This window comes from Enterobacter mori (assembly GCF_025244905.1).
Classification (GTDB): Bacteria; Pseudomonadota; Gammaproteobacteria; order Enterobacterales; family Enterobacteriaceae; genus Enterobacter; species Enterobacter mori_A.
The window spans coordinates 746,976-804,646 of sequence record NZ_CP104285.1; the positions used below are offsets into that span (position 1 = coordinate 746,976).

General features: G+C 53.6%; 51 protein-coding genes (2 of these 51 cut by a window edge). 21 read left to right on the plus strand and 30 right to left on the minus strand.

What is annotated here, in order from left to right; translation table 11 throughout:
* From ftsZ to mutT, 5 genes are all read left to right on the plus strand, one after another.
* A protein-coding gene (ftsZ, locus tag N2K86_RS03545; RefSeq protein WP_008501978.1) for a cell division protein FtsZ crosses the window boundary here: on the plus strand, window positions 1–913 show its 3' portion. The gene continues 239 nt to the left of window position 1, outside the view; only the last 913 of its 1,152 coding nucleotides appear in the window; the start codon falls outside the window, past its left edge; its stop codon occupies window positions 911–913.
* 101 nt (window positions 914–1,014) lie between these two features.
* A complete protein-coding gene (gene lpxC / locus N2K86_RS03550; protein ID WP_260660488.1) occupies window positions 1,015–1,932 on the plus strand; it encodes a UDP-3-O-acyl-N-acetylglucosamine deacetylase in 918 nt (305 codons plus the stop codon).
* Window positions 1,933–2,209: 277 nt separating this feature from the next.
* Window positions 2,210–2,713 carry a secA translation cis-regulator SecM gene (secM, locus tag N2K86_RS03555; protein WP_260660489.1) on the plus strand — a complete coding sequence of 168 codons (504 nt, stop codon included), beginning with the start codon at window positions 2,210–2,212 and terminating at the stop codon, window positions 2,711–2,713.
* Window positions 2,714–2,772: 59 nt separating this feature from the next.
* Window positions 2,773–5,478 (plus strand): preprotein translocase subunit SecA, encoded by a 2,706-nt coding sequence (gene secA, locus N2K86_RS03560; RefSeq protein WP_260660490.1) that lies wholly within the window; start codon window positions 2,773–2,775, stop codon window positions 5,476–5,478.
* A 57-nt stretch (window positions 5,479–5,535) separates the two neighbouring features.
* Window positions 5,536–5,928, plus strand: coding sequence for an 8-oxo-dGTP diphosphatase MutT (mutT, locus tag N2K86_RS03565; RefSeq protein WP_010426962.1), 393 nt, complete (start codon window positions 5,536–5,538; stop codon window positions 5,926–5,928).
* Between the two features lie 34 nt (window positions 5,929–5,962).
* On the opposite strand, the gene yacG is transcribed toward mutT, so the two are convergent.
* Genes yacG through coaE form a run of 3 tightly spaced genes read right to left on the minus strand, consistent with a single transcriptional unit; the run spans window position 5,963 to window position 7,530 of the window.
* The gene (gene yacG / locus N2K86_RS03570; protein ID WP_010426960.1) at window positions 5,963–6,157 is read right to left on the minus strand and encodes a DNA gyrase inhibitor YacG; all 195 of its coding nucleotides are present in this window, start codon (window positions 6,155–6,157) and stop codon (window positions 5,963–5,965) included.
* 9 nt (window positions 6,158–6,166) lie between these two features.
* Window positions 6,167–6,910 carry a cell division protein ZapD gene (gene zapD, locus N2K86_RS03575; RefSeq protein ID WP_010426958.1) on the minus strand — a complete coding sequence of 248 codons (744 nt, stop codon included), beginning with the start codon at window positions 6,908–6,910 and terminating at the stop codon, window positions 6,167–6,169.
* Complete coding sequence (gene coaE / locus N2K86_RS03580) at window positions 6,910–7,530, minus strand: dephospho-CoA kinase (RefSeq protein ID WP_260660491.1); 621 nt, start codon at window positions 7,528–7,530, stop codon at window positions 6,910–6,912. The genes zapD and coaE overlap by 1 nt, the downstream gene beginning before the upstream one ends.
* A gap of 228 nt (window positions 7,531–7,758) precedes the next feature.
* Between coaE and N2K86_RS03585 the strand changes: the two genes are divergently transcribed.
* Entirely contained in the window at window positions 7,759–8,802 is a 1,044-nt protein-coding gene (locus N2K86_RS03585; RefSeq protein ID WP_042718208.1) for a GMP reductase, read from the plus strand.
* Window positions 8,803–8,845: 43 nt separating this feature from the next.
* On the opposite strand, the gene hofC is transcribed toward N2K86_RS03585, so the two are convergent.
* The 4 genes from hofC to nadC form a co-directional block, all read right to left on the minus strand.
* Window positions 8,846–10,030 carry a protein transport protein HofC gene (gene hofC / locus N2K86_RS03590; protein ID WP_260660492.1) on the minus strand — a complete coding sequence of 395 codons (1,185 nt, stop codon included), beginning with the start codon at window positions 10,028–10,030 and terminating at the stop codon, window positions 8,846–8,848.
* A complete protein-coding gene (gene gspE, locus N2K86_RS03595) occupies window positions 10,020–11,402 on the minus strand; it encodes a type II secretion system protein GspE (protein ID WP_260661626.1) in 1,383 nt (460 codons plus the stop codon). The genes hofC and gspE overlap by 11 nt, the downstream gene beginning before the upstream one ends.
* Before the next feature lie 12 nt (window positions 11,403–11,414).
* Window positions 11,415–11,852 carry a prepilin peptidase-dependent pilin gene (gene ppdD, locus N2K86_RS03600; RefSeq protein ID WP_010426947.1) on the minus strand — a complete coding sequence of 146 codons (438 nt, stop codon included), beginning with the start codon at window positions 11,850–11,852 and terminating at the stop codon, window positions 11,415–11,417.
* Window positions 11,853–12,025: 173 nt separating this feature from the next.
* Window positions 12,026–12,919 (minus strand): carboxylating nicotinate-nucleotide diphosphorylase, encoded by an 894-nt coding sequence (nadC, locus tag N2K86_RS03605; RefSeq protein WP_260660493.1) that lies wholly within the window; start codon window positions 12,917–12,919, stop codon window positions 12,026–12,028.
* Window positions 12,920–13,006: 87 nt separating this feature from the next.
* On the opposite strand from nadC, the gene ampD reads away from it, so the two are divergent.
* Together ampD and ampE are read left to right on the plus strand one after the other, a co-directional pair.
* Complete coding sequence (ampD, locus tag N2K86_RS03610) at window positions 13,007–13,558, plus strand: 1,6-anhydro-N-acetylmuramyl-L-alanine amidase AmpD (protein WP_260660494.1); 552 nt, start codon at window positions 13,007–13,009, stop codon at window positions 13,556–13,558.
* A 9-nt stretch (window positions 13,559–13,567) separates the two neighbouring features.
* Window positions 13,568–14,422, plus strand: a complete 855-nt coding sequence (ampE, locus tag N2K86_RS03615; protein ID WP_260660495.1) for a beta-lactamase regulator AmpE — start codon at window positions 13,568–13,570, stop codon at window positions 14,420–14,422.
* Window positions 14,423–14,440: 18 nt separating this feature from the next.
* Here ampE and N2K86_RS03620 read toward each other — a convergent pair whose 3' ends face one another.
* The 3 genes from N2K86_RS03620 to aroP form a co-directional block, all read right to left on the minus strand.
* Entirely contained in the window at window positions 14,441–15,391 is a 951-nt protein-coding gene (locus N2K86_RS03620) for a glycoside hydrolase family 43 protein (RefSeq protein WP_260660496.1), read from the minus strand.
* 10 nt (window positions 15,392–15,401) lie between these two features.
* Window positions 15,402–16,799, minus strand: a complete 1,398-nt coding sequence (locus N2K86_RS03625; RefSeq protein WP_010426938.1) for a glycoside-pentoside-hexuronide (GPH):cation symporter — start codon at window positions 16,797–16,799, stop codon at window positions 15,402–15,404.
* Between the two features lie 165 nt (window positions 16,800–16,964).
* Window positions 16,965–18,335 (minus strand): aromatic amino acid transporter AroP, encoded by a 1,371-nt coding sequence (gene aroP, locus N2K86_RS03630; RefSeq protein ID WP_260660497.1) that lies wholly within the window; start codon window positions 18,333–18,335, stop codon window positions 16,965–16,967.
* Window positions 18,336–18,872: 537 nt separating this feature from the next.
* Between aroP and pdhR the strand changes: the two genes are divergently transcribed.
* The 5 genes from pdhR (at window position 18,873) to N2K86_RS03655 (ending at window position 27,596) form a co-directional block, all read left to right on the plus strand.
* Complete coding sequence (pdhR, locus tag N2K86_RS03635) at window positions 18,873–19,637, plus strand: pyruvate dehydrogenase complex transcriptional repressor PdhR (RefSeq protein ID WP_006173806.1); 765 nt, start codon at window positions 18,873–18,875, stop codon at window positions 19,635–19,637.
* Between the two features lie 121 nt (window positions 19,638–19,758).
* Window positions 19,759–22,422 carry a pyruvate dehydrogenase (acetyl-transferring), homodimeric type gene (gene aceE / locus N2K86_RS03640; protein WP_260660498.1) on the plus strand — a complete coding sequence of 888 codons (2,664 nt, stop codon included), beginning with the start codon at window positions 19,759–19,761 and terminating at the stop codon, window positions 22,420–22,422.
* 14 nt (window positions 22,423–22,436) lie between these two features.
* Entirely contained in the window at window positions 22,437–24,329 is a 1,893-nt protein-coding gene (aceF, locus tag N2K86_RS03645) for a pyruvate dehydrogenase complex dihydrolipoyllysine-residue acetyltransferase (protein ID WP_260660499.1), read from the plus strand.
* A 175-nt stretch (window positions 24,330–24,504) separates the two neighbouring features.
* Window positions 24,505–25,929, plus strand: a complete 1,425-nt coding sequence (gene lpdA, locus N2K86_RS03650) for a dihydrolipoyl dehydrogenase (protein ID WP_042718239.1) — start codon at window positions 24,505–24,507, stop codon at window positions 25,927–25,929.
* Between the two features lie 275 nt (window positions 25,930–26,204).
* Window positions 26,205–27,596, plus strand: a complete 1,392-nt coding sequence (locus tag N2K86_RS03655; protein ID WP_260660500.1) for an RCC1 domain-containing protein — start codon at window positions 26,205–26,207, stop codon at window positions 27,594–27,596.
* A 57-nt stretch (window positions 27,597–27,653) separates the two neighbouring features.
* Here N2K86_RS03655 and N2K86_RS03660 read toward each other — a convergent pair whose 3' ends face one another.
* Window positions 27,654–28,442, minus strand: a complete 789-nt coding sequence (locus N2K86_RS03660; RefSeq protein ID WP_260661627.1) for a DUF2950 domain-containing protein — start codon at window positions 28,440–28,442, stop codon at window positions 27,654–27,656.
* A gap of 10 nt (window positions 28,443–28,452) precedes the next feature.
* Window positions 28,453–29,982 carry a DUF3300 domain-containing protein gene (locus N2K86_RS03665; protein ID WP_260660501.1) on the minus strand — a complete coding sequence of 510 codons (1,530 nt, stop codon included), beginning with the start codon at window positions 29,980–29,982 and terminating at the stop codon, window positions 28,453–28,455.
* 894 nt (window positions 29,983–30,876) lie between these two features.
* Between N2K86_RS03665 and acnB the strand changes: the two genes are divergently transcribed.
* Window positions 30,877–33,474, plus strand: a complete 2,598-nt coding sequence (gene acnB / locus N2K86_RS03670; protein WP_260660502.1) for a bifunctional aconitate hydratase 2/2-methylisocitrate dehydratase — start codon at window positions 30,877–30,879, stop codon at window positions 33,472–33,474.
* A gap of 190 nt (window positions 33,475–33,664) precedes the next feature.
* Window positions 33,665–34,027, plus strand: a complete 363-nt coding sequence (gene yacL, locus N2K86_RS03675) for a protein YacL (protein WP_010426919.1) — start codon at window positions 33,665–33,667, stop codon at window positions 34,025–34,027.
* A 31-nt stretch (window positions 34,028–34,058) separates the two neighbouring features.
* On the opposite strand, the gene speD is transcribed toward yacL, so the two are convergent.
* From speD to N2K86_RS03690, 3 genes are all read right to left on the minus strand, one after another.
* The gene (speD, locus tag N2K86_RS03680; protein ID WP_032649781.1) at window positions 34,059–34,853 is read right to left on the minus strand and encodes an adenosylmethionine decarboxylase; all 795 of its coding nucleotides are present in this window, start codon (window positions 34,851–34,853) and stop codon (window positions 34,059–34,061) included.
* Window positions 34,854–35,723: a polyamine aminopropyltransferase gene (gene speE, locus N2K86_RS03685; protein ID WP_260660503.1), complete on the minus strand. Its 870-nt coding sequence runs from the start codon at window positions 35,721–35,723 to the stop codon at window positions 34,854–34,856.
* Window positions 35,724–35,825: 102 nt separating this feature from the next.
* Window positions 35,826–36,173: a YacC family pilotin-like protein gene (locus N2K86_RS03690; protein WP_010426912.1), complete on the minus strand. Its 348-nt coding sequence runs from the start codon at window positions 36,171–36,173 to the stop codon at window positions 35,826–35,828.
* 145 nt (window positions 36,174–36,318) lie between these two features.
* Between N2K86_RS03690 and cueO the strand changes: the two genes are divergently transcribed.
* On the plus strand, window positions 36,319–37,878 hold the full coding sequence (gene cueO / locus N2K86_RS03695) for a multicopper oxidase CueO (RefSeq protein WP_260660504.1): 1,560 nt from the start codon (window positions 36,319–36,321) through the stop codon (window positions 37,876–37,878).
* Window positions 37,879–37,964: 86 nt separating this feature from the next.
* On the opposite strand, the gene N2K86_RS03700 is transcribed toward cueO, so the two are convergent.
* The gene (locus N2K86_RS03700) at window positions 37,965–40,355 is read right to left on the minus strand and encodes a glucose/quinate/shikimate family membrane-bound PQQ-dependent dehydrogenase (protein WP_260660505.1); all 2,391 of its coding nucleotides are present in this window, start codon (window positions 40,353–40,355) and stop codon (window positions 37,965–37,967) included.
* Between the two features lie 208 nt (window positions 40,356–40,563).
* Here N2K86_RS03700 and hpt point away from each other — a divergent pair, with 208 nt between their 5' ends.
* A complete protein-coding gene (hpt, locus tag N2K86_RS03705) occupies window positions 40,564–41,100 on the plus strand; it encodes a hypoxanthine phosphoribosyltransferase (protein ID WP_010426909.1) in 537 nt (178 codons plus the stop codon).
* A gap of 95 nt (window positions 41,101–41,195) precedes the next feature.
* Here the strand turns inward: hpt and can are convergent, their stop codons facing one another.
* Window positions 41,196–41,858: a carbonate dehydratase gene (can, locus tag N2K86_RS03710; RefSeq protein WP_010426907.1), complete on the minus strand. Its 663-nt coding sequence runs from the start codon at window positions 41,856–41,858 to the stop codon at window positions 41,196–41,198.
* Window positions 41,859–41,965: 107 nt separating this feature from the next.
* On the opposite strand from can, the gene N2K86_RS03715 reads away from it, so the two are divergent.
* From N2K86_RS03715 to N2K86_RS03730, 4 genes are all read left to right on the plus strand, one after another.
* Complete coding sequence (locus tag N2K86_RS03715; RefSeq protein WP_260660506.1) at window positions 41,966–42,892, plus strand: ABC transporter ATP-binding protein; 927 nt, start codon at window positions 41,966–41,968, stop codon at window positions 42,890–42,892.
* Window positions 42,889–43,659, plus strand: coding sequence for an ABC transporter permease (locus tag N2K86_RS03720; RefSeq protein ID WP_216358001.1), 771 nt, complete (start codon window positions 42,889–42,891; stop codon window positions 43,657–43,659). The genes N2K86_RS03715 and N2K86_RS03720 overlap by 4 nt, the downstream gene beginning before the upstream one ends.
* 105 nt (window positions 43,660–43,764) lie before the next feature.
* Complete coding sequence (locus N2K86_RS03725) at window positions 43,765–44,205, plus strand: PTS sugar transporter subunit IIA (protein WP_260660507.1); 441 nt, start codon at window positions 43,765–43,767, stop codon at window positions 44,203–44,205.
* A 63-nt stretch (window positions 44,206–44,268) separates the two neighbouring features.
* The gene (locus tag N2K86_RS03730; RefSeq protein WP_260661628.1) at window positions 44,269–45,516 is read left to right on the plus strand and encodes a polysaccharide deacetylase family protein; all 1,248 of its coding nucleotides are present in this window, start codon (window positions 44,269–44,271) and stop codon (window positions 45,514–45,516) included.
* Window position 45,517: 1 nt separating this feature from the next.
* Here the strand turns inward: N2K86_RS03730 and N2K86_RS03735 are convergent, their stop codons facing one another.
* The 13 genes from N2K86_RS03735 to gluQRS form a co-directional block, all read right to left on the minus strand.
* Complete coding sequence (locus tag N2K86_RS03735; RefSeq protein ID WP_260660508.1) at window positions 45,518–46,591, minus strand: fimbrial protein StkG; 1,074 nt, start codon at window positions 46,589–46,591, stop codon at window positions 45,518–45,520.
* An 11-nt stretch (window positions 46,592–46,602) separates the two neighbouring features.
* Window positions 46,603–47,211 (minus strand): fimbrial-like protein, encoded by a 609-nt coding sequence (locus N2K86_RS03740; RefSeq protein WP_260660509.1) that lies wholly within the window; start codon window positions 47,209–47,211, stop codon window positions 46,603–46,605.
* A gap of 14 nt (window positions 47,212–47,225) precedes the next feature.
* Window positions 47,226–47,789, minus strand: coding sequence for a fimbrial protein (locus tag N2K86_RS03745; protein WP_260660511.1), 564 nt, complete (start codon window positions 47,787–47,789; stop codon window positions 47,226–47,228).
* A 26-nt stretch (window positions 47,790–47,815) separates the two neighbouring features.
* The gene (locus tag N2K86_RS03750) at window positions 47,816–48,391 is read right to left on the minus strand and encodes a fimbrial protein (protein ID WP_260660512.1); all 576 of its coding nucleotides are present in this window, start codon (window positions 48,389–48,391) and stop codon (window positions 47,816–47,818) included.
* 28 nt (window positions 48,392–48,419) lie between these two features.
* The gene (locus N2K86_RS03755; RefSeq protein WP_260660513.1) at window positions 48,420–51,011 is read right to left on the minus strand and encodes an outer membrane usher protein; all 2,592 of its coding nucleotides are present in this window, start codon (window positions 51,009–51,011) and stop codon (window positions 48,420–48,422) included.
* An 83-nt stretch (window positions 51,012–51,094) separates the two neighbouring features.
* A complete protein-coding gene (locus N2K86_RS03760) occupies window positions 51,095–51,838 on the minus strand; it encodes a fimbrial chaperone (RefSeq protein WP_260660514.1) in 744 nt (247 codons plus the stop codon).
* A gap of 83 nt (window positions 51,839–51,921) precedes the next feature.
* On the minus strand, window positions 51,922–52,527 hold the full coding sequence (locus tag N2K86_RS03765; protein WP_260660515.1) for a fimbrial protein: 606 nt from the start codon (window positions 52,525–52,527) through the stop codon (window positions 51,922–51,924).
* Between the two features lie 329 nt (window positions 52,528–52,856).
* A complete protein-coding gene (gene panD, locus N2K86_RS03770) occupies window positions 52,857–53,237 on the minus strand; it encodes an aspartate 1-decarboxylase (protein WP_003856284.1) in 381 nt (126 codons plus the stop codon).
* Between the two features lie 33 nt (window positions 53,238–53,270).
* The gene (gene panC, locus N2K86_RS03775; RefSeq protein ID WP_041911214.1) at window positions 53,271–54,122 is read right to left on the minus strand and encodes a pantoate--beta-alanine ligase; all 852 of its coding nucleotides are present in this window, start codon (window positions 54,120–54,122) and stop codon (window positions 53,271–53,273) included.
* Window positions 54,123–54,133: 11 nt separating this feature from the next.
* The gene (panB, locus tag N2K86_RS03780) at window positions 54,134–54,925 is read right to left on the minus strand and encodes a 3-methyl-2-oxobutanoate hydroxymethyltransferase (RefSeq protein ID WP_260660516.1); all 792 of its coding nucleotides are present in this window, start codon (window positions 54,923–54,925) and stop codon (window positions 54,134–54,136) included.
* A gap of 123 nt (window positions 54,926–55,048) precedes the next feature.
* Complete coding sequence (gene folK / locus N2K86_RS03785; RefSeq protein ID WP_260660517.1) at window positions 55,049–55,528, minus strand: 2-amino-4-hydroxy-6-hydroxymethyldihydropteridine diphosphokinase; 480 nt, start codon at window positions 55,526–55,528, stop codon at window positions 55,049–55,051.
* Window positions 55,525–56,922, minus strand: a complete 1,398-nt coding sequence (pcnB, locus tag N2K86_RS03790; RefSeq protein WP_260661629.1) for a polynucleotide adenylyltransferase PcnB — start codon at window positions 56,920–56,922, stop codon at window positions 55,525–55,527. Before pcnB ends, folK begins: the two co-directional genes overlap by 4 nt.
* Before the next feature lie 42 nt (window positions 56,923–56,964).
* Window positions 56,965–57,671, minus strand: the 3' portion of a protein-coding gene (gluQRS, locus tag N2K86_RS03795; protein WP_260660518.1) for a tRNA glutamyl-Q(34) synthetase GluQRS. 184 nt of this gene lie beyond the right edge of the window; 707 of the gene's 891 nt are visible here — the last part of the coding sequence; the start codon falls outside the window, past its right edge; its stop codon occupies window positions 56,965–56,967.

Below are 57,671 nucleotides of genomic sequence, written 5' to 3' on the forward strand. Positions count from 1 at the left end.
GGCTGAAGAGGATCGTGAAGCCCTGCGTGCTGCACTGGAAGGTGCGGACATGGTCTTCATCGCAGCAGGCATGGGCGGCGGTACCGGTACCGGTGCAGCACCTGTCGTGGCTGAAGTGGCAAAAGATTTAGGTATCCTGACCGTTGCTGTCGTGACTAAGCCTTTCAACTTCGAAGGCAAGAAGCGTATGGCCTTCGCGGAGCAGGGTATCACCGAGCTGTCCAAACATGTGGACTCTCTGATTACCATCCCGAACGACAAACTGCTGAAAGTTCTGGGTCGCGGTATCTCTCTGCTGGACGCCTTTGGCGCAGCAAACGACGTGCTGAAAGGCGCGGTTCAGGGTATCGCTGAACTGATTACCCGTCCTGGCCTGATGAACGTCGACTTTGCAGACGTTCGCACCGTGATGTCCGAAATGGGCTACGCGATGATGGGCTCTGGCGTGGCGAGCGGTGAAGACCGCGCAGAAGAAGCGGCAGAAATGGCGATCTCTTCTCCACTGCTGGAAGATATCGATCTGTCTGGTGCGCGCGGCGTGCTGGTCAACATTACCGCTGGCTTTGATCTGCGTCTGGATGAGTTCGAAACCGTGGGTAACACCATCCGTGCGTTCGCCTCTGACAACGCAACCGTGGTAATCGGTACCTCCCTTGACCCGGAAATGAACGACGAACTGCGCGTCACTGTTGTTGCCACCGGTATCGGTATGGATAAGCGTCCTGAGATCACGCTGGTCACCAACAAACAGACTCAGCAGCCGGTGATGGATCGTTACCAGCAGCACGGTATGTCTCCACTGACTCAGGAGCAGAAACCGGCCGCGAAAGTGGTAAACGACCCGACTCCACAAACGGCAAAAGAGCCAGATTATCTGGATATCCCGGCGTTCCTGCGTAAGCAAGCTGACTAAGAATTGGCTGGAATTTGGGGATTTTCGCTCTTTGTGCTAAACTGGCCCACCGTTAGTGATATACACTCTCGGTTGGATAGTTAATTTGGCGAGATTATACGATGATCAAACAAAGGACACTTAAACGTATCGTTCAGGCGACAGGTGTCGGTTTACATACCGGCAAGAAAGTCACCCTGACGCTGCGCCCTGCGCCGGCCAATACCGGGGTCATCTATCGTCGCACCGACTTGAATCCACCGGTAGATTTTCCGGCCGATGCCAAATCTGTGCGTGATACAATGCTCTGTACTTGCCTGGTCAACGAGCATGACGTGCGGATTTCTACCGTAGAGCACCTGAACGCCGCCCTGGCGGGTCTGGGCATCGACAACATTATTGTTGAAGTCGATGCACCCGAAATCCCGATCATGGATGGTAGTGCTGCACCGTTCGTCTATCTGTTGCTGGATGCTGGCATCGAAGAACTGAACTGCGCGAAGAAATTTGTTCGCATCAAAGAGACCGTTCGTGTCGAAGATGGCGACAAGTGGGCTGAATTCAAACCGTACAATGGTTTCTCGTTGGACTTTACCATCGACTTTAACCATCCGGCGATTGACTCCAGCACCCAGCGCTATGCGATGAACTTCTCTGCTGATGCGTTTATGCGTCAGATCAGCCGTGCTCGTACGTTCGGCTTTATGCGTGATATCGAATATCTGCAGTCCCGCGGCCTGTGCCTGGGCGGCAGCTTCGATTGTGCCATCGTTGTTGACGATTATCGCGTACTGAACGAAGACGGCCTGCGTTTTGAAGATGAATTCGTTCGTCACAAAATGTTGGATGCGATCGGCGACCTGTTTATGTGTGGTCACAACATCATTGGTGCATTTACCGCGTTTAAATCCGGTCATGCGCTGAACAACAAATTGTTGCAGGCTGTCCTGGCAAAACAGGAAGCCTGGGAATTTGTGACCTTTGAAGACGAAGCTGAACTGCCGCTGGCCTTCAAAGCACCAAACATGGTTCTGGCGTAACGGTCTATACCGTTCGTAAAAAATCGACTGGTTAACCTGGTACTCTCTCCGACCAGGAAGGCCAGTCGTTTTTATTTTTACTCTTCTTTGTTTTCCCCGGTGTATCCTCACGCCCGTCAGGCGTAGAAAATCTGTGCGTTAGCTGCATTCTTGACCGTTTTTCCCTGCTGCATTACGTCATTCCTGCTGCTGCGCATTGGCTTTAGTGGTAATATCTGGGCGCTAAAAAGAATAACTGAACTCAGCCTCTGCAAGGCTGGCTTATTGGGTGGAGCAGGTGAGCGGAATACTGACGCGCTGGCGACAATTTGGCAGACGTTACTTCTGGCCGCATCTCTTATTAGGGATGGTCGCGGCGAGCCTCGGCTTGCCTGCGCTCAGCAATAGTGCTGAAGCGGCAACACCGACAAAAACTTCCACCACTAAGCACGATCTTACCACGCGGGTTAATTTTACTAACCTCGCACTGCTTGAAGCTAATCGCCGCCCAAACTTCTCGGTTGATTACTGGCATCAACACGCCATCCGCACGGTTATCCGCCATCTGTCCTTCGCGATGGCACCGCAGACCATGCCTGTTGCTGAAGAGACGCTTCCAGTTCAGGCTCAGCATCTTGCTCTGCTGGACACGCTCAACGCGCTGCTCACGCAGGATAACCAGCCGCCGGTCATGGTTCGTCAGACGGCGCAATTCGCGTTCATTCCGCCTGCCACATTTTCTGTCTCCACATGGATAAGCCAGGTTCACGGCATCCGTGCCGGACCGCAACGCCTCAGCTAAATTAACCTTTTTTCAATACCTTAATTTATCTGCCCATCTGGGGCGTTTGAGAATTTATTATGTTAATCAAATTATTAACCAAAGTTTTTGGTAGTCGTAACGATCGTACCCTGCGCCGTATGCGTAAAGCTGTTGCCGTCATCAACGGTATGGAACCGGCGATGGAAAAGCTGTCAGATGACGAGCTGAAGGCGAAAACGGCGGAGTTCCGCGCGCGCCTGGAAAAAGGCGAAACCCTGGAAAGCCTGATCCCAGAAGCTTTCGCCGTAGTGCGTGAAGCGAGTAAACGTGTTTTCGGTATGCGTCACTTCGACGTGCAGCTGCTGGGTGGTATGGTGCTCAACGAGCGCTGCATCGCGGAAATGCGTACCGGTGAAGGTAAAACTCTGACCGCGACGCTGCCCGCTTACCTGAACGCACTGACCGGTAAAGGCGTTCACGTCGTTACCGTCAACGACTATCTGGCACAGCGTGACGCCGAAAACAACCGTCCGCTGTTTGAATTCTTAGGCTTGACCGTGGGCATCAACATGTCCGGTCTGCCTGCGCCAGCCAAGCGTGAAGCGTATAACGCAGACATCACCTACGGCACCAACAACGAGTACGGCTTCGACTACCTGCGCGACAACATGGCGTTCAGCCCTGAAGAGCGCGTACAGCGCAAGCTGCACTATGCGCTGGTGGATGAAGTGGACTCCATCCTGATCGATGAAGCACGTACCCCGCTGATCATCTCCGGCCCGGCCGAGGACAGCTCTGAAATGTACCGTAAAGTCGACAAAATCATTCCGCACCTGCTGCGTCAGGAGAAAGAGGACTCCGATACCTTCCAGGGCGAAGGTCACTTCTCTGTTGATGAAAAAGCGCGCCAGGTTAACCTGACCGAACGTGGTCTGGTTCAGATTGAAGAACTGCTGGTGGCTGAGGGCATTATGGAAGAGGGTGAGTCGCTTTACTCTCCAACTAACATCATGTTGATGCACCACGTAACGGCCGCACTGCGCGCGCACGCGCTGTTCACTCGCGACGTTGATTACATCGTTAAAGACGGTGAAGTGATCATCGTTGATGAACATACCGGCCGTACTATGCAAGGACGTCGCTGGTCTGACGGCCTGCACCAGGCGGTTGAAGCGAAAGAAGGCGTTGATATTCAAAACGAAAACCAGACGCTGGCGTCTATTACTTTCCAGAACTACTTCCGTCTGTACGAGAAGCTGGCAGGGATGACCGGTACTGCCGATACCGAAGCGTTTGAATTCAGCTCTATCTACAAGCTGGATACCGTGGTTGTTCCTACCAACCGTCCGATGATCCGTAAGGATATGCCGGATCTGGTGTACATGACCGAAGCGGAAAAAATTCAGGCGATCATCGAAGATATTCGCGATCGTACCGCGGCAGGCCAGCCAGTACTGGTGGGGACCATCTCCATTGAGAAATCCGAAGTGGTTTCCAACGAGCTGACCAAAGCGGGCATTAAGCACAACGTTCTCAACGCCAAATTCCACGCTAAAGAAGCAGATATCGTTGCGCAGGCGGGTTATCCGGCGGCCGTAACCATCGCTACCAACATGGCGGGTCGTGGTACCGATATTATGCTGGGTGGTAGCTGGCAGGCCGAAGTGGCCGAGCTGGAAAACCCAACACCAGAACAAATTGCGCAGATCAAAGCCGACTGGCAGGTGCGTCACGATGCCGTGCTGGCATCGGGTGGCCTGCACATCATTGGTACCGAGCGTCACGAATCTCGTCGTATCGATAACCAGCTGCGTGGCCGTGCGGGCCGTCAGGGTGATGCCGGTTCTTCTCGTTTCTACCTGTCTATGGAAGATGCGCTGATGCGTATTTTCGCCTCCGACCGCGTGTCCGGCATGATGCGTAAACTGGGTATGAAGCCTGGCGAAGCGATTGAGCATCCATGGGTCACCAAAGCGATTGCCAACGCGCAGCGTAAAGTGGAAAGCCGTAACTTCGATATTCGTAAGCAACTGCTGGAATATGATGATGTGGCCAACGATCAGCGTCGTGCGATCTATACCCAGCGTAACGAACTGCTGGACGTGTCCGACGTGAGCGAAACCATCAATAGTATCCGTGAAGACGTGTTCAAAGCGACTATCGACGCGCATATTCCTCCGCAGTCTCTGGAAGAAATGTGGGATATCGAAGGTCTGCAGGAACGTCTGAAAAATGATTTCGACCTTGAACTGCCAATTAAAGAGTGGCTGGACAAAGAGCCTGAGCTGCACGAAGAGACGCTGCGTGAACGCATCTTCGAAACTGCGCTGGACGTCTACAAGCGTAAGGAAGAAGTCGTTGGCGAAGAGATGATGCGTCACTTCGAAAAAGGCGTGATGCTGCAGACGCTCGACTCCCTGTGGAAAGAGCACCTGGCGGCGATGGACTACCTGCGCCAGGGTATCCACCTGCGTGGATATGCGCAGAAAGATCCGAAGCAGGAGTACAAGCGTGAATCCTTCTCCATGTTTGCCGCTATGCTGGAATCGCTGAAGTATGAAGTCATCAGCACCCTGAGCAAAGTTCAGGTGCGTATGCCGGAAGAAGTGGAAGCGATGGAGCAGCAGCGTCGCGAAGAAGCTGAGCGTCTGGCACAGATGCAACAGCTGAGCCACCAGACTGACGAAAGTGAAGCCGCAGCGGCGATCGCAGCGCAGACTGGCGATCGTAAAGTGGGCCGTAACGATCCGTGCCCATGTGGTTCTGGTAAAAAGTACAAGGCGTGCCACGGCCGTCTGAGCTAAGACGTTAACAACTCGAAAAGGCGCAGATTTCTGCGCCTTTTTTATGGAAGTCACAATATGAAAACACTGCAAATTGCCGTCGGGATTATTCGCAACCCGCAAAACCAAATTTTCATCACCCAGCGCGCTGCCGATGCCCATATGGCGAACAAGTGGGAGTTTCCTGGCGGAAAAATCGAGTCGGGTGAAACGCCGGAGCAGGCGCTGGTTCGGGAGCTTCAGGAAGAAGTGGGGATTACCCCGTTTGGCGCAACGCTGTTTGATAAGCTTGAATACCAGTTCCCGGACAGGCACATCACGCTGTGGTTCTGGCTGGTGGAAAGCTGGGAAGGCGAACCCTGGGGGAAAGAGGGGCAACCGGGTAACTGGGTTGAGCTTAAAGCAAGTGATGCCGACAAATTTCCTCCGGCAAATGCGCCCGTCATATCCCGCCTGACGGGCAACCTGTAGGCCTGCTAAGCGAAGCGCCAGCAGGCATTAAAGGCTATCGCTGCTCTTCGCTCCAGTCATCACTATCAGAGAGATCGCCTTCGCTTGGAATGCGTTTCTCTTCCGCGGCCCATTCGCCCAGGTCAATGAGCTGGCAGCGCTTGCAGCAGAATGGGCGAAATGGGCTCACTTCGCCCCAGACAACGGTTTTGCCACAGGTAGGGCAGTTTACGGTGGTTACGTCAGACATCGGCACTCCTTAACAACAGGCCAGTTCAAAATCGAGGCGTTCCGGCACGGTGCCATTTTCACTGTCCAGCGGCATAAAGCGAATCGCAAAACGACTCTTATGCCCCGAAATTTGCGGGTAAAGCTGCTCACCCAGCGATAAATTCAGGCGTAACAGATCGGCATCATCCCCATTATCCTGGTAGAAACCGTTCAGGCTGGTTTGCTTGCGGAACGGGGCTGAGTTACGGATAAGATCGAGGATAAGCGAGAGCGTTTGATTCATTGGCTCCAGACTTGCCAGCCAGCTGTTCACCTGCGCGTCACGCTGTGCCTGCGGCATATGTAGCCACATGTGCAGGGTTGGCAGGTCGAAGCTGCAGCAACCGCCAGGGATGCTGAGACGCTGGCGCACCAGCGCGATCAGACGATCTTCACGCAGAAACTGCCCGACGCGTGGCGCGGCCATCAAAATGGCGCTGCTGCTTTTCAACTGCTGGCGGAGCGCGTCGATACGGCTCTGATCGACACCCGGCACTTCTGTCCATGCCTGTAATTTACGCTGCTGGCGCTCCAGCTCTTTGAGCAATTCAGTGCGGACATCGCCGCGTTCAATCACATCCAGCAGATCGCCAACGTTGCGGAAGAAATGCAGGGCGGTGGCATGATCGTTAACAGGCAGATGATGCGAAAGCTGTTGAATGAGAAATTCGATGCGCAGCCAGGTACGCATTTTTTCGTTAAGCGGGTGCTCAAAAAGGATGTGGGTCGACATTATGGTTTTTCCTGTGCAACGGTCTGCGCGGCGAACGCCAGATACTGCGCGTGCAGACGGGCAACATCCGATGCAATGGCATCTGGTGCGCCGTTATTATCAATAACATCATCCGCAACGGCAAGGCGCTGAGCGCGCGTGGCCTGTGCGGCAAGAATTTTTTCAGCATGTTCACGTGAGACCCGATCCCGCGCCACGGTTCGCTGGATTTGCGTCTCGGGAGTGACATCGATGACCAAAACCCGATCGGCTTTATTTTGCAGCTGATTTTCTACCAACAGTGGAACGACCCAGAGCACATAAGGCGAACGTGCTGCAGCAATCTGACGCTGGGTTTCCTGATGGATAATGGGATGGAGCAGGGCATTAAGCCAGGCTTTTTCTGCAGAATCAGAAAAAATGCATTCTCGAAGCTGGCGGCGATTGAGCGTGCCATCCGCATTGAGGATGATAGGGCCAAAGTGTGACTCGATGGCCTTGAGTGCGGCTGTATTTGGCTCTACCACCTGACGGGCAATGATATCGGCATCAATAATCGTGATACCCAGACGAGAAAACGCGTCCGCAACGGTACTTTTGCCACTACCGATGCCGCCGGTTAATGCGACGATATACCCCATTAAATCGGATCCTGGGAATTATTCATTATTAAAATCAATTGGTTGAAATTCAAACTTCCTACCGCGAGTGTTTAGCTCTCGTTACCTGCTTTTTATCAGGTAAATTTATAGGATTGTAGCGTAAAAAAAGAGAATTTCGCAGTCTTGCGGAGCAGGTATTAGTGCGTATGATAACGTCACTGGAGTTGTGCTTTTAACATATTTGCCTCTAACCCCAGGAATCTGCACATGCGTATCGAAGAAGATCTGAAGTTAGGTTTTAAAGACGTTCTTATCCGCCCTAAACGCTCTACACTGAAAAGTCGCTCAGACGTTGAACTCGAACGTCAATTCACCTTTAAACATTCCGGTCAGACCTGGTCTGGCGTGCCGATTATCGCTGCCAATATGGATACGGTCGGTACCTTTGAGATGGCAACGGCGTTGGCACAGTTCGATATTCTCACCGCGGTCCACAAACACTACAGCACCGAAGAGTGGAATGCGTTTGTCGCCTCTGCATCCGCGGATGTGGTGAAGCACGTGATGGTCTCTACCGGTACCTCAGATGCGGATTTCGAAAAAACTAAACAGATCCTGAACGCTAACCCGGCGCTTAGTTTTGTTTGCATTGATGTGGCGAATGGTTATTCCGAACACTTCGTACAGTTTGTCAGCAAGGCGCGTGAAGCCTGGCCGACTAAGACCATCATTGCGGGCAACGTGGTGACCGGTGAAATGTGTGAAGAGCTGATCCTCTCCGGTGCAGATATTGTAAAAGTAGGTATTGGTCCGGGTTCCGTATGTACCACGCGCGTGAAAACCGGTGTGGGTTATCCGCAGCTGTCTGCCGTTATTGAATGTGCAGATGCCGCGCACGGCCTGGGCGGTCAGATCATCAGTGACGGTGGTTGCACCATGCCGGGTGATGTTGCGAAAGCCTTTGGCGGCGGTGCGGATTTCGTAATGCTCGGCGGTATGCTGGCAGGCCACGAAGAGAGTGGTGGTACCGTCGTTGAAGAAGATGGCGAGAAATTCATGCTGTTCTACGGTATGAGCTCTGAATCCGCCATGACCCGTCACGTCGGTGGCGTGGCAAAATACCGTGCGGCAGAAGGCAAAACCGTGAAGCTGCCTCTGCGCGGCCCGGTTGAATACACCGCCCGCGATATCCTCGGCGGCCTGCGCTCTGCCTGCACCTATGTGGGAGCATCCCGCCTGAAAGAGCTGACGAAACGCACAACGTTTATTCGCGTTCAGGAACAGGAAAACCGCGTTTTCAATAGCCTGTAATACCGCTGGCTGGCGCATGTCCGTGCGCCAGCACTATTCTGTACTATCCCACACTCATGGCATCCCCCAGGTGGAATATTGGCAGATACATTGCCACCACCAGCGTGCCGATAATCAACCCTGTCACAATCAACAACAGTGGCTCCAGAAGCGCAGCCAGATTGTCTGCTTGTTGAAATGTCTGTTCCGTATGATGACGAGCAAGGTTTGCCAGCATCACATCAAGCGCACCAGCGGTTTCACCGGTTCGAATCAGCTGTATGCATAGCGGTGTGAAGACAGACGCCTGCTGAAAGGCTGACCATACGGGCATTCCTTGCTCGACATGTTCGCGTACCTCCCGCAGTTTGGTTTGCCAGTACCCGCTTTCAACCGTCTCTTCCACACTTTCTAGCCCCTGCAAAAAAGCGATCCCGGCTTGCTGGGTTAATGACAACACGGTAAATATCTGCCCCAATTTTTGCCCGCGCGCCAGCGCGCCCATCACGGGCAGATGCAGCAGCATGTGCTGCCAGCGCGGATGTCGTCGTAGCTTACAGGCGACAACAACCAAAATAAGAAGCAGGGCAAAAAGCGTGACATTGTGCTCCTGAATAACGGCGGCTAACCCCATAACAGCCTGCGTGAGCCAGGGCAGGGGAGTATTAAATGTTTTATAGATCGCGGCGAACTCGGGAAGCACCAGGGTCACCATTGCCAGCACCACCAGCGCTGCAAGGGTCAGAATGATCGTGGGGTAGCGCAGCGCCTTTTTGACTTTTGCACCAAGCTGCTGCTGGGCTTTTTGTTGCTGTGCGAGTTGGCGACAGCACTCCTCCAGCTTTCCCGTCAGCTCGCCTGTCTTTACCATCGAGACATAAAGCGGGCTAAACACCTCCGGCCATTTATTCATTGACGCAGAGAAGGCACAGCCTTCGCTGAGATCGTCAGCAAGGCTGCGAAGCAGAGCCTGCCAATGCGTTAACGGATGCTGTTCCGCCAGCATTTGCAGACTGTGAGACAACGTCAGGCCAGCCTGCAGCAGCGTCGCGAGCTGGCGAAAGATATCGTAGCAGTGATGACGCTGCCATCGAGGACGCTGAAACGACCGATTAAGCGCCAGCGGATGAAGATGCCGTTGTTCTAAGCTGCTGCAAGCGGCTTCACGACTGACGGCCCAAAGCGTGCCCGTGTGGATTTCACCCTCCGCAGTAATCGCCCTCCAGCGCCAGAGTTGATTAACAGCCATCGGGCATTCCCATGACACGGACTAACTCTTCGATCGTGGTGAGCCCTTCTTCTACAGCCATACAGCCATGCTCAAACAGCGATGTCATTCCTGCCTGACGGGCGCTGCCTTCTATCACTTCTATGGTTGCTCCGCTGGCAATCGCCTGCCGAAGCGTGCTGTCGATGGACAGCACTTCAAAAATCGCCACGCGGCCATAAAAACCGTGATAACAGCGTTCGCAACCTGTAGGTTGCCAGCGCGGAAGCGGCCTGGGCCAAAGGGCGCGAGGTAATTCTTCACGGCCGCTGGCTTCATGGCGACAGTGGGGACACAGGCGGCGAACCAGCCGCTGGGCAATCACCAGCGAAAGCGCTGAGGAGATCATCCACCGGGCGACCCCCATTTGTTGAAGACGAATAAGCGTCTCCGCTGTTGAATTGGTATGGAGCGTAGACAGCACCAGATGCCCGGTCTGCGCGGCCTTGATGGCGATCTCTGCGGTGTCGCCGTCACGGATTTCGCCCACCATGATGATGTCGGGATCCTGACGAAGCAGTGCTCGCAGCACGCTCTGGAAGGTTAATCCCGCTCGGGGATTAATCTGTGTCTGGTTCAACCCGGCAAGCGGGATCTCAATCGGATCTTCCACGCTGCAGATGTTGACGTCCTGGGTGTTACGCGCCTGCAACGCGCTGTATAGCGATACGGTTTTCCCGCTGCCGGTGGGGCCGGTCACCAGGATCAAGCCTTGCGGGCGATGAAGGGCCTCGTTAAAGCAGACCAGCTGTTCGGCATTCATTCCCAGCTTAGCGGGTTCCAGCGCCTGTTGAACCTGATGCAGCAGGCGCAGCACAATTTTCTCACCACCGCTGCAGGGGAGCGTAGAGATACGGAAGGAGACCGGCTCGTTGGCTACCTCAACCGTAAACTGACCATCCTGAGGCAAACGCCGCTCCGCAATATCCAGATTGCCCAACACCTTTAAGCGCGCAATGAGCATGGTCGCCAGCGCCGCAGAGAGCGGCGGCTGCGGGCAAAGCACGCCGTCGATGCGTAAACGAATCTGGCAGGCGTGCTCCATCGGTTCAATATGAATGTCGGATGCGCGTTGGCTTATCGCCTGCTGCAACGTGTGGTTGAGGATATCTACCGCGGAGTGTGGTGCTGACACGACGGGGAGATGAGATTGTGACGCCATCTGCCGGTGCTTTTCCATGCGTTCAACGCTCCAGCATTCGATATCAATCCGTTTTTGCGTCGCGAAACGCAATGCTTCCATCAGTTCATTGCCGGGATTTCCCGCTACGGCAATGCTGATCATCTCGGTATCGCTGGTCAGTAGCACGGCGTGATGACGCTGGCATAGTGCGACAAGTTGCTCGGTATTCATCATCCGCTCCCGTTAGTGAGTGTCGAAGCGGAAAACGTCTTCACAGGCCTGCTTGAGTGCGCTGTCAGAGTCGATCTTGCAGTCACGCGTCCAGCCCGTCATGCCATTGCCGTCGCTCCAGAGCGGCGTCATGAGAACCTCCAGCCCGTTCAGGCTCTCCTGCCCCGTTAACGACACGACGCCTTTAGCCACGCTCATCGCTGAAACATAACGTGTCGTCGTCGGAGAGGGGATGCCGTTCGTTCCCGCATCACAACGCTCCACGCCACCGTGGTCCAGTGCGCAAAGCTCAATAGCAGTGCGATAAGGGACAAACGTTTGCAGCATATCGGTGAGTGCGGCTTTTCGCAGGTAGTTCTGGTATGCGGGTATGCCGATGGCGCTCAGGATGGCAATAATGCCAATCACCACCATTAGCTCAATGAGCGTGAATCCTTTTTGTCTGTTCATGTCTGCTCCTTAGGTTAAGTGCCGCCACCCTGGCAGGGAGAGGAAGCAGAAACGAGGGGCAAAAAAGGAAACGTGAAGGGGCTTTCAGGGATTTAACGTAGCGTTACAGGGAAGGGCAACAGATTTGCGATGAAGGCTGTGATTCCCCCTTCGCGTGAAGGGGGAGAATGGGATTACTTAAAGCGCATTGAGAGATCGAGAGCCCGCACATGCTTGGTGAGGGCACCTACGGAGATAAAATCAACGCCGGTTTCCGCGAATTCACGGATGGTATCGAACGTCACGTTGCCGGATACCTCAAGCTGCGCCTGTCCGTTCGTCAGTTTTACCGCCTCACGCATCTGCTCGGTTTCAAAGTTATCCAGCATGATGATGTCTGCCCCGGCCTTAATCGCCTGCTCAAGCTCGTCCAGATTTTCCACTTCCACTTCAACCGGCACGTCCGGGTGCAGCCAGAAGGCTTTCTCCACCGCCTGACGCACGGAGCCCGATGCAATAATGTGGTTCTCTTTAATCAGGAAGGCATCAGACAATCCCAGACGATGGTTTGCGCCGCCGCCGCACAGCACCGCGTATTTCAGCGCGGTACGAAGGCCCGGCAGGGTTTTGCGGGTGTCCAGCAGCTGAGTGCGGGTACCGACCAGCAGGTCAACATAGCGACGTACTTCGCTTGCTACCCCGGACAAGGTCTGGACGAAGTTCAGCGCGGTGCGTTCGCCGGTGAGCAGCACGCGGGACGGGCCATCAAGCTCAAATAGCGGCTGGTTCGCCGTGACGGTGTCGCCGTCCGCCACATGCCAGGTTACCTGCACATCATCGCCTGCCAGCTGGGTAAAGACCTCTTCAACCCAACGCTTGCCGCAAAAAACGCCGTCTTCACGCGTGATGATGACCGCGTGGGAGCGCGTCTCTTTTGGCAACAGCTGTGCGGTAATATCGTTGTCGGCACTGACGTCACCGCCCAGGTCTTCTTTCAACGCATGGGCAACGCTTGCCGGGATATCCATGTTAATACGTTCCAGAAGCGCTTCACGTCGGTGGTCGGGGTTGTAGCGGCGAGGCGGCATGATAAAACTCCAAATTGGTAACGAATCATAATATTGAAACATGCTACTCTGAACCGAGTAACAGCACCATACATAAGGAGTTCCAGCATGTTGTTAGAAAACGGATGGCTGGTGGATGCGCGGCATGTGCCTTCGCCGCACCACGATTGCCGCCCGGAGGATGAAAAGCCCACACTGCTGGTGGTTCATAATATTAGTCTCCCGCCGGGGGAATTTGGCGGCCCGTGGATTGATGCGTTATTCACGGGAACGATAGATCCCGATGCGCATCCTTTCTTTTCTGAGATTGCGCATCTGCGCGTGTCGGCTCATTGCCTGATTCGTCGCGATGGTGAAGTGGTTCAGTATGTTCCCTTTGATAAACGCGCCTGGCATGCCGGGGTGTCGATGTATCACGGGCGCGAACGGTGCAATGATTTCTCCATTGGGATTGAACTGGAAGGCACGGATACTACGCCCTACACCGATTCGCAGTATCAACAGTTAGCGGCCGTGACCCGAACGCTTATCGGGCTCTATCCGGCCATCGCCGACAATATTACCGGGCACAGCGATATCGCTCCGGCGAGAAAAACCGATCCCGGCCCGGCATTTGACTGGTCCCGGTTTCGCGCCATGCTCGCCACGTCGTCAGAATAAGGAGATACCATGACGTTGTTTACCATGCTGCTGGTTATCATCGCTGAACGCCTGTTTAAACTCGGCGAGCACTGGCATCTGGATCATCGGCTGGAGGTGATTTTCCGCCGCATTAAGCATTTTTCCATGCTGCGTACGCTGTTGATGATGGCGGGCGTCATGCTTATTACCTTCCTGCTCCTGCGTTCGCTGTACGGGCTGTTTTTCAACGTGCCGCTGCTGGTGGTGTGGATCCTGCTTGGGGTGCTGTGCATTGGTGCAGGCAAAGTGCGTATGCACTATCACGCTTATCTTAAAGCCGCCTCCCGTGACGATGCCCATGCGCGCGGAGCCATGGCGAGCGAGCTGACGATGATCCACGGCGTGCCGCCGGACTGCGACGAGCGCGAGTTTCTGCGCGAGCTGCAAAACGCGCTGCTGTGGATTAACTTCCGCTACTATCTGGCTCCGCTGTTCTGGTTCGTGGTGGGTGGCCCGTGGGGGCCGGTACTGCTAATGGGGTATGCGTTCCTGCGCGCCTGGCAGACATGGCTGGCCCGTTACCTGACGCCGCATGAACGCTTGCTGTCAGGCATTGATGCCATCCTGCACGTGCTTGACTGGCTTCCGGTGCGTCTGGTAGGTGTGGTGTACGCGTTAATTGGTCACGGCGAAAAAGCGCTGCCTGCATGGTTCGCCTCGCTTGCCGACCGCCATACGTCGCAGTACCAGGTGTTAACGCGTCTGGCGCAGTTCTCGCTGGCGCGTGAGCCGCATACCGACAAAATTGAAACGCCGAAAGCCGCTGTCTCCATGGCGAAGAAAACGTCGTTCGTGGTGGTGGTTGTCGTGGCGTTGTTGACTATCTACGGCACGCTGGTGTAAGCCAGCGCGCCGCAAAAACTAAAGCGTATCCGCGGGCGGGATGCCAAAGTCAGGCATCCCGTTTTCGTCCCAGCGGATAAGCTTCAGGCGGGTGTGGCGGTTAGGATCGTACAGCGGGTCGCCCTCATTTTCGGTATAATTACGCGCGTGATACACGAGCACATCTTCCCCTTCCGGCGTTTGCGTAAAGCTGTTATGGCCCGGCCCATACTGGCGGTTTTCATAGCTGGTGACAAACACCGGGCGAGACGATTTATGCCAGTTTGCCGGGTTTTGCGGATCGGCATTCAGGTCTATCCACAGTAGCCCCATGCAGTAGTTCTCGTCTGTGGCGCTGGCGGAATAGCTGATAAACAGCTTATCGCCGTGAACCAGCACCGCCGGTCCTTCGTTGACCCAGAACCCACGACACTCCCAGTCATACTCCGGCTTGCTGAGCATCACCGGCGCGCCTTTCAGCGTCCAGGGGTTCTCCATTTCACACAGATAAAGATTGGAGTTCCCGGAGATGTCCGGTGCTTTTTGCGCCCACAGATACCAGCGTTTCCCCTGATGAACAAAGGTGGTAGCGTCCAGCGCGAAGGTGTCGAACTGCGTTTTTATCTGACCTTTTTCCGTCCACGTACCGGTGAGCGGATCGCCGTCGGCACACTCCAGCGCAAACATGCGGTGCTGGAACATCCCGAGTTCGTCAAGCGCCTGGGTGTGCGTTGCCGCAAAGTAGATGTACCACTTGCCGTCAATGTGGTGCAGTTCCGGCGCCCAGATCAGCTGGCTCATCGGGCCGGTCTCGGGTTTGCGCCAGACCACCACTTCTTCAGCATGACGTAAGCCTTCCAGCGACGCTGCGCGGCGGATCGCCAGCCTGTCGTACTGCGGCACGGAGGCGATAAAATAGTACTGCCCCTCGTGATGCAAAATATACGGATCGGCGCGTTGTTCAATAAACGGGTTTGGCCACTGATGCATTTGGCTCTCCTTATTTTGTCTCTGCGGCTTTCAGTTCCTGATAGTCGCTCAGTTCACGGTAATTGGTGCGACGTTTTTCCAGGTCTTCCTGAATGCGTTTCATCGTTTCACGGTCTACCTTCAACAGACGCACCACGCCCGCGGTAATTAAGTATCCAATGCCGGGAATGACGGTAAAGAGCAGCACGATCCCGTTGATGGCATCCGCGCTCTGCGCTTTTGCGCCCGCGTCATAACCGTACCAGGAGAGCAGGAAGCCGACCATTGCCCCGGCAATCGCCAGCCCCAGCTTCAGGAAGAAAATGTTGCCGGAGAAGCTGATCCCGGTAATGCGTTTCCCGGTCTTCCACTCGCCGTAGTCGTCCACGTCGGCCATCAGCGACCAGTGCAGCGGAGACGGGATCTGGTGCAGGATGTTAAGCAGGAAGTAGAGCACCACGATGGTGACGGTCGCTTTCGGGTCGAAGAAATAAAAGGCGCAGGAGAAAATCGCCAGCACGATATTGGTCCAGAAGAAGACCTTCAGCTTACACCAGCGGTCGGTCAGCACTTTAGCCAGCACGCTGCCGAGCATCATGCCGACCACGCCCAGGCTGATAAACAGCGTGGCGAAGTGGGTGCTCTGGCCCATCACCCAGGTGACGTAATACATGGTGGCCGCCATGCGGATAAAGCCGGGGCAGACGTTGCACAGGGTCAGGAGCAGAATGCGTACCCACTGGTCGTTTTTCCACACGTCTTTCAGATCGTTTTTCAGCTCATCGTTGGTTTGCACCGCCGGGCGCACGCGCTCGCGCACGGTAGAGAAGCTGAACAGGAACATACAGGTCCCAATCAGGGCCAGGACGGTCATCGCCATCTGGTAGCCTTTGGCCTTGTTGTCCCCGCCAAACCAGTCGGCCATTGGCAGCAGCGTTAATGAGAGCAGCAGCGTGGCGATACCGACCATCACAAAACGATACGACTGGCAGGCGACGCGCTCTTTCGGATCGTTGGTGATCACGCCACCCAGCGAGCAGTAAGGAATATTGATTGCCGTGTAGGTCAGCGACAGCAGGAAATAGGTGACAAACGCATAGATAACTTTGCTGTTATAGCTCCAGTCTGGCGTGGTGAACATCAGGATGCTGAACAGCGCGTAGGGGAAGGCGATCCACAGCAGCCATGGACGAAATCGGCCATATTTACTGCGGGTACGGTCGGCAATCGCCCCCATAATCGGGTCCGTTACGGCGTCAATCACGCGGACGGACAGCAGCAGCACGCCGACCAGCGCAGGTGCCAGGCCAAAAATATCCGTATAAAAATAGTTAACAAACAGCATGATGGCGCCGAAGATGATGTTGCATCCCGCGTCGCCCATCCCATAGCCGATCTTTTCTTTTACTGACAGTTTGTTGTTATCCATCGACAGCTCTCCGGTTTACGGTATGGAGAGAATTATTCGCTGGCAAAGGAATATATGCGTTGCAGGATAAAGGCGGTGATATGGATGAAACGGCTGAAGGCCTGAATTTGTGAGGAAGGTAACAACACGCTGTACCCGCTCAAAACGGGTACAGCGCAGAGAGGCTTAGTGCGCTTTCACGGCTTTCTGGTTCTTCTGTTTCACCATGTAGCCCACGCCGAGGATCGCAATCCAGACCGGGATCAGGTAAACGGAAATCGCCATGCCCGGAGTGATCAGCATGATCACCAGCACGGCCGCCATAAACGCCAGGCACACCCAGTTACCCAGCGGGTAAAGCAGGGCAGGGAAGCGCGTGGTGATGCCTTGCTGCTGCTTGGCGCGGCGGAACTTGATGTGCGCCAGGCTGATCATCGCCCAGTTAATCACCAGAGCAGAGACCACCAGCGCCATCAGCAGGCCGAAGGCTGACTCCGGCGCCAGGTAGTTGATCAGCACGCACAGCGCCGTGACGACTGCAGACACAATAATGGTGTTCACCGGCACGCCGCGCTTATCAACGTTGAGCAGCGCTTTCGGAGCGTTGCCCTGCTGAGCCAGACCAAACAGCATGCGGCTGTTGCAGTATACACAGCTGTTATAAACGGACAGCGCCGCGGTCAGAACAACCACGTTGAGTGCGTTTGCTACAAAGGTATCGCCCAGCTCGTGGAAGATCAGCACAAACGGGCTGGTGTCAGCGGTTACGCGGGTCCACGGCAGCAGGGAAAGCAGCACGGCCAGCGAGCCCACATAGAAGATCAGAATGCGGTAGATAACCTGGTTAGTGGCTTTTGGAATGCTTTGCTCCGGGTTGTCGGCTTCAGCGGCTGTGATGCCCACCAGCTCAAGGCCACCGAAGGAGAACATAATGATAGCCATCATCATTACCAGGCCGGTCATGCCGTGAGGCAGGAATCCGCCCTGTTCCCAGAGGTTGCGCACGGTTGCCTGTGGGCCGCCGTTGCCGCTGAACAGCAGCCAGCCGCCAAAGATAATCATCGCCACTACGGCAATGACCTTGATGATGGCAAACCAGAACTCCATTTCACCGAACACTTTTACGTTGGTCAGGTTAATGGCGTTAATAATGACAAAGAAAGCCGCTGCGGAGGCCCAGGTTGGGATCTCGGGATACCAGAACTGAATGTACTTCCCGACGGCGGTAAGCTCAGCCATGGCAACCAGGACGTACAGCACCCAGTAGTTCCAGCCAGAGGCGAAACCGGCAAAGCTGCCCCAGTATTTATAGGCAAAGTGGCTGAACGAGCCTGCGACCGGCTCTTCAACGACCATCTCACCCAACTGACGCATAATCAAAAAGGCAATAAAGCCTGCGATTGCGTACCCCAAAATAATGCCCGGACCGGCTGACTGGATAACGGACGCGCTGCCGAGAAACAGGCCAGTACCGATAGCACCACCCAGTGCAATGAGCTGTATGTGGCGGTTCTTAAGCCCGCGCTTTAGCTGATCGCCGTGCTGTTGAGCTTCCATTTGAAACCTCGTGTGTGGTTGTTATGTTCACGCTGTGCGTGTGTAATTATGAAAATCCATATTCTGTATTTATTTCTTTACGGTTAACGAGACCGAAAAAAGCGGAGATGACTTCCGTAGGCGCAAGAATAGTGGTAAGCGCCTGTGAATGCACCTGCTTTATGAAGGGCTGATGACGACTTGAATAAAAAGAAAGCATTTGTAAATCGGTCCGCTCAGTCTTCCTAACCCAACCTATAGAATAGAAATGCGCCAGAAGTGGGCGAATTTTCATTATTTGCGTTGTTGAATCGCTTCAGATTGCAAAAACCCTCGTTTCATTATGGTTAAAACTCCCTCTTAAGGAGTAATCAACTCATTTGTGCAAAGTTACATTTCTGAAACGTTATTTCTGTAAGGTTGTTAAAATGTGCAGGGTTTACTGATTTCAATCAAAACCAATATGGACAGAAGGTGAATACTTTGTTACTTTAGCGATACGAAATAGAAATTGGTAAGACCAATTGACTCCGGGCAAAAAGGCGTAAGACAGGGAATATGGCCTACAGCAAAATTCGCCAACCAAAACTATCTGATGTGATTGAGCAGCAGCTGGAGTTTTTAATCCTCGAAGGGACTCTGCGCCCGGGTGAGAAACTTCCGCCAGAACGCGAGCTGGCAAAACAGTTCGACGTTTCACGTCCCTCTCTGCGTGAGGCGATTCAACGTCTCGAAGCAAAGGGCTTGCTGCTTCGTCGCCAGGGCGGCGGAACCTTTGTGCAAAACAGCCTGTGGCAGAGCTTCAGCGATCCGCTGGTAGAACTTCTCTCTGACCACCCAGAATCCCAGTTTGATCTGCTTGAGACCCGTCACGCGCTTGAAGGTATTGCGGCCTATTACGCCGCCCTTCGCAGCACTGATGAAGATCGCGTGCGTATCCGCGAGCTGCATCAGGCCATTGAACGGGCACAGCAGTCCGGCGATTTAGACGCCGAGTCCAGCGCCGTCGTCCAGTATCAAATCGCCGTCACCGAAGCGGCCCACAACGTGGTGCTCCTCCATCTGCTACGCTGCATGGAGCCGATGCTGGCCCAGAACGTTCGTCAGAATTTTGAATTGTTGTATGCCCGTCGGGAAATGCTCCCACTGGTAAGCAACCATCGCACCCGAGTATTCGAGGCGATAATGGCCGGGGAACCGGAGCAGGCGCGCGAAGCGTCGCACCGCCATCTGGCTTTCATTGAGGAAATCTTGCTGGACCGCAGCCGTGAACAATCGCGTCGCGAACGTTCATTACGCCGCATACAGCAACGAAAGGATTAAGCGCCGATATTTTAGAGCGCGGCAACTAAACGCAGAACCTGTCTTATTGTGTTCTTGCCCAAGAGCACAATGGGACAGGTTCCAGACAAATCAACGTATTAGATAGATAAGGAATACCCCCATGTCAGAACGTCTCCAAAATGACGTGGATCCGATCGAAACTCGCGACTGGCTACAGGCGATCGAATCGGTCATCCGTGAAGAAGGTGTTGAGCGCGCTCAGTATCTGATTGATCAGCTGCTTTCTGAAGCCCGCAAAGGCGGTGTGAAGGTTGCTTCAGGTGCAGGGGCTAGCAACTACGTAAACACGATTGCCGTCGAAGACGAACCGGAATACCCGGGCAATCTGGATCTGGAACGTCGTATCCGTTCTGCAATCCGCTGGAACGCCATCATGACCGTTCTGCGCGCATCTAAGAAAGACCTGGAACTGGGTGGCCACATGGCGTCCTTCCAGTCTTCTGCAACCGTTTACGAAGTGTGCTTCAACCACTTCTTCCGTGCAGCGAACGAGAAAGACGGCGGCGATCTGGTGTACTTCCAGGGCCACATCTCTCCGGGCATCTATGCACGTGCATTCCTGGAAGGTCGTCTGACTGAAGAGCAGATGAACAACTTCCGTCAGGAAGTTCACGGTAAAGGTCTGTCTTCTTACCCGCACCCTAAACTGATGCCTGAATTCTGGCAGTTCCCGACCGTATCTATGGGTCTGGGCCCAATCGGTGCGATCTACCAGGCTAAATTCCTGAAATACCTGGAACACCGTGGTCTGAAAGACACCTCCGAGCAGACCGTTTACGCCTTCCTGGGCGACGGCGAAATGGATGAGCCAGAATCCAAAGGTGCGATCACCATCGCAACCCGTGAGAAGCTGGACAACCTGTGCTTCATCATCAACTGTAACCTGCAGCGTCTGGATGGTCCGGTAACCGGTAACGGCAAGATCATCAACGAACTGGAAGGCATCTTCGCAGGTGCTGGCTGGAACGTGATTAAAGTCATGTGGGGCGGTCGTTGGGATGAGCTGCTGCGTAAAGACACCAGCGGTAAACTGATCCAGCTGATGAACGAAACCGTTGACGGCGACTACCAGACCTTCAAATCCAAAGACGGCGCCTACGTGCGTGAGCACTTCTTCGGCAAATATCCTGAAACCGCAGCCCTGGTTGCAGACTGGACTAATGAGCAGATCTGGGCCCTGAACCGCGGTGGTCACGATCCGAAGAAAGTCTACGCTGCACTGAAAAAAGCGCAGGAAACCAAAGGTAAAGCGACTGTAATCCTGGCCCATACCATCAAAGGTTACGGCATGGGTGATACCGCAGAAGGTAAAAACATCGCTCACCAGGTTAAGAAAATGAACATGGACGGCGTGCGTTATATCCGCGACCGTTTCAACGTTCCAGTGACCGATGAGCAGGTAGAAAACCTGTCTTACATCACCTTCCCGGAAGGTTCTGAAGAGCACAAGTACCTGCACGAACGTCGTCAGGCGCTGAAAGGCTACCTGCCGGCTCGTCAGCCTAACTTCACCGAGAAGCTGGAACTGCCGGCGCTGGAAGACTTCTCTCAGCTGCTGGAAGAGCAGAACAAAGAGATCTCTACCACTATCGCCTTCGTTCGTGCCCTGAACGTGATGCTGAAGAACAAGTCGATCAAAGATCGTCTGGTGCCAATCATCGCCGACGAAGCGCGTACTTTCGGTATGGAAGGTCTGTTCCGTCAGATCGGTATTTACAGCCCGAACGGCCAGCAGTACACCCCGCAGGACCGTGAGCAGGTTGCATACTACAAAGAAGACGAGAAAGGCCAGATCCTGCAGGAAGGTATCAACGAGCTGGGCGCAGGCGCATCCTGGCTGGCTGCTGCGACCTCTTACAGCACCAACAACCTGCCGATGATCCCGTTCTACATTTACTACTCCATGTTCGGGTTCCAGCGTATCGGTGACCTGTGCTGGCAGGCAGGCGACCAGCAGGCTCGCGGCTTCCTGGTAGGCGGTACTTCCGGACGTACGACCCTGAACGGTGAAGGTCTGCAGCACGAAGATGGCCACAGCCACATTCAGTCTCTGACTATCCCTAACTGTATCTCTTACGACCCGTCTTACGCGTACGAAGTGGCCGTCATCATGCACGACGGTCTGACCCGTATGTACGGTGAAGCGCAAGAGAACGTTTACTACTACATCACCACCCTGAACGAAAACTACCACATGCCGGCAATGCCAGCAGGTGCCGAGGAAGGTATCCGTAAAGGTATCTACAAACTCGAAACCCTCGAAGGTAGCAAAGGTAAAGTTCAGCTGCTGGGCTCCGGTTCTATCCTGCGTCACGTACGTGAAGCAGCACAGATCCTGGCGAAAGACTACGGTGTGGGTTCCGACGTGTACTCTGTGACTTCCTTCACTGAACTGGCGCGTGATGGTCAGGATTGTGAGCGCTGGAACATGCTGCACCCAATGGAAACCCCACGCGTTCCGTACATCGCTCAGGTGATGAACGACGCGCCAGCGGTGGCGTCTACTGACTATATGAAACTGTTCGCTGAGCAGGTTCGTACTTACGTTCCAGCTGATGATTATCGCGTTCTGGGTACTGACGGCTTCGGTCGTTCTGACAGCCGCGAAAACCTGCGTCACCACTTCGAAGTTGATGCTTCTTACGTGGTTGTAGCAGCACTGGGCGAACTGGCTAAACGTGGCGAAATCGATAAGAAAGTGGTTGCGGATGCAATTACCAAATTCAACATCGATGCAGAAAAAGTTAACCCGCGTCTGGCGTAAGAGGTAAAAGAATAATGGCTATCGAAATCAATGTACCGGACATCGGGGCTGATGAAGTTGAAATCACCGAGATCCTGGTCAAAGTGGGCGACAAAGTTGAAGCTGAACAGTCGCTGATCACCGTAGAAGGCGACAAAGCCTCTATGGAAGTCCCGTCTCCTCAGGCTGGCATCGTTAAAGAGATCAAAGTCTCTGTGGGCGATAAAACCGAGACTGGCAAACTGATCATGATTTTCGATTCCGCCGACGGTGCAGCAGCAGCTGCACCTGCGCAGGAAGAGAAGAAAGAAGCCGCTCCGGCCGCCGCTGCTCCAGCAGCTGCCGCGAGCGCGAAAGAAGTGAACGTGCCTGACATCGGCGGTGACGAAGTTGAAGTTACTGAAATCCTGGTGAAAGTGGGCGACACCGTTGCGGCCGAGCAGTCACTGATCACCGTAGAAGGCGACAAAGCCTCTATGGAAGTGCCAGCTCCATTCGCCGGTACCGTTAAAGAGATCAAGATCAACACCGGCGACAAAGTGTCTACCGGCTCTCTGATCATGGTCTTCGAAGTGGCGGGTGCAGAAGGCGCCGCTGCGCCAGCACAGGCCGCTGCTCCGGCTCCGGCTGCTGCACCAGCAGCTGCTGGCGGTGCGAAAGACGTTAACGTACCGGACATCGGCGGTGACGAAGTTGAAGTGACCGAAGTGATGGTGAAAGTGGGCGACAAAGTTGCCGCTGAACAGTCACTGATCACCGTTGAAGGCGACAAGGCTTCCATGGAAGTCCCTGCGCCGTTCGCGGGTACCGTTAAAGAGATCAAAATCAGCACCGGCGACAAAGTGTCTACCGGCTCTCTGATCATGGTCTTCGAAGTGGAAGGCGCTGCGCCTGCCGCAGCTCCGGCTGCACCGGCACCGGCTGCTGCACCGGCTCAGGCTGCTAAACCTGCTGCGGCGCCTGCTGCGAAAGCGGAAGGCAAATCTGAGTTCGCTGAAAACGACGCTTACGTCCACGCCACCCCGCTGATTCGCCGCCTGGCGCGCGAATTCGGTGTGAACCTGGCGAAAGTGAAAGGGACGGGCCGTAAGGGACGTATCCTGCGCGAAGACGTTCAGACTTACGTGAAAGACGCGGTGAAACGCGCCGAAGCTGCACCAGCTGCAGCCGCTGGCGGCGGTATCCCGGGCATGCTGCCATGGCCGAAAGTGGACTTCAGCAAGTTCGGCGAAATCGAAGAAGTGGAGCTGGGCCGTATCCAGAAAATCTCTGGTGCTAACCTGAGCCGTAACTGGGTGATGATCCCGCATGTTACGCACTTCGATAAAACCGATATCACCGATCTGGAAGCGTTCCGTAAACAGCAGAACGCCGAAGCTGAGAAGCGCAAACTGGACGTGAAATTCACCCCAGTGGTCTTCATCATGAAAGCCGTTGCCGCTGCCCTTGAGCAGATGCCACGCTTCAACAGCTCCCTGTCCGAAGACGGTCAGAAGCTGACGCTGAAGAAATACATCAACATCGGTGTTGCGGTTGATACGCCAAATGGTCTGGTTGTTCCAGTCTTCAAAGACGTGAACAAGAAGAGCATTACCGAGCTGTCCCGTGAACTGACCACCATCTCCAAAAAAGCGCGTGATGGTAAGCTGACTGCCGGCGAAATGCAGGGCGGCTGCTTCACTATCTCCAGCATCGGCGGCCTGGGTACCACCCACTTCGCGCCGATCGTGAACGCGCCGGAAGTGGCTATCCTCGGTGTGTCCAAGTCCGCGATGGAGCCGGTGTGGAATGGCAAAGAGTTCGTGCCGCGTCTGATGATGCCAATCTCTCTGTCCTTCGACCACCGCGTGATCGACGGTGCTGATGGTGCGCGTTTCATCACCATCATCAACAACACCCTGAGCGACATTCGCCGCCTGGTGATGTAATCGAAAAGCCGGCCAGTCGGCCGGCTTTTTTCTGATAATCTCATGGGGTTTGTGAGGTTATTGGCGAAAGCGACAATTCGTGAGCCGTTTGTTGTTTCAAAATTGTTAACAATTTTGTAAACTGCGGGCGGATAGAACGACCCGGTGGACGACGGGTATAAATTAAGAGGTCATGATGAGCACAGAAATCAAAACTCAGGTCGTAGTACTTGGGGCAGGCCCGGCAGGTTACTCCGCAGCATTTCGCGCCGCGGATTTAGGTCTGGAAACCGTCATCGTAGAACGTTACAGCACCCTCGGCGGTGTTTGTCTGAACGTCGGCTGTATCCCTTCTAAAGCGCTGCTGCACGTAGCGAAAGTTATCGAAGAAGCCAAGGCGCTGGCTGAACACGGTATCGTCTTCGGCGAGCCGAAAACCGATATCGACAAAATTCGTACCTGGAAAGAGAAAGTTATCACTCAGCTGACCGGCGGTCTGGCGGGTATGGCCAAAGGCCGTAAAGTGAAAGTGGTAAACGGTCTGGGTAAATTCACCGGTGCGAACACCCTGGAAGTGGAAGGCGAAAACGGCAAAACCGTGATCAACTTCGACAACGCGATCATCGCGGCAGGCTCTCGCCCAATCGAACTGCCATTCATTCCGCATGAAGATCCACGCGTGTGGGATTCCACCGATGCTCTGGAGCTGAAAACCGTTCCTAAGCGTCTGCTGGTTATGGGCGGCGGTATCATCGGCCTGGAAATGGGTACTGTGTACCATGCGCTGGGTTCAGAGATCGACGTGGTTGAAATGTTCGACCAGGTTATCCCGGCTGCTGACAAAGACATCGTTAAAGTCTTCACCAAACGCATCAGCAAGAAATTCAATCTGATGCTGGAAACCAAAGTGACTGCCGTTGAAGCGAAAGAAGACGGTATTTACGTTTCCATGGAAGGCAAAAAAGCCCCTGCAGAAGCGCAGCGTTACGACGCCGTGCTGGTGGCTATCGGCCGCGTGCCGAACGGTAAAAACCTCAACGCAGGTGCCGCAGGCGTGGAAGTGGATGACCGTGGCTTTATCCGCGTTGACAAGCAGCTGCGCACCAACGTGCCGCACATCTTTGCTATCGGCGATATCGTCGGTCAGCCGATGCTGGCGCACAAAGGTGTTCACGAAGGTCACGTTGCCGCTGAAGTTATCGCGGGCATGAAACACTACTTCGATCCGAAAGTGATCCCATCTATCGCGTACACCGAGCCAGAAGTTGCCTGGGTGGGTCTGACCGAGAAAGAAGCGAAAGAGAAAGGCATCAGCTACGAAACCGCCACCTTCCCGTGGGCTGCTTCCGGCCGTGCTATCGCTTCCGATTGCGCAGATGGCGTGACCAAACTGATCTTCGACAAAGAGACTCACCGCGTTATCGGTGGTGCGATTGTCGGTACCAACGGCGGCGAGCTGCTGGGCGAAATCGGTCTGGCTATTGAAATGGGCTGTGACGCTGAAGACATCGCGCTGACCATCCACGCTCACCCGACTCTGCACGAGTCCGTGGGTCTGGCGGCAGAAGTGTTCGAAGGTAGCATCACCGACCTGCCAAACGCGAAAGCGAAGAAGAAATAAATTTCTTTATTGCTGATAAACGCCTCCTCGGAGGCGTTTTTTTTGCCCTGAATTAATATTTCAGTTTTAATAGGTTTTCGATATGTTTATTTTTATTATAAATTGATATTGCTTATTTTTATTATGAATGAATATTTTATTTAATGTCGTTTCCAAAATAACCATCTTAGTTATTTGATGAAGGTTTTACGGATTTAACGATCCGGTTCACATAAATTCTTTTTTTCGACACTTATAGTTCTTCCACTACTAATGCTACGGAAGGGAAGAATTAAATGAGTGAATATGGTCAGTATTCCGATATTCGTGAATTAAGAATTATGGGCGCAAGGACAGAGCTTGGTCAGGGGCGTACAGCAATGACACACAAACTCGTAGCCCTGGACAAAGAAACTCTGCAACCTGTTAGCGTAGACTGGTGGTATGAAGATGAATCAGCCCCCTGTTATACCGGGTCTGTATTTACCGATATACGACCAAGCGTGCGCTTAATGGCTAACTCCGATACTTATCGTTTTGGGGATGTAATTAACATCAGTAACGTTGGTGGCTCAAACGCTGCATTGGCTGTTATTCAGAATAATGGCACCGTTGTGGCATGGGGCATGCCGCAGAATGGAGGAAGTTCTCCTTCGAGCGATCGTAACCATAACGTAAAATCTATTTATGGTGGCTATGACTGTTCTGCAGCAGTTAACGCAGATGGTCAGGTATTTACGTGGTCGGTTGATAGTGATAACACGCTTCCACCAGAGGTTGCCCAGCTGAATGATATTATCGATATCAAAGTAGCGCAATATTGGGGTGAAGGAGGAAACTATACCTATTTGGCTTTGAGGGCTAACAAACAGGTGGCTCAATGGACGGATGGAAGGTCGCATAATGATTTTCCTACTGATATTGCAGAGCGTAAAGATTTCATCGCCATTCAGGTTACGGAGTATGCTTTTGCCGGAATAACGGAGAATGGGCATATTTTAGCATGGGGTAATGAGTCCTATGGCGGAGCTTTGCCAGACCATTTAAAAGATATTAATGATGCCGTAACGCTCTACAGTAACGATGGCGCATTTGTTGCACTTAGGGCATCCGGCACTATTGTGTCCTGGGGGAGTGCGAAACACGGTGGCGATATGCCCGATGATATAGCCAGCCTTACCGATATCGTATCAATCTGTAATACCAGTTCCACATTTATTGCCCTTAGAGCAAATGGTAGCGTTGTATTCTGGGGGAGTCAGCGTACATTAATTGTACTTCCTGAGAATATTGCCAGTCTGACGAATATCATTGACGTACAAGGTGCTATTAACGGTACCTATGCATTTTTAACTGCAGACGGAAATGTGTATTGTTGGGGACAATATGGAGAAGATCTCCCGGAGGGTTTGAATAATATTGTATCGGTGACCGCTGCCTGGAACGCCTTTGCTGCACTACGCCGTGATGGAAGCGTTGTTGCATGGGGCGATAGTTTCGAAGGTGGCGACACTACCCCGGTAGCGGACGAACTTTACAATATTCGCGCGATATATTCCTGTGGCTATCGTTTTCTGGCATTGCGCGATGACGATTTTGCTTTCGAATGGGGTGAAGAGGCCAGAGAGGACATCACAAAGATGCCGGCGAGTTTACAAGGCAATATCACCTATAGTTTTGTGAAGTGACTTATCATTTTAAGTTAGCTCCCTTGCATGCCCGGCTACACGCCGGGCATTTTTCTACTACATAACCTCATGCCACGAACCTATTAGGTTGAATCTGTTGATGGCCTGAGCATGCTCCGCTGTCGCCACGCCTAAATTTGACTGATAAACCCTGTCGTCCTGATTAATCATAAAGCTCATCACGCCCGTCTGACCGTAACGCACCGGCCAGGCGATCATGGCAAAGCCAGCCTTATCGGGTAGGATCCGGAAACGATAGCCGTGATAACCTGCGCCAGGCTCTTGCGGGCTAAATGCCGGTCCGAGCGGGCTGGGCGCTTCGCCCGGTGAGACGGGCCAGTACAGACCATCTTTTTTTCCTTCAGCGCTGACGATTTTTTCAGCGTAATGCTGATTCAGCGCAAAATAGCTCTTTTGCGCGTCCACATAGGCGTGTAAGGCTTCAATTGCCGCAAGCTCGTTGCGCCCGATTTCACGCGTCTGGATCTCGTCGGCGGCTTTTTGCATATCAAACTGCCAGCCGTCGGTTTTTTTCACGACGGGTATGGGCAGCTGCCAGCCGTTTTCCCCAACGTAGAGATGGGCGATATCCCCGTTAATGGCGACGTGATGGCTTACCTTCCAGTCGCGTAAAAAACGCGCCACGGCTTCAGGGTCAACGCCCTCAGGCGGCAGGTAATCACGCCAGTTATCGCCGAGCAGGCTGTTTAATGTCCCCTCGTTTTGCTCGCTGATGGCTTTTGTCAGGGCGTCCGTTGCCTGTCCCGGCGTCGTGAAATTCTGCTGGGCCAGGGCGAAGGTGGATACCATAAGCAACAGTACGCCGCCAATCAGTTTTTTTTTCATCATGATGTCCTTAACGGTGGCGGAATTCTCGGTGTTCGGCGTGGCGTTCAGACGCCTGTTGTCTAAGGCTGGCACGCTGTTCACCGCTCAGCGACGCTCGCTGACGGCTTTGCAACCCGCGCTGCTGCTGCGCCTGCCAGCTCGGAGAACGGCTGTCGTTGCCGCTCAGGGCGTTGGCGTAGCGCTGAGGATGCTGGCTTTGCGTGCGGTGCTCGGTCTGCAGGCGATCCTGACGCGCGTGGGTATTTTCCTGCCGCTCGTGCGGCGTTATCCCGTCGTAGCCCCGGTAGTTATTGCGTTGAGTGATCTGCCTTAGCTGCTGGGCGGAGGCGGGGCGCTGCACGTTTTGGGTGACGGGATGCTGCAGTTGCGACAGCGATTTCCCGGTCGATTTTTGCACCTGCGCCAATGCCGCCTGACGCTGGCCGTCGCGGTTAACCGGCTGATGCTGCGTCGCGCTCAAACCGGTGTGGGTGGACGTCGGATGGAACTGGCTGGCAAGCTGGCTGTTGGTATAGGGCACCCCGTTGCGATACGCCGGGTTGTGCTGCCACACTATATTGTTATCCGTGCGGTGCTCGCCGGTTATTTTATTGAAATTATTGACGTTGATATTGATGTTATCGCCGTTATGCGAGTATCCGTCGTGATGGTAATCATCGTCATGATGATGATCGTCATCGTGGTGGTGGTGATCGTCGTCATTGTCCCAGTCGATATTGCTGAACAGCGCATAGGTGGTGGCAACGCCGAGGCTATAGCCGAACCCTTTTACAAAGCTGTTGGTGAACTGCTCGCCGGGAGACGGGGGGAGATAAACCGGCGGATAGCTGGCGTTTGGCCAGGACCCATAGACGGCCGTTGGGTTATAGGTTGGCACATACACCACCTGCGGATCGGCGGGCTCAATCTTTATCACCGTCTCGCTTGCAGGCGCGGCGCCGACCGTTGCGGTGGTACTTTTGGCGGGCGCGGCTTTTTTAACCGAGGTCACCGTCTGTTGAGGAGTCGACTGCAGCGCGCCGGTTTGCTGCGCCAGCGCGCGAAGACGCTGCACGGAGTACATGACGTCCTTCGGCTGAGCCAGAAACGCATCCCCTAAATTTTGCACCCACTCCGGGTTACCGCCCATCAGCGTCATCAGCTGTGGGAAGGCCACCAGCGATTTTACGCTGGCATCCCACGGCTGGCCGGAGACGGCCTGGATCGCAGCGTCGCCCTGCCGCTTTGGATTGTCCTGCGACCACTGCGCGGCCTGGATGACGTTTGAAGGGTAGGTCGATGCCATCAGGATTTGCGAAAGCAGCGCATCGGGGTAGAGCGCAATGGGCGCCGTCCACTGATCGATTTGAGCCGCCGTATAAGTAGGGGCGACGACCGGCGCGGGCTGAGCAGTTGGGGTGACGGGTTGTTGCGCGACAGGCGCAGGGGACACCGGGGTTTCTGTCGCGCGGCTTTTAACAAACATCACGCCAGAGGCGGCGAATAACCCGGTACTGCACAGAAGAACAAGCAGATGTGGCTTAAAGGGCAACTTCATATAGTGACTCCGACGAGACCAGCGCAGTGCCCTCAGGCGCTGCAATTGCCGCGAGTATTATTCACCCGTCTTTTACAGTTTTGACGATTGTTGGGAATTCACCAGAAGGTCCGGATAAAGAGTGTGAGTATTTATTACACAATTTTGCGGGGCGGTTGAAAAGCCGAAGGGTTCCTCAGAAGGCCGCTCTTGCGAGCGGCCAGCAGCTAATTGCCGAGGTTAACCACAAACAGTACAGTGATGTCGGATATGTTCCAGCCACCATGCAGTGCGGTAAGCAGTAAACCGGTCACAACGATCAGCGCATAGACTCGCATCTCCATTGCGTGCGTTCCTGTAAAGGCTACGCCGGTTCTTTCTTCACCGGGAAAGACTGAACCAGGCAAATGAACGTATTGCCGCGTAGGTTACGGAACTGCTTCCGGGCCCGGTGACTGGTTGCTACACCAGCGAAGCAGGCCGGAAATAACAGTAGCTCAGTGTGTTAAGCTTGAGAAGATGAGTGGCTGGATTACATTCTATTTCATTCGAAACTGGATAGAGCCTCGTAAACCTGCATTCTGGAGTTGCGGATTGTTTAGCTTTAGAGCATTATTCTTGTCGAACGTATTGCCGCAAATCTGCCAGCCCGGTGTGCTACCACCGCAAGGCAACAAATTAACCGCTATCAGGCGGTTTTTTTGTGCCCAAAATTCGTCTCGTCTCTCCACTACACCATGCTTAACGATTCAGCAAATTTTTTAATGTTGCTTTTTTGTAAACGGATTAACACTGTGCAGAAATCCTGCTATGCTGCCCGACGCGGTATCGGGCATTTACCCTACAAACTGCTGTCTCACAGGAGCGTGAAGAGAACGCCCGCCGCATATGACAATGAGAGCGAGGAGAACCGTCGTGCTAGAAGAATACCGTAAGCACGTAGCAGAACGTGCCGCCGAGGGAATTGTACCCAAACCTTTAGATGCAACCCAAATGGCCGCGCTCGTCGAGCTGCTGAAGAACCCGCCTAAGGGCGAAGAAGAATTCCTGTTAGATCTGTTGATCAACCGCGTACCGCCTGGCGTAGATGAAGCTGCCTACGTAAAAGCCGGATTCCTTGCTGCTATCGCCAAAGGCGAAGCCACCTCCCCACTGGTTACTCCTGAAAAAGCCATTGAACTGCTCGGTACCATGCAGGGTGGTTACAATATTCATCCGCTGATTGACGCGCTGGATAACGACAAGCTGGCACCGATTGCCGCTAAAGCGCTCTCTTCCACGCTGCTGATGTTCGATAACTTCTACGACGTAGAAGAAAAAGCCAAAGCGGGCAACGTCTATGCGAAGCAGGTGATGCAGTCCTGGGCGGATGCCGAATGGTTCCTTAACCGTCCTGCCCTGGCTGAAAAAATTACCGTTACCGTCTTTAAAGTGACCGGTGAAACCAACACCGATGACCTTTCTCCGGCACCGGACGCGTGGTCTCGCCCGGATATCCCTCTGCACGCCCTGGCGATGCTGAAAAACGCTCGTGAAGGTATCGAGCCGGATCAGCCGGGCGCTGTCGGCCCGATCAAACAGATCGAAGCGTTGCAGAAGAAAGGTTTCCCGCTGGCTTACGTCGGTGATGTGGTCGGTACCGGTTCTTCCCGTAAATCCGCCACCAACTCCGTGCTGTGGTTCATGGGTGACGACATTCCTCACGTGCCAAACAAGCGCGGCGGCGGCCTGTGCCTCGGCGGCAAAATTGCGCCGATCTTCTTTAACACCATGGAAGATGCGGGTGCGCTGCCGATTGAAGTGGATGTTTCAAACCTGAACATGGGCGACGTGATTGACGTCTATCCGTTCAAAGGCGAAGTCCGTAACCACGAAACCAACGAGCTGCTGGCAAGCTTCGAGCTGAAAACCGACGTGCTGATTGACGAAGTGCGCGCCGGTGGCCGTATCCCGCTGATCATCGGTCGTGGCCTGACCACCAAAGCGCGTGAAGCGCTGGGTCTGCCGCACAGTGACGTGTTCCGTCAGGCGAAAGATGTGGCGGAGAGCATCCGTGGTTACTCTCTGGCGCAGAAAATGGTGGGCCGCGCGTGCGGCGTAGCGGGCGTTCGTCCGGGCGCGTACTGCGAGCCGAAGATGACCTCCGTGGGCTCTCAGGATACCACCGGTCCAATGACCCGTGACGAACTGAAAGACCTGGCGTGCCTGGGCTTCTCGTCTGACCTGGTGATGCAGTCCTTCTGCCACACCGCGGCGTATCCGAAGCCGGTCGACGTAACCACGCACCACACGCTGCCAGACTTCATCATGAACCGTGGCGGTGTGTCTCTGCGTCCGGGTGACGGCGTCATCCACTCCTGGCTGAACCGCATGCTGCTGCCGGATACCGTGGGTACCGGTGGTGACTCTCACACCCGTTTCCCAATCGGTATCTCCTTCCCGGCGGGTTCCGGTCTGGTGGCGTTTGCTGCTGCGACCGGCGTGATGCCGCTGGATATGCCGGAATCGGTGCTGGTGCGCTTCAAAGGTAAAATGCAGCCAGGTATCACCCTGCGCGATCTGGTTCACGCGATCCCGCTGTATGCGATTAAACAGGGTCTGCTGACCGTTGAGAAGAAAGGGAAGAAAAACATCTTCTCTGGCCGCATTCTGGAAATTGAAGGTCTGCCGGATCTGAAAGTGGAGCAGGCGTTCGAGCTGACCGATGCCTCCGCCGAGCGTTCTGCGGCGGGCTGTACCATCAAGCTGAACCAGGCGCCAATCGAAGAGTACCTGACCTCCAACATCGTGTTGCTGAAGTGGATGATTGCGGAAGGCTACGGCGACCGTCGTACGCTGGAGCGTCGTATTCAGGGTATGGAAAAATGGCTGGCGGATCCGCAGCTGCTGGAAGCCGATGCTGACGCAGAGTACGCGGCGGTGATCGACATCGATCTGGCGGATATCAAAGAGCCAATCCTGTGTGCACCGAACGATCCGGACGATGCGCGTCCGCTGTCCGAAGTTCAGGGCGAGAAGATCGACGAAGTGTTCATCGGTTCCTGCATGACCAACATCGGCCACTTCCGTGCGGCCGGCAAGCTGCTGGATACCCACAAAGGCCAGCTGCCAACCCGTCTGTGGGTGGCGCCGCCAACCCGTATGGACGCGGCTCAGCTGACCGAAGAGGGTTATTACAGCGTGTTTGGTAAGAGCGGTGCGCGTATTGAAATCCCTGGCTGTTCCCTGTGTATGGGTAACCAGGCGCGCGTGGCTGACGGTGCGACGGTGGTTTCCACCTCTACCCGTAACTTCCCGAACCGTTTAGGTACCGGTGCGAACGTCTACCTGGCCTCTGCGGAGCTGGCGGCGGTTGCGGCGCTGATTGGCAAACTGCCAACGCCGGAAGAGTACCAGACCTTTGTGGCTCAGGTAGATAAGACGGCAGTGGATACCTATCGCTATCTGAACTTCGACCAGCTCTCTCAGTACACCGAGAAGGCTGACGGGGTGATCTTCCAGACGGCGGTATAAACAGCAAAACCGTCTCCACGAGACGGTTTTTAGTGTTTGCACCCTCTCCCGTGGGAGAGGGACGGGGTGAGGGCATCAGGCCGCAGGGTCTTGCTCTCACCTTTTTATTTTCATTCCTCCCACCTCTCCCGCTTTTTTTCTTCCTCTCTGCTGCGATAATTACCCTAATGGCTTTGCAGAGGAAAACACTATGGATTACGAATTTCTGCGCGACATCACCGGAGTGGTGAAAGTGCGTATGTCGATGGGCCACGAAGCCGTAGGACACTGGTTTAACGAAGAGGTGAAGGAGAATCTCGCACTTCTTGATGAAGTGGAAGAGGCGGCGAAGACGGTAAAAGGCAGTGAGCGCTCCTGGCAGCGCGCCGGGCATGAATACACCCTGTGGATGGATGGCGAAGAGGTGATGGTGCGCGCCAACCAGCTCGAATTTTCCGGTGACGAGATGGAAGAGGGGATGAGCTACTACGACGAAGAGAGCCTGTCGATGTGCGGCGTAGAGGATTTCCTTCAGGTGGTAAATGCGTACCGCGACTTTATGAAACAGAAATAACAGACCGGAGCATCCCTGCTCCGGCTTGCGCTTACACGGCCGGAATATTGCGGCCGTAGTAGATCTCGCGCATCTCTTTCCAGAGCAGGTCAGTAATCGCCTTACGCTCTTCTTCGCTCAAATCTTCCGGTTTGGTATGGAACATGTAGTGCTTAAGGTCGAACTCCTTCAGCAACATTTTGGTATGGAAGATGTTCTCCTGATACACGTTCACGTCCATCATATCGTACAGCGATTTCATGTCTTCAGACATAAAGTTCTGAATAGAGTTGATCTCATGGTCGATGAAGTGCTTCATACCATTGATATCACGGGTAAAACCACGCACGCGATAATCAATCGTGACGATGTCCGATTCCAGCTGGTGGATTAAATAGTTCAGCGCGTTCAGCGGCGAGATCACGCCGCAGGTCGATACTTCGATATCCGCGCGGAAGGTGCATAGCCCACCTTCAGGGTGGCTTTCCGGGTAGGTGTGTACGCAGATGTGGCTCTTATCGAGGTGCGCGACGACCACTTCCGGCAGCGGGCCGGGGTGCTCGGTTTTGTCGATAAGCTTCGGGTCTACCGGCTCTTCGCTCACCAGAATGGTGACGCTCGCGCCCTGTGGTTCATAATCCTGACGCGCAATGTTCAGGATGTTAGCGCCAATGATCGAGCAGGTTTCTGACAGGATCTCCGTCAGGCGGTTAGCGTTGTAGAGTTCATCGATATAGGCGATATAACCATCGCGCTCTTCCGCTGTTTTGGCGTAGCAGATATCGTAAATACAAAAACTCAGGCTTTTCGTCAGGTTGTTAAAGCCATGCAGTTTCAGCTTTTTCAATTAGCTCACCCCCTTTGAGGACAGTGCGTCTTGCAGATATTGTGGCAAGGCAAACGCCGCGGTATGGACGGCCGGGTTGTAATAGCGACAGCGGAGACCCGCCTGGTGGAAGCGCGCCTGAATGATTTCGGTAGAGAGATGTCGCAGCACCTCATTGTCGGTCGCCCACGCGAAGGTCATGATCCCGCCGTAATAGGTCGGGATCGCGGCCTGGTAGAAGCTGACGTCGCTAAAGTAGGTGCTCAGCTTGCGGTGGCTGTCGAGAGCTTCATCCTGCTGCAGGAAGCAGACGCCGTTTTGCGCGACGAAGATCCCGCCGGGATTCAGGCAGCGCTTGCAGCCTTCGTAGAATGAGGAGGTAAACAGCGACGCGCCCGGACCGATCGGGTCGGTGCAGTCAGAGATGATCACATCAAACGTTTGCGTGGTCTGGTTAACAAAATTGACGCCGTCGTCGATAACCAGATTAAAGCGCGGATCGTCGTAGCTACCGGCGTTATGGTTGGGCAGGTATTGACGGCAGAACGAAACCACCCCTGCGTCGATTTCCACCATCGTGATGGTTTCGACGGACTGATGGCGGGAGACTTCACGCAGCATCGCGCCGTCGCCGCCGCCAATAATCAGGACGTGCTTTGCGTGGCCGTGAGCCAGCAGCGGAACGTGGGTCATCATCTCATGATAAATAAACTCATCGCGCTCGGTGGTTTGCACCACGCCGTCCAGCGCCATGACGCGGCCAAAGGCGGCGTTCTCGAAGATGATCAGATCCTGATGATCGGTCTTCTCGTGATAAAGCACGTTATCAACGGCAAAGTACTGACCAAACTGATCGTGCAGCGTTTCTTGCCATACCGTTTTCTCGGTCATGGGCTGTCCTCTCCATCGTTTACATCCTGACATTCAGCAGAAAGGGCGCAACACATCACCGCCGTGAAGCGGTTAGCGAGTCAACAAGGGGCGTCGGGAAGGTTACTTCACGTAGGCGAGCAGGCTGAGTGAATCACGAGCCAGCGCTTTGCATTTTTTAGCAGTGGGAATACCGATACCGCTCAAATCGCGGTAGCTGTCTTCACCGAGCGCCTTCATGTCGAAGCTGTCGTAGTTGCTGAGATCCCATTGGTTCTGCTGGGCAAAAAAGACCAGTGCGCGACGAATCTGCCCGTTGGGCAAATTCTGGTAACCACAATCGTTTTTCAGAAACACAAACACCGCCGTGAGATCGGCCATATCTTCTGCTTCGTTTTCACTCAGCGCGTAACTGTTCGCACACATCGCCATCAGGCCACTGAACAAAATTGTTCTGAAAAACGTCTTCATTGCTTCTACCACTGCATCACGGAAAATTAACGTTAGCATACTTGATGCCAGGCCGACGACCTTTATTATTGCCGCTTTACTTGACCTTCCGGTAAGGGGAGGGTTTATGCTCAAAAGATCGCCGGCTGGAAATAAGGAAATGAACATGCAACGTCGTGATTTTTTAAAATATTCCGCTGCGCTGGGGGTTGCCAGCGCATTACCTCTCTGGAGTCGCGGGGTTTTCGCGGCTGACAGACCTGCCCTGCCTATTCCTGAATTGCTGACGGCTGATGCCCGCAGTCGTATCCAGCTTGTGGTGCAATCGGGCAAAACGACCTTTGGTGCGAATACCGCCACAACCTGGGGCTATAACGGAAATCTCCTCGGCCCGGCACTCCAGTTACGCAAAGGAAAAACCGTTACCGTTGATATCCATAACACGCTGTCGGAAGAGACCACGCTGCACTGGCACGGGTTGGAAGTGCCGGGCGAAGTGGACGGTGGACCGCAGGGCGTTATTAAGGCTGGTGGCAAGCGCAGCGTGACCTTTACCCCTGACCAGCGTGCGGCGACCTGCTGGTTCCACCCGCATCAGCACGGCAAAACGGGCCATCAGGTGGCGATGGGGCTGGCGGGGCTGGTACTGATTGAAGACGATGAAAGCCGCCTGCTGCGCCTGCCGAAACAGTGGGGCATCGATGACGTTCCGGTGATTGTGCAGGACAAGAAATTCAACGCTGACGGGCAAATTGATTACCAACTGGACGTGATGAGTGCGGCGGTGGGCTGGTTTGGCGACACGCTGCTGACCAACGGCGCGATCTACCCTCAGCATGCCGCGCCGAAGGGCTGGCTGCGTTTACGCCTGCTTAACGGCTGTAACGCCCGCTCGCTGAACTTCGCCGCCAGCGATAAGCGCCCGATGTACGTGGTGGCAAGCGACGGTGGACTCCTGCCGGAGCCGGTAAAAGTGAACGAGCTGCCGATGCTGATGGGCGAGCGCTTCGAGGTGCTGGTGGACATCAGCGACGGCAAGGCGTTTGACCTCGTGACCCTGCCAGTCAGCCAGATGGGGATGGCGGTTGCGCCATTTGATAAGCCGCATCCGGTGCTGCGTATTCAGCCTTTACTGGTGACCGCTTCCGGCACGTTGCCGGATACGTTAACCACCCTGCCAGCGCTCCCGTCGCTTGACGGGCTTACGCAGCGCAAGCTACAGCTTGCCATGGATCCGATGCTCGACATGATGGGTATGCAGGCGCTGATGAAAAAGTACGGCAATCAGGCGATGGCGGGGATGCACCACGGGCAGATGATGGGCCATATGAATATGGACCACGGCAAGATGGGGGGCATGGATCACGGCGGCCATGGTTTCGATTTCCACAACGCCAATATGATTAACGGTAAAGCCTTCGACATGAATACGCCGATGTTTACTGCGACAAAGGGTCAGTTTGAGCGCTGGGTGATTTCGGGCGAAGGGGACATGATGCTGCATCCGTTCCACATCCACGGCACCCAGTTCCGCATTCTCTCAGAAAACGGCAAAACGCCGGATGCGCACCGCGCGGGCTGGAAAGATACGGTGAGAGTGGAAGGCGGCGTCAGCGAGGTGCTGGTGAAGTTTGACCATGAGGCACCGAAGGAGTTTGCCTATATGGCGCACTGCCACCTGCTGGAGCATGAGGATACGGGGATGATGCTGGGCTTTACCGTATAAAAAAAGCCGGGTGGCGGCTTCGCCTTACCCGGCCTACATAGGGCACCCGTAGGCCCGGTAAGCGTAAGCGCCACCGGGCTTTTCAGTTACTTGTTTTCGTCAGGCAACGCATACGCGACAATATAGTCGCCCATCTTCGTACCAAACGAACCGTGACCCCCGGCAGAGATGACAACGTACTGCTTGCCATTCACTTCATAGGTCATCGGCGTGGCCTGTCCGCCCGCTGGCAGACGGCCTTGCCACAGTTTTTCACCGTTGGTCATGTTGTACGCGCGCAGGTAGTTATCTGCGGTTGCCGCGATGAACAGCACGTTACCGGCGGTGGAAATTGGGCCACCCAGCATTGGCATACCCATATTGAACGGCACCGGAACCGGCATCGGGAACGGCATGCTGTCCTGTGGCGTACCAATACGTTTTTTCCATACGATTTGGTTGGTTTTCAGATCCAGACCGGAGATGTAACCCCAGGCAGGCTGTTTACACGGCAGACCAAACGGAGAAAGGAACGGATTCAGGGTCACACCATAAGGAACGCCATACTGCGGCTGGATACCGGCTTCGGTACCGCTGCCTTTCGCATCTTTCGGCTGCTCCATTGGGTTGCCCGGACCGCGTGGGATCAGACGGGAAACGAATGGCAGCGCCATTGGGTTAGCAATCGCCACCTGACGGTTCGGGTCGACGGAGATCCCGCCCCACTCGAACATCCCCAGGTTACCCGGGAAGACCAGCGTGCCCTGCTCAGACGGCGGCGTGAAGATGCCTTCATAGCGCAGCTGGTGGAACATCACGCGGCACACCAGCTGGTCAAACATGGTGGCACCCCACATGTCTGCACCGCTGAGATCTTTCTTCGGACGGAAGCTCAGGTCAGAGAACGGCTGGGTTTTGCTGACGTAGTCGCCTTTAGCCGCGCCCTGTGGAACCGGTTTTTCCGGTGCAGGCACAACCAGCTTACCGTTGCTGCGATCCAGAACGAAAATGTTGCCCGTTTTGGCCGGAGCGTAAATCACCGGAACGGTTTTGCCATCGACGGTAATGTCCGCCAGCGTCGGCTGGGACGGCATATCCATATCCCACAGATCGTGGTGAACGGTCTGATAGCTCCACGCCAGTTTACCGGTCGTTGCGTTCAGCGCCACGATAGCGCTCGCGTAACGCTCCTGCTCCGGCGTGCGGTTACCGCCCCAGATATCTGGCGTGGTGACGCCCATCGGCAGGTAGACCAGATCCAGCTTCGCATCATATGCCGCCGGGGCCCAGGAGTTAGGCGAGTTAAAGGTAAAGGTGTGCTCGTCCGACGGGATCGCATTCGGATCTTTCGCGCCCGGGTCAAACGCCCACAGCAGTTTACCGGTGTTTACGTCGAAACCACGGATGACGCCGGAAGTTTCACGCGTAGAGAAGTTATCCGTTACCGAACCGGCAATCACGATGGTTTTATCGGTGATAATTGGCGGTGAGGTTGGCTCATACAGACCCGGCGTGGTGTCCGGCATATTGGTCTGCAGGTTCAGGATGCCTTTGTTAGCGAAGGTTTCACACAGCTTGCCCGTTTCGGCGTTAATCGCGAACAGACGGCCATCGTTCACCGGCAGCATAATGCGGCGCGGGCAGTCGGCAATGACTTCCGGGCTGGCATTATCGGCACGCGCTTCGTGATAAGAGACGCCACGACAGGTGATGTGCTGGAACGAAGGGTTAGAGTTCAGCTGTGGATCGAAGTGCCATTTCTCTTTACCGGTGGCTGCGTCGAGCGCGAACAGACGCTGGTGCGCCGTACACAGGTAGAGCATGTTGCCCACTTTGATCGGGGTGACTTCGTTGGTCAGTTCACCCGGATCGTTCGGCATCTTCAGGTCGCCGGTACGGAATACCCAGGCTTCTTTCAGGTTCTTCACGTTGTCCGCGTTGATCTGCTTCAGCGGAGAGTAGCGCTGGCCTTCCTGGTTACGACCATACGCAGGCCAGTCACCGTCAGCGACCTGCGAGATAGCAGCCGCAGGCGTGGATTCTGCGTTCAGCGTACCGTTGATCTCCTGTGGGTCATTAAAACCGGCCCAGGTCAGAATGCCGCCGGTAATCAGCAGGGCAACAACCAGGCCCGCCACAGCACCGCTGGAAGGCACAATCAGGCGACGCCAGACGAACGGCAGGATCAGCCAGATACCAAAGAAGACCAGGATGTCGCTGCGCGGCGTCAGTGCCCAGAAATCAAAACCGACTTCCCAGACGCCCCAGATCATAGTGGCAAGAAGGAGTGCGGCATACAGCCACAGTGCAGATTGTTTTCTACGCAACAGCAGGACGGTTACGGCAACCATAACCAGACCTGCAATCGGGTAGTACCAGGAGCCGCCTAAAGCGACCAGCCAGACGCCACCGATTAACAGATACAGCGCGCAGAAGGCTGCGAACGCGGCTGTTAATGTCACCAGTAGACGCGGCTGTTTAGAGTTTGTTTCAGCCATAGAAAGTGTACTCGTCAGTTTTTGTTAATAATTTGCTAGCAACTAATTATAGGTATTAACAAGTGTGATCGGAATCACAATATTTGCTTTTTATAACTCATGCGCCAGGGTTATCCATTTGCTGGTATAATGGCTGGCTTGCGTATCGATGCCGGAAATACATTCACCTGCATTGAGAGATTTTCATTAAAATCATATGGTTAGTAATATGAAACATACTGTTGAAGTGATGATCCCGGAAGCCGAGATCAAAGCGCGTATCGCCGAACTGGGTCGTCAAATCACCGAACATTACAAGGACAGCGGCAGCGAAATGGTGCTGGTCGGTCTTTTACGTGGCTCTTTCATGTTCATGGCAGACCTGTGCCGTGAAGTGCAGGTGTCCCATGAGGTCGATTTTATGACCGCCTCCAGCTACGGCAGCGGCATGTCCACAACCCGTGATGTGAAAATCCTGAAAGATCTGGATGAAGATATTCGTGGCAAAGATGTGCTGATCGTTGAGGACATTATCGACTCTGGCAACACGCTCTCTAAAGTGCGCGAGATCCTGAGCCTGCGTCAGCCTAAATCGCTGGCGATTTGTACGCTGCTGGATAAGCCCGATCGTCGTGAAGTGCAGGTGCCGGTGGAGTTCGTTGGCTTCTCTATTCCGGACGAATTCGTGGTGGGTTATGGCATCGACTACGCGCAGCGTTATCGCCATCTGCCGTATGTTGGGAAGGTAGTGATTCTGGACGAGTAGTGTCTTTGCCCGGTGGCGCTACGCTTACCGGGCCTACGAATGGGCACATGTAGGCCGGGTAAGGCGCAGCCGCCACCCGGCTTTTTAATGGGCACTCATTTATGGTTTACGTGCTTAAGCTTGAGGTTGGCAATGCCCGAACGGTAACGCTGCTCCAGCGTTTCGCGGTTGGTGGCGGTCACTTCCAGATTACGCAGCAGGCCATCGTGAATGCCGTACGCCCAACCGTGGATGGAAACCTTCTGCCCGCGTTTCCAGGCGGACTGCATAATCGTTGAATGGCCCAGGTTATAGACCTGCTCCATCACGTTCAGCTCGCAAAGGGTATCAAGTCGACGCTCCTGCGGCATTTCACCCAACAGTGAGCTATGTTTGAACCAGATATCGCGGATGTGCAGCAGCCAGTTATCGATTAACCCCAGCTCTGTATTTTCAACCGCCGCCTGTACGCCGCCGCAACCGTAGTGGCCGCAAATAATGATGTGCTCAACTTCCAGCACGTCAACGGCATACTGAACGACAGAAAGGCAGTTGAGATCGGTATGAATAACAAGGTTGGCGACGTTACGGTGAACAAAAAGTTCGCCAGGTTCGAGACCGGTCAGGCGTTCTGCCGGGACGCGGCTGTCGGAACATCCAATCCATAGAAAGCGTGGGTTTTGCGCTTGCGCCAGCTTACCGAAAAATCCGGGGTCTTCTTCAACCAGCATCTTTGACCATAGTGCATTGTTGCTGATGAGTGTATCTATGTTATTCATGGACGTTAACGGCCTGTAACCTGGTAATTGCGTTGCGCTACTATAGGGTAACCCGACTTTTAATGAAACCACACAAGGTGTGTAAGAACTGAAGGTAAGTTTAATTCATGGCAATTGCACTGGAGCTTGAGCAGCTTAAAAAAACCTATCCGGGCGGCGTTCAGGCGCTACGCGGGATAGATCTCAAAGTAGAGGCGGGGGATTTCTATGCGCTTCTTGGACCGAACGGGGCGGGGAAATCCACCACGATCGGCATTATCAGTTCGCTGGTGAACAAAACCTCAGGTCGCGTGAGCGTCTTTGGCTACGATCTGCAGAAAGATGTAGTCAACGCCAAGCGCCAGCTGGGGCTGGTGCCGCAGGAGTTCAACTTCAACCCGTTTGAGACGGTACAGCAGATTGTCGTTCAGCAGGCGGGTTACTACGGCGTTGAGTATAAAGAGGCGATTGAGCGTAGCGAAAAATACCTTAAACAGCTCGATTTGTGGGAAAAGCGTAACGAACGCGCGCGCATGTTATCCGGTGGGATGAAACGCCGCCTGATGATTGCCCGCGCGTTGATGCACGAGCCAAAGCTGCTGATCCTCGATGAACCGACCGCGGGCGTGGATATCGAACTGCGCCGGTCCATGTGGGGCTTCCTGAAGGATCTGAATGATAAAGGCACGACCATCATCCTGACGACGCACTATCTCGAAGAAGCAGAGATGCTGTGCCGTAACATCGGCATCATTCAGCACGGTGAACTGGTGGAAAACACCTCGATGAAAAATCTGCTCTCCAAGCTGAAATCAGAAACCTTCATCCTCGACCTGGCGGCGAAAAGCGCGCTGCCGAAACTGGAAGGGTATAACTATCGTCTGGTGGATACCTCGACGCTGGAAGTGGAAGTGCTGCGCGAGCAGGGCATCAACAGCGTCTTCTCACAGTTGAGCGCGCAGGGCATTCAGGTATTGAGTATGCGCAACAAAGCGAACCGACTGGAAGAGCTGTTTGTCTCTCTGGTGCATGAAAAACAAGGAGACAAGGCATGACGCATCTTTACTGGGTCGCGCTGAAAAGTATCTGGGCGAAAGAGATCAACCGCTTTATGCGCATCTGGGTGCAAACCCTGGTGCCGCCGGTGATCACCATGACGCTCTATTTCATCATCTTTGGCAACCTGATCGGTTCCCGCATTGGTGAGATGCACGGCTTTACCTACATGCAGTTTATCGTGCCGGGCCTGATCATGATGGCGGTGATCACCAATGCTTATGCCAACGTGGCATCCTCATTCTTTAGCGCTAAGTTCCAGCGCAACATTGAAGAACTGCTGGTGGCGCCGGTGCCAACGCACGTGATCATTGCCGGTTACGTGGGCGGCGGCGTGGCGCGCGGTTTGTGCGTAGGTATTCTGGTGACGGCGATTTCGCTGTTCTTCGTGCCGTTCCAGGTGCACTCGTGGCTGTTTGTGGCGCTGACGCTGCTGCTCACTGCGATCCTGTTCTCGCTGGCCGGATTGCTGAATGCGGTATTCGCTAAGACGTTTGACGACATTAGCCTGATCCCGACCTTCGTGCTGACGCCGCTGACCTATCTTGGCGGGGTGTTTTACTCCCTGTCGCTGCTGCCGCCGTTCTGGCAGGCGCTGTCGCACCTGAACCCGATCGTCTACATGATCAGCGGCTTCCGCTTTGGTTTCCTCGGCATTACCGATGTGCCGCTGTTTACCACGGTGGCGGTGCTGGTGGTGTTCATCATCGCCTTCTACCTGCTGTGCTGGTATCTGATCCAGCGCGGGCGTGGTCTGCGCAGTTAATCTTCTGCCCGGTGACGTTCTGGTTGCCGGGCATTTTCTTTGACTGTTATCACCGTACGCTAACCTTCACTCCGCTAAACTACTTGCCTGCTAAGGAGAGACGTTATGCTGGGATGGGTTATCACCTGCCACGATGAACACGCGCAGGATATGCTGGATAAGCTTGAAGCTAAATTTGGTCCGCTGACGCAGTGCCGAGCGGTGAATTACTGGCGTGGTTTAAGCACCAACATGCTCAGCCGCATGATGTGCGATGCGCTGCATGAAACTGACACGGGCGATGGCGTGATCTTTCTGACCGATAAATCCGGCGCGGCGCCTTATCGTTCCGCCGCGCTGTTAAGCCACAAGCACGAAAACTGCGAAGTCATTTCCGGCATCAGCTATGCGCTGCTGGAAGCGATGTACCCGCTGCGTGAGACGCTGAGCAGCGCCGAATTTCGCAATACGCTCGTTGATATGCATGTCCCAGGCGTAAGCAGTCTGTGGCATCAGCAGCAGAAAAATCCTCCCTTTGTCCTGCTTCACGATCTGTATAAGCATTAAACGTTGGTATTGATGTCGCATTTGTTACAATGGCGACTGATTTCCCGTATCGATTTATATCCCATGCTCATGCGCGTTGTTTTCCTGCTGTTGCTGCTGATATCCGGCGGCGCATCTGCCACTCTGATCAGTCAGCAAGGGCTTCCCGCCCGATATATGCAAACTACCGAAGATGCGGCCATCTGGGCGCAGGTGGGTAACGATGTGGTCAACGTCGGTAACGTCCGCGCCGGGCAGATCCTGGCCGTGGTTCCGACTTCCGCAGATTACTATGAATTCCGCTTTGGGTTTGGAACCGGGTTTATCGATAAAGGCCATCTGGAAGAGGTACAAGGTAAACAGCGTGTTGAAGACAGCCTGGGCGATCTGAACAAGCCGCTCAGTAACCAAAACCTGATTACCTGGAAAGACACGCCGGTGTATAACGCCCCCAGCAGCGGAAGCGCGCCCTTCGGCACGATGAGCGCCAATCTTCGCTATCCAATTTTGAACAAACTGAAAGACCGTCTGAATCAGACATGGTTCCAGATCCGCATCGGCAACCGTCTGGCGTGGATCAGTAGTCTGGATGCGCAGGAAGATAACGGCCTTCCGGTCCTGACCTACCATCATATCCTGCGTGATGAAGAGAACACACGCTTCCGTCATACATCCACGACGACCAGCGTACGCGCGTTCAACAACCAGATGGCCTGGCTACGCGATCAAGGCTATGCCACGCTGACGATGTATCAGCTTGAAGGGTATGTGCGTAACAAGATGAATCTGCCCGCGAAGGCGGTGGTGATCACCTTTGATGATGGCCTGAAATCGGTCAGCCGCTATGCGTACCCTGTTCTGAAAGAATATGGCTTTAACGCCACGGCGTTTATCATATCGTCACGTATTAAAGGCCACGCGCAGAAGTGGGACCCCAAATCACTGCAGTTTATGAGCGTCCAGGAGATCAAGAGTATCCAGGATGTCTTTGACATTCAGTCTCACACCCACTTTCTGCATCGTGTTGATGGGTATAAACACCCCATCTTATTGAGCCGCAGCTATCATGTGATCCTGTTTGATTTTGAACGCTCCCGCCGCGCGCTGGCGCAGTTCAACCCGCGGGTGCTTTATCTGTCGTATCCTTTTGGTGGCTATGACAATAAAGCGATAAAAGCGGCAAACGACGCCGGTTTCCATCTGGCGGTGACCACGGTAAAAGGCAAGGTGAAGCCGGGGGATAATCCGTTCTTACTGAAGCGTTTGTATATCTTAAGAACGGATTCGCTGGAGACAATGTCGCGGCTGATCAGCAATCAGCCGCAGGGGTAGCTTATTCGTAGGTTATGTTGAAGGTAATCGTGGTACCGAAACGGCCTACGGTAACGGGTTCGCTGCCGATCTTAACCAGTTGAGCCCAAATGGTTTTGTCCAGAACGGTAGGCGGGGTACCGTCATAATCGGTTACAGCAATAGCAATTTTCCAGCTATCTGCTTTCACGGGGTAGTGGTCTCCCGGGTTACTCAAAATCCTGACGCCGACGCCTCCTGCCGCGGTTATACCCTCTCCCTCAACGGCGTTAGTAAAATATGTCTTATCAGCGGTGGTATGCGTGGAAGATAACGTATACATAACTTGTGCTGTGTTCGCGCATGTACCCGTAATCTTAAACGCCACTGTACTGGTTGTACCATTCTCGACTTCTACAGGGCTCCATTCTCCCAGATCCACCGTTGTCGGGGCGCGCAGTACGCATGCTGGACGGTTTAAGGGAATGCTGAATGACATCTGGGACATATTTACCATGGGCCGTGGATGATCGCTAACTGCGCCACTCGGTCTACCAAGAAGAATTTGGCCAATTGGGCCGCTACTTGCGGTCAAGAAGTTTTGATCGAGGGGCACACCCTGAAAGCCATTGGTCTGCCAGAACTCCATGCTGACATGCCAGGTTTTCTCATCGACAATATATTCCTGATCGTGTTCGAGATCGCCGGTAAGGTAAAACTGTCCATTTGCAGAGGGTGGAAACCAGGCCGTTACACCCTTACCATCCGGATAAAATGCCAGGGTATAAACAATCCCAGGGACGTTAGTCCTAAAAGTGGCTTTTCCATCAATCTCCCCATCAAGCATAGCACTGTTAGTCAACTGCCAGACGTCTTCAGTGTCTTCACCTACCGAACAAGAGGATCTCAATGATGGGGTTGTCTCCATAATGATGGCGTTACTGATCTGCACAGGGGACGTTACCGTACCTGGGGGTAAGGGGGTGATCACAGGTTGTACGCCTGGAGACATAATTAACAACGGATCGTTGCTATTAAATCGACATTCTACTGCTGCATGCGAGACGCCAGAAATCCCGAACGTCACGAACGCTAATATCTTAAAGAGTTTCTTCATTATAAATCCTTTTATTCGTAGCTCACATTGACCAGAACGCTACTTATTACAGTGCCGCTGGTGATAGTGCCAGCGTTCTGGTAACGTGCGTAAAACCCATAATCCTTTATATAACTCTCGCTACTTCCACTGACATCGTAAATAACGTTAGACGTTCCGTCAGTTTTCAAAACATTGGTTTTGTATTTATCAGAGAAAATAACGATACCCACATTTTCAGCCGCACCGGCTGTGGCTTCGTTTTTAAACACCTGCTTTTGGTCACTCCAGAAACCATTCTGCGGTGCAAAACTGAATTTTAGTTGGCTAATACCTGTGCTTTCTCCACCGCTCGCGTAGCAGTTATTTACATGAATAGTGAAGGGCGTGCCTGCTACATCATCGGTCGGCGTTAAACGGTCGCTTTTATCGCTATTATAAAACCAGTCTCGGGTCACGGTTGGCAGGTAGATCTCCCCGCCGTTTTCGACGCTGAGCTGGCATGTGTTATTAACAATGTTTGCCGTCAGGTTTACATCCATACCTGAACCTGCCTGGCATATGCCAGGCAGAGTGCTACCAGCCAGACCGATAAGCAACATCAGACCGGGCTGGTGTAAAGTAAACGGTGATTGTTGCATAGTGATCCCTGGAATTATTGATAGGCGATAGTAAACGTGACCGGTGCGGAAACAGCACCAGTGCCAACATCAGTAATGCTTTGACCCTGTCCGACTACGATACGGGAGTTCATCAGGAACTCACCGGTGCCATTGGAAATGGTCACTTCCTGTGCTGCAGGAGGAATGTTGCAGCTCATCAGCAGACCGGTATCAACAACGCCCGACCAGATCTCAAAGCCTGTCGCTAAACCGCCAGAGTACGAGTCGCCGTTTTTACCTGTGCCACTGCATTCTCCGCCGGCGCCTTTAGCGGCAGCTACCGTTGCTTTTGCTACCCCAGAACAGTTGGAGAAGGCAATTTTGAGCGGCTTAACGCGAGTTTTGTTCACCAGATCGGATTTGAATACTTCGCCAAATGCAATTTCACTGGATTCAGTACCTGCATCGTTAAGCACTTTTGCCGTACATGTGCCTGATACGACCTTGGTTTTAATCGTCATCTCGACGCTGCTGGTACCTGTAATTGCTGCACTTGCCATTCCAGAGAACAGAAGGCCGGAAAGGGACAGGGCGATAAAAGTGGATTTAAATTTCATGATGTTGCTCCGTTTTCCTGCACCAATTACTCGTAGCTAAATTCAAAAGTCGCCACAGCCTGAAAATCACCCAGCGTCATGTTGTCTGTTCTGGTTTCACGCATTTTGGCTACCAAAGAAACTTCTTTATTCTGGATTTCTGTTGTACTCCAGACCAGGCGCTCCGCATCCACGGTAGAGTTAGGGGTGAATGGAGCACTTGGGGTGCTAGCTCTGGCGATTTGAACCGCAGCGTACTCTGCACCTCCGCTGGCTTTTTGTATCTGGTTAGCAAGGCCTGAGAGCAAATTCGTGTCTTGTGTTCCTCTAATTGTGGTTTTCAGTGATTTCAGCGATGCGGGGCACTCAACGATCATGATTTTGAAAGTGGCATTTGCATTACCCGCTTTGATATCGTCGAGACGCACCTGGCCATTGTTACCAATGGTCAGCGTTTGCTGCGAGTCGGAACCCGTACCACCAGCCAGTTTCATATCACAGGTGGTTTCGCGAATATTGGCGGTGAAGTTCACATCCAGAGTGGTGCTTTCTTCGGCTAACGCTGAACCTGATAACGCCAGCATCACCATGGCAAATGCTGACAGGTTAAGATTTTTTTTCATGCTTACTCTCATCAATTTTCCTGAATAATTACATTTGGCACTGTTGATTATGAAGTACCGTTGTAAGTCCTACTTTTTGAGCATTTGGTAAAACCTGATAGCGGACGTCACATTGACTGTCTTTATTATTTCCCCAGACCACATGCAGTACACCCCGATCATCGACGCCACGGATATAGGCTTGTCCGGCCTGACCGACGGTACCGACAGATTCATTTTTTTCATTTAATACATCGGCACCCAAAGGAATAAACCCTTTATCGGTTCGCTGGAGTTCTAATATTATTGAACGACCTTCGTCCGTTTCAAAATTAACCAGCACGACAGCGCCGCTACGAGGCACCTTAACTTCACTGGTGTTCTTTATTTCAACGTCATTTTCCAGCGTGCTAATATCCAGATAAACGCGGTTTTCACGATAAGCCGACATATAAGGGAAAATACCGTAGCCAGAATCACCAATTTGGCTACTGCCGAAACCAATACCTGCGCCTTTCGCTCCGCTGGCTTTGACCAATGCCAGTGAGTCGCTGTCCCCGATGCTGCCTGGCGCAAATGCGACGCCCCCTGAATGCACTACCATTCCCCCGCTATAAGAGGCGGAATACTGCTTGCTGTTGTCGTCTGCGAAGGAGGCGGATAAACTAAGAGGACCGTAGGCGCTGTTCAGTGAGCCATAACCGCTTATCTGGTTCAGGTTGCCATAATTGCCTCCGTTTGATGCGGCATTGACGGAATAGCTAACCTTATTATCTTGTGTGTTGCCGCCCGCGGAAGTATTAAAGCTCGTGCCGCCTTTAAGATCGGAACGTAAGCCCATATTAACGTTAGAAAAACCGCCTGAACGCGAACCGCCATGTGAAAACACGTTGAATGGAATACTCAGACTTAAATATACGCTGTCGTCTTTTGTTCCATACTGGTCATACGTTCGCTGGAATGACAGGCTGTAACTGCCATAGGTGAAGCTATTGTTATATCCAATGTTGTAGTTGGACGTTGATCCTGTGGCGTTCCAGTAGTCTTCCCATGTACCGCTTACGAACAGAGAACCATAGTTATTCTCTCCAGAATTCAGCGGCTGGTTGAGACTTAACTGAACCTGGTTTTTGGTTCGTTGATAGTCTGCATAGAGTTCTTGGTTGGTATCATAGCTGCGGTTAGAATATTTCTGCCGCTTGATACTGTCCTGGAGTTGTGCCGCATCGTTAAGGCTGAGGTAATCCTCCGTCGAGAAGCGATAGGCCGCAACGTTAAGGGACGTATTTGTCGCTTCAATCATTTTACTGAAGGTCAGGCGATAACTTTGACCGCTAAGCGTGTCAAGACCCTCAATATCAGCATGGGATTGCGTGACATCGGCTGCAAACGCACCGATCGAGGTGTTCATCGCCAGGCCTAAAATGCCCGCGTAAAAATCCATATCGCTGTATTGCGCGCCGATATAGCCTGTAAAGGTGTTATTCAGGCCATAGTAAAACGTGCCATAACCGATTTTCGGCGTATCCAGCAGGGAATCGTCGTTAAGTTCGCCTACGCCCACATCCCAGCGCGTTGCCCCCGGACGGAGCATCTGGGTAACGGATGAAAAAGGAACGGTAAAGGAACGTTTGCTGCCATCAGCTTCTTCAATCGTTACCTCTAAGTCATTACCATAACCCGTTGTGCTCAGGTCATTGATTTCAAACGATCCCGGTGGTACGGATGTTTCGTAAATCTTATTACCACTTTGAGTGACGCTAACTTTGGCATTGCTGTTCGCCACCCCTCGGATTACTGGCGCGTAGCCTGTCGACCCCATCGGCAACATGCGGTCATCGCTGTACATACGCGTACCGCGCAAACTCAACGAGTTAAAGGCTTCGCCGCGCGTATAGGAGTCACCGATGACGAACTGTGCGCTGAGCGGAGTTATATCCCGCTGCAAATAGATATCCTGGCTGTTATATTTCGTACCGTTATCTTTGTCCCAGTTGAAGTTTCCGCGGGAACGCAAGCGCCAGGGCCCCATATTGAGCCCGTAGCGTAAATTCAGATAGGCGCTTTCCGAGGTATTGCCGTTGCCTTCGCTATGCCAGGCGTTCATGTCATAAGAGAGCAAGGCGGCCGGAATGCCGTTATCCCACAGTGAGGGGTCGACATAACCCGCCGGACGTTTCAGGACATAGATCTGCGCAAAATTGAGATCCAACGTCTGCGTACTGCTTTCATAGCTTATTGAGGAGCCGGGGAACGTCTTTTTAACATTGATGCAGGTTGTGTCATCTACCGCTTCTTCAGCGAGTGCGCTGGTGTCGACACCCGACTGCGTCAGCAGCAGTTTGGTTATGCATGGCGTTGCGCGAGGGGTGCCGTTATCTTTAAACGTCACTTCCACTGTTGATTTTAATTTACCGTTCAGGTTGATATTGGTGCGATAAATGCCTGGCAGGATCGGGTTGCCATGAGCGAAACGGTTAATATCAACATTTGAGCTACCGTTCAGAAGAAACTGTTCGTTAAACTCAATGGCTTCTTCATTATCAGGTAACTCTTCAGCTGAAGTGGTATTTTCTGCACAAGCATAAAAAGGTAATGCTGCGCTTATAGCAAGGCATAAGAGAGAACGTTTAAATAACATGGCAGATCCACTTAATCAGTGTAGAGAGTATTACTCTCTACAGAGTTAATGCTATCGATTATTATATGTGCAGAGGTCTTTTTTTATTTAATTGCGGCTTCGAAATCGTCTGTTCCGCCATAGTCATTTATGGCTTCATACTGCACGTTGCCATTTGCTGTGGATGCTAAACCTTTTACCGTCATTGTGGTGTCGCTAAACGGTTTCACCGCCTGATGCTCAACCTCATATGTTTTTGGGCCGGATTTAATGGTTACTTTAGAAACAGAGACGTTATACGGTGAGTTATTGTGCGCGATGAGCTTAACCGTATTTCCTTCTTTCTTCTGCGTCCAGTTTAAATTTTTCGCGGCATCGCCGGGCGTGCCTTTTAATCCGTCAGGACGGAAGAAGAACTTAATTCGGGTTCGGAATGCGAGTTGGAGCTGATTAAGGCTCTCTTTATCCGCGTTTTTAGATTTTGGCGGAATTTCCAGAACATTGAACCAGAAAAGCGATTCACGATCCTGCGGTAATGGCGTGCCTGTGTAGGTGATACGTACGGACTGGCCTTTTTTCGGGTCAATGCGTGATACCGGCGGGGTAATAATAAAAGGGAGCTTTAACTCCTGCGGGTTGACGTCAACGCGGCCATCATCAAGCCATGTTTGCACTAAAAGAGGTTTATTACCGTGGTTATCGAGATTCACCACAACATCTTTAGTTGATTGCGGATATACGATACGCGTGCCGGAAATAACAATATCCGCGCATGCATTTGACGCGGACAAAAAAGCAGTGACGAGCAATGCGGCTTTTAAGCCTTTACTGACTACTAAATGAGACATTTTTCCACTTCCTTTTGGAATCAAACAAGCAATCCCTCATTAATAATGAGAGATTGCTCAATTATTTAAGGCTTACGAATTTCTTATTCGTATTGCATGGTAAAGGCAACTTGCGCCTGCACGGTACCAGCGCTTACTGGGTTAGACGTTGCATTCCAACCCTGGCCCTGGGTGTAGGCTACGCGATAGTAGAGGTTAGCCGCACCAGCCGCACTGATATCAGCCTTCTGAGTGTTGTTAACCTGGTCAACTTTGATCTGATCGGTTGCGGTACTACCGGCGTTTGACAGCACCAGGTTTACGTTCTTAGCAGAACCCTGAGCATTGCTTGGCGGAACCAGCAGACCACCCTCAGTTGAAGAGCTACCAGCCCATGAATCGAATTGTGCAGATACTTTCTTCACAGTTTCATAATCACAACCGGTCAGTGACAGAGAGAATTTCTTCTCGCCCAGGGTGCTAGCAGTACCCAGGGCGCTTGCGAAATCAGCTACTTTTACTGTGTCCAGGGTTACGTCGAAATCGTTACCTTTCTGGTCGATTTTCTGATCCAGGGAAACCTGACAGGTGTTGTTAGAAACCATACCGTGGAAAGTGATGGTACCGGTATCAGATCCTGCTGCTACTGCGGAACCCGCGCTTAGAGCCATTGCTACAGCCACAGCCATGCCATATTTCTTAAAAGACATTTTTATATCCATATATAAAAGTTAATAATATCGACAAGACATATAACATTTTTATATCTGTGATATGCCTTGCAATTGAAATATTCTATTTCGGCGCGGATTTTAATTGCCTGCAGATGGAAATAAAAGGCTTCGTTGCTTATTAAATATAAATGTTGTTTTTAGATTTGATTAAAGGATTCATTGGGTGAATATCTTTAGAAAAGCAATAAAGTGTGGTTTATATTTGTGGGGTGAATAGATTGAGGATGTCCCTGTATTACATCGCAGGGATACATTAGACAAGGAATTTACTCATCGAAAAAGAATTTCGATGAGTAAAATTATCTTTAAGCAACCTGAACTGGAATCGCCTTCGCGGTGCGTTTCATCTCGTTGTCGCCTTCGAAATAAGCGACTTTGGGCTGCCAGCGGCGCGCTTCTTCGTCAGACATCATGACGAAGCTGGCGATAATAACGATATCGCCGACGTCCGCGCAGTGTGCCGCCGCGCCGTTGACGGAGATAATTTTAGACCCGCGCTCGGCGGCAATCGCGTAGGTGGAAAAACGCTTGCCGTTATTCACATTCCAGATATCAATGGCTTCATTTTCGAGAATACCCGCCGCGTCGAGAAAATCCTGGTCAATGGCGCAGGAACCTTCATAGTGCAGGTCTGCCTGGGTGACTTTCACTCGGTGAAGCTTACCTTGCAGCATTTTGCGAATCATTACGTATACCTTTAATTATCAAGGGTGAAAGAACTACGCCAGCTCAACCACTTTATTATCGATAAGGCGTGCCTGGCCGAGCCATGCCGCCACCAGAATCACCGCGCGTTTGCTGGTTTCCGTCAGCTCAAGCAGGGTATCAGCATCGCGGATTTGAATATCATCAGCGCGGAAGCCTTTGTCGTTCAGCGCCTGCTCTGCAAGGGCGACGATCTCTTCTGCGGCCAACTCTTTCGCCAGCAGCTGTTCTGCCATGGTGTTCATCACCTTGCTTAAGCCCGGCGCGATTTTACGCTGATCGGCGGTCAGGTAACCGTTGCGTGAGCTGAGCGCCAGGCCATCTTTGGCTCGTACGATCGGCACGCCGACGATTTCGATATCGTAACCCATATCGGCAACCATCTTGCGGATCAGCGCCAGCTGCTGGAAATCTTTTTCACCGAAACAGGCGATATCCGGCTGCACCAGGTTGAACAGCTTGCTGACGATGGTGGAAACGCCGCGGAAATGGCCCGGACGGCTTGCACCTTCCAGCATGGTCGAAATCCCCGGGACATCCACGTAGGTCGCCTCTTCCGTACCCTGCGGGTACACATCGGCAGGCGCCGGAGAGAACACGATATCCGCATGACGTTTTTTAAGCTTTTCGCAATCTTCCTGAAGAGTGCGCGGATAGCGTGCCAGGTCGTCTGCGCGGTCAAACTGCATCGGGTTAACGAAAATACTGACCACCACGATGTCTGCACGGGCTCTCGCCTCATCGACCAGCTTCATATGGCCGTCATGCAGGTTACCCATGGTCGGGACCAGTGCGATACGTTTACCTTCCTGACGCGCGCGGCGGATATGCTGGCGAAGCAGCGGCAGGGTTTCAATGATTAGCACAACGAGACTCCTTAATGGAAACTGTGTTCTTCACCCGGATACACACCGGATTCAACGTCGGCAATATACTGCCTGACTGCCGCACGCATGTCGCCCGCTTCGTTGAGGAAGTTTTTGGCAAATTTCGGGATGTGTCCACCGGTAATACCGAAGGCGTCGTGCATCACCAGAATCTGGCCGTCGGTCACGTTGCCTGCACCAATACCAATCACCGGAATTGACAGCGCGTCGGTGATGCGTTTCGCCAGCTCAACCGGCACGCACTCCAGCACCAGCAGCTGCGCACCTGCCGCTTCCAACGCCAGGGCATCATCAAACAGCGTCTGGGCTGCGTCACCGCGGCCCTGCACTTTATATCCACCAAAGATGTTGACGGATTGCGGCGTCAGGCCCAAATGGCCGCACACCGGCACGGCGCGCTCGGTGAGCATTTTCACCGTCTCCACCAGCCAGGCGCCGCCCTCAATTTTGACCATGTTGGCGCCAGCGCGCATCACTGCCGCTGCGTTTTCAAACGCCTGCTCAGGTGTGGCGTAGGCCATAAAAGGCAGGTCGGAAAGAAGCAGGCAAGACGGTGCGCCGCGACGCACAGCACGGGTGTGGTAAGCAATATCTTCTACCGTTACAGGCAGGGTGGAATCATGTCCCTGTACAGTCATCCCTAACGAGTCTCCGACCAGCATGACGTTGATCCCCTCTTCGGCAAACAGTCTGGCGAAGCTGTAGTCATACGCGGTGATGGTGGCGAAGCGTTTTTTTTCCTGTTTGCATTTCTGCAGTAAGGAGATGGTGGTTGGTTTCATACTGTTTCCTGGTAACCCAAAAACGAATCTTTGCGCATTCTAACAGTAACATTGGAGGGAACAATGATTTTAGGTAATCGATTAACCACAAAATGTTAAAGGTTAATCGATAAGGGAAGAGCGTTACCAGCGGGCAGGTTTTTCCGCGTTGAGGCTGTCCAGAATGGACTTGAGTGGGATGTCATCCGGGAAGATAAGATCGGGGGCAACTTCAAACAGCGGCCACAGCATAAACCCACGATTTTTCATGTCGTAATGCGGAACGGTGAGGCGTTCGGTGTTTATGACCTCATCTCCAAACAGCATGATATCGAGGTCCAGTGTACGCGGTCCCCAGCGTTCGGCTTTGCGTACGCGACCCTGCTGCAGCTCAATACGCTGGGTATTATCCAGCAGCGTTTCGGCATTCAGAGCCGTGTCGAGCACAACGGCGGCGTTCAGATAATCAGGCTGATCCTGCGGGCCCAGCGGCGGCGTGCGATAAAAAGAGGAGACCGCCACGATCCGGCTTTGCGGGATCTCCCCGAGCGCCTGAACGGCAGCGTTAACCTGCTCCAGCGGAGAGGCCAGATTGCTGCCGAGGGCGATATAGGCGAGGGTCACGCTGATCCTTCGCGACGCGGTGCGCGTTTGCGTGGGCGACGGTGGCGACGACGTGGTTCTGGCTCTTCATCCAGATTGGTCAGCATCCCTTTTTGCTCGGGTGGTGCAGAGACCTGGAATTCGCCCCACCACTGCGCCAGACGCTGCAGCTCCTGGTTCTTTTCAATTTCAGCGCGCAGTGCCAGCAGATCGAACGCGGCGCGGAATTTCGGATGCTCCATCAGCTTCCAGGCGCGTTTGCCCTGGCGACGGGACATGCGCAGCTGAAGCTGCCAGATGTCGCGCACCAGCGTGGTGATACGTTTTGGGATCGCGAGCGTACGACAGGCTTCATCCAGCACGTCGTTTGCCGCCAGCGCAAAGGCATCGTAATAGGCCAGACCGCTTTCCTGTGCAATTCTCTGTGCTGATTCCAGCAGGGGATACCAGAACATTGCGGCAAACAGGAATGCCGGGTTCACACGCATGTCATTCTGAATGCGCGTATCGGTATTCTTCAGCACCTGCGCAATGATGCGTTCCATCGGGCTGTCACCGTTTTCGGTGAAGCAGCGAGTAATGGTTGGGAAGAGGGGCTGGAACAGGCTGTATTCGCGCAGCAGATTGTAGGTTTCATACCCGTAACCCGCCTGCAACAGCTTCAGTGCCTCTTCAAACAGACGCGCTGGCGGCACGTCGTTAATCAGCGTTGCCAGACGCGGGATCGGCTCCCCGGTCTCAGGGCTGATGCGCATGTTTAATTTGGCCGCAAAGCGCACGGCGCGCAGCATACGTACAGGGTCTTCGCGGTAACGGGTTTCCGGCGTGCCGATCAGGCGAATCAGGCCTTCTTTCAGGTCCTGCATACCGCCAACGTAATCCCGTACGGTGAAATCCGCCACGCTGTAGTAAAGGCTGTTGATGGTGAAATCGCGGCGCTGGGCATCTTCTTCAATGGAACCGAAGATGTTATCACGCAGCAGCATGCCGTTCTGGCCCTGCTGGGACGTCGTACGATCGGATACGCCCGCTTCGTGATGGCCACGGAACGTCGCCACTTCGATGATTTCCGGACCAAACATGACGTGCGCGAGGCGGAAACGGCGGCCAACAAGACGGCAGTTACGGAATAATTTGCGTACCTGTTCTGGCGTGGCGCTGGTCGTCACGTCGAAATCTTTTGGTTTTTTGCCCAGCAGTAAATCACGCACCCCACCGCCCACGAGATAGGCCTCGTAGCCTGCTTTATTCAGACGATAAAGCACCTTGAGGGCATTTTCACTGATATCTTTGCGGGAAATAGTGTGCTGCTCACGCGGAATAACCGACATGCGGTTTTGCGCAATAGCGTCGTTCGCCATGCTCTCTTCGCGGCTTAGCACTTTACGGCAAAAATTAGCGACTCGGGTAAAAATAGTACACCTCGTAGTGTGTTTTGTTATGAAAAAAGCGGCTAATCATAGCTCAGCGCAACGCATTTGAGAATGCTGGATTTTTGGCACGGCCTCGAGCGTCCAGTGGGCGACGGCCAGATCCAGCAGTTCGTCAATGCGCAGATCCTGCCATTCGTTGGTTACATTTTGGTTGAGAAACCGCAGCGCGTCGATCAAAACAGGGCGCGGATCGCCGCCTGGCAGGGCGGGCGCGTGGTTCTGCTTGGAGAGCTTAACGCCCTGCGCATTGACCGCCAGCGGCAGGTGGATGTAATCCGGCGCTGACCAGCCAAACTGATGATAAAGCGATATTTGCCGCACCGTCGGTTCGACCAGGTCTGCCCCGCGCACAATTTCCGTCACGCCCTGGAAATGATCGTCCACCACCACCGCCAGGTTATAGGCGAACAGGCCATCGCGGCGGTGGATGATGAAATCTTCACAGGCAAGACGTTGGTTGGCAGAGATTTCGCCAGAGAGTAAATCGGCAAAGTGCATCACCGGGGAACGCTGCCGTATACGCACGGCGGCATTTTCAGGACCGTTGTTCAGCGTGCGGCAGTGGCCGTCATAGACGCCACCCACGCTCTGAATACGCGCGCGGGTGCAGGTGCAGTAATAGGATAGCCCTTGTTCATAGAGCCACGCCAGACGTTCCCGATAGGCATCATGGCGTTGTGACTGCCACAGTACATCGTCGTCCCAGTGAAGACCGTAATGTTCCAGCTGAC

What these genes read in the sequence shown, in the direction of transcription:
- lpxC (WP_260660488.1), top strand. Translation starts at nt 1,015, where the DNA reads ATGATCAAACAAAGGACACTTAAACGTATCGTTCAGGCGACAGGTGTC.
- secA (WP_260660490.1), top strand. Translation starts at nt 2,773, where the DNA reads ATGTTAATCAAATTATTAACCAAAGTTTTTGGTAGTCGTAACGATCGT.
- mutT (WP_010426962.1), top strand. Translation starts at nt 5,536, where the DNA reads ATGAAAACACTGCAAATTGCCGTCGGGATTATTCGCAACCCGCAAAAC.
- yacG (WP_010426960.1), bottom strand. Translation starts at nt 6,157, where the DNA reads ATGTCTGACGTAACCACCGTAAACTGCCCTACCTGTGGCAAAACCGTT.
- zapD (WP_010426958.1), bottom strand. Translation starts at nt 6,910, where the DNA reads ATGTCGACCCACATCCTTTTTGAGCACCCGCTTAACGAAAAAATGCGT.
- coaE (WP_260660491.1), bottom strand. Translation starts at nt 7,530, where the DNA reads ATGGGGTATATCGTCGCATTAACCGGCGGCATCGGTAGTGGCAAAAGT.
- N2K86_RS03585 (WP_042718208.1), top strand. Translation starts at nt 7,759, where the DNA reads ATGCGTATCGAAGAAGATCTGAAGTTAGGTTTTAAAGACGTTCTTATC.
- hofC (WP_260660492.1), bottom strand. Translation starts at nt 10,030, where the DNA reads ATGGCTGTTAATCAACTCTGGCGCTGGAGGGCGATTACTGCGGAGGGT.
- gspE (WP_260661626.1), bottom strand. Translation starts at nt 11,402, where the DNA reads ATGAATACCGAGCAACTTGTCGCACTATGCCAGCGTCATCACGCCGTG.
- ppdD (WP_010426947.1), bottom strand. Translation starts at nt 11,852, where the DNA reads ATGAACAGACAAAAAGGATTCACGCTCATTGAGCTAATGGTGGTGATT.
- nadC (WP_260660493.1), bottom strand. Translation starts at nt 12,919, where the DNA reads ATGCCGCCTCGCCGCTACAACCCCGACCACCGACGTGAAGCGCTTCTG.
- ampD (WP_260660494.1), top strand. Translation starts at nt 13,007, where the DNA reads ATGTTGTTAGAAAACGGATGGCTGGTGGATGCGCGGCATGTGCCTTCG.
- ampE (WP_260660495.1), top strand. Translation starts at nt 13,568, where the DNA reads ATGACGTTGTTTACCATGCTGCTGGTTATCATCGCTGAACGCCTGTTT.
- N2K86_RS03620 (WP_260660496.1), bottom strand. Translation starts at nt 15,391, where the DNA reads ATGCATCAGTGGCCAAACCCGTTTATTGAACAACGCGCCGATCCGTAT.
- N2K86_RS03625 (WP_010426938.1), bottom strand. Translation starts at nt 16,799, where the DNA reads ATGGATAACAACAAACTGTCAGTAAAAGAAAAGATCGGCTATGGGATG.
- aroP (WP_260660497.1), bottom strand. Translation starts at nt 18,335, where the DNA reads ATGGAAGCTCAACAGCACGGCGATCAGCTAAAGCGCGGGCTTAAGAAC.
- pdhR (WP_006173806.1), top strand. Translation starts at nt 18,873, where the DNA reads ATGGCCTACAGCAAAATTCGCCAACCAAAACTATCTGATGTGATTGAG.
- aceE (WP_260660498.1), top strand. Translation starts at nt 19,759, where the DNA reads ATGTCAGAACGTCTCCAAAATGACGTGGATCCGATCGAAACTCGCGAC.
- aceF (WP_260660499.1), top strand. Translation starts at nt 22,437, where the DNA reads ATGGCTATCGAAATCAATGTACCGGACATCGGGGCTGATGAAGTTGAA.
- lpdA (WP_042718239.1), top strand. Translation starts at nt 24,505, where the DNA reads ATGAGCACAGAAATCAAAACTCAGGTCGTAGTACTTGGGGCAGGCCCG.
- N2K86_RS03655 (WP_260660500.1), top strand. Translation starts at nt 26,205, where the DNA reads ATGAGTGAATATGGTCAGTATTCCGATATTCGTGAATTAAGAATTATG.
- N2K86_RS03660 (WP_260661627.1), bottom strand. Translation starts at nt 28,442, where the DNA reads ATGAAAAAAAAACTGATTGGCGGCGTACTGTTGCTTATGGTATCCACC.
- N2K86_RS03665 (WP_260660501.1), bottom strand. Translation starts at nt 29,982, where the DNA reads ATGAAGTTGCCCTTTAAGCCACATCTGCTTGTTCTTCTGTGCAGTACC.
- yacL (WP_010426919.1), top strand. Translation starts at nt 33,665, where the DNA reads ATGGATTACGAATTTCTGCGCGACATCACCGGAGTGGTGAAAGTGCGT.
- speE (WP_260660503.1), bottom strand. Translation starts at nt 35,723, where the DNA reads ATGACCGAGAAAACGGTATGGCAAGAAACGCTGCACGATCAGTTTGGT.
- N2K86_RS03690 (WP_010426912.1), bottom strand. Translation starts at nt 36,173, where the DNA reads ATGAAGACGTTTTTCAGAACAATTTTGTTCAGTGGCCTGATGGCGATG.
- cueO (WP_260660504.1), top strand. Translation starts at nt 36,319, where the DNA reads ATGCAACGTCGTGATTTTTTAAAATATTCCGCTGCGCTGGGGGTTGCC.
- N2K86_RS03700 (WP_260660505.1), bottom strand. Translation starts at nt 40,355, where the DNA reads ATGGCTGAAACAAACTCTAAACAGCCGCGTCTACTGGTGACATTAACA.
- hpt (WP_010426909.1), top strand. Translation starts at nt 40,564, where the DNA reads ATGAAACATACTGTTGAAGTGATGATCCCGGAAGCCGAGATCAAAGCG.
- can (WP_010426907.1), bottom strand. Translation starts at nt 41,858, where the DNA reads ATGAATAACATAGATACACTCATCAGCAACAATGCACTATGGTCAAAG.
- N2K86_RS03715 (WP_260660506.1), top strand. Translation starts at nt 41,966, where the DNA reads ATGGCAATTGCACTGGAGCTTGAGCAGCTTAAAAAAACCTATCCGGGC.
- N2K86_RS03720 (WP_216358001.1), top strand. Translation starts at nt 42,889, where the DNA reads ATGACGCATCTTTACTGGGTCGCGCTGAAAAGTATCTGGGCGAAAGAG.
- N2K86_RS03725 (WP_260660507.1), top strand. Translation starts at nt 43,765, where the DNA reads ATGCTGGGATGGGTTATCACCTGCCACGATGAACACGCGCAGGATATG.
- N2K86_RS03730 (WP_260661628.1), top strand. Translation starts at nt 44,269, where the DNA reads ATGCTCATGCGCGTTGTTTTCCTGCTGTTGCTGCTGATATCCGGCGGC.
- N2K86_RS03735 (WP_260660508.1), bottom strand. Translation starts at nt 46,591, where the DNA reads ATGAAGAAACTCTTTAAGATATTAGCGTTCGTGACGTTCGGGATTTCT.
- N2K86_RS03740 (WP_260660509.1), bottom strand. Translation starts at nt 47,211, where the DNA reads ATGCAACAATCACCGTTTACTTTACACCAGCCCGGTCTGATGTTGCTT.
- N2K86_RS03745 (WP_260660511.1), bottom strand. Translation starts at nt 47,789, where the DNA reads ATGAAATTTAAATCCACTTTTATCGCCCTGTCCCTTTCCGGCCTTCTG.
- N2K86_RS03750 (WP_260660512.1), bottom strand. Translation starts at nt 48,391, where the DNA reads ATGAAAAAAAATCTTAACCTGTCAGCATTTGCCATGGTGATGCTGGCG.
- N2K86_RS03755 (WP_260660513.1), bottom strand. Translation starts at nt 51,011, where the DNA reads ATGTTATTTAAACGTTCTCTCTTATGCCTTGCTATAAGCGCAGCATTA.
- N2K86_RS03760 (WP_260660514.1), bottom strand. Translation starts at nt 51,838, where the DNA reads ATGTCTCATTTAGTAGTCAGTAAAGGCTTAAAAGCCGCATTGCTCGTC.
- N2K86_RS03765 (WP_260660515.1), bottom strand. Translation starts at nt 52,527, where the DNA reads ATGTCTTTTAAGAAATATGGCATGGCTGTGGCTGTAGCAATGGCTCTA.
- panD (WP_003856284.1), bottom strand. Translation starts at nt 53,237, where the DNA reads ATGATTCGCAAAATGCTGCAAGGTAAGCTTCACCGAGTGAAAGTCACC.
- panB (WP_260660516.1), bottom strand. Translation starts at nt 54,925, where the DNA reads ATGAAACCAACCACCATCTCCTTACTGCAGAAATGCAAACAGGAAAAA.